The 57,075-nt window shown below is 69.8% G+C and carries 50 protein-coding genes, 1 tRNA gene and 6 pseudogenes (1 of these 57 only partly in view); 36 read left to right on the top strand and 21 right to left on the bottom strand.

Translation table 11 applies throughout. The features are described from left to right. Positions 1–1,534 carry the 5' portion of a serine/threonine-protein kinase gene (locus tag H1D24_RS34855; RefSeq protein ID WP_181661734.1) on the bottom strand. It extends 458 nt beyond the left edge of the window, so the window shows 1,534 of its 1,992 coding nt (coding positions 1–1,534); the start codon lies at positions 1,532–1,534; its stop codon lies beyond the left edge, outside the window. Positions 1,535–1,736: 202 nt separating this feature from the next. Then, the gene (locus H1D24_RS34850; protein WP_181661733.1) at positions 1,737–3,686 is read right to left on the bottom strand and encodes an APC family permease; all 1,950 of its coding nucleotides are present in this window, start codon (positions 3,684–3,686) and stop codon (positions 1,737–1,739) included. Positions 3,687–4,210: 524 nt separating this feature from the next. Here H1D24_RS34850 and H1D24_RS43075 point away from each other — a divergent pair. The 10 genes and pseudogenes from H1D24_RS43075 (at position 4,211) to H1D24_RS34805 (ending at position 14,032) form a co-directional block, all read left to right on the top strand. Further along, positions 4,211–4,333 carry a hypothetical protein gene (locus H1D24_RS43075; RefSeq protein ID WP_258564549.1) on the top strand — a complete coding sequence of 41 codons (123 nt, stop codon included), beginning with the start codon at positions 4,211–4,213 and terminating at the stop codon, positions 4,331–4,333. After that, positions 4,330–4,419, top strand: coding sequence for a K(+)-transporting ATPase subunit F (gene kdpF / locus H1D24_RS34845; protein ID WP_181661732.1), 90 nt, complete (start codon positions 4,330–4,332; stop codon positions 4,417–4,419). Before H1D24_RS43075 ends, kdpF begins: the two co-directional genes overlap by 4 nt. A gap of 8 nt (positions 4,420–4,427) precedes the next feature. After that, positions 4,428–6,107: a potassium-transporting ATPase subunit KdpA gene (gene kdpA / locus H1D24_RS34840; RefSeq protein ID WP_181661731.1), complete on the top strand. Its 1,680-nt coding sequence runs from the start codon at positions 4,428–4,430 to the stop codon at positions 6,105–6,107. Then, a complete protein-coding gene (gene kdpB, locus H1D24_RS34835) occupies positions 6,104–8,239 on the top strand; it encodes a potassium-transporting ATPase subunit KdpB (RefSeq protein ID WP_181661730.1) in 2,136 nt (711 codons plus the stop codon). The genes kdpA and kdpB overlap by 4 nt, the downstream gene beginning before the upstream one ends. A gap of 5 nt (positions 8,240–8,244) precedes the next feature. Further along, a complete protein-coding gene (locus H1D24_RS34830; RefSeq protein ID WP_181661729.1) occupies positions 8,245–8,916 on the top strand; it encodes a potassium-transporting ATPase subunit C in 672 nt (223 codons plus the stop codon). A 123-nt stretch (positions 8,917–9,039) separates the two neighbouring features. Beyond that, positions 9,040–9,177: pseudogene (locus H1D24_RS34825) on the top strand (DNA-binding response regulator); the annotation flags it as partial. A gap of 70 nt (positions 9,178–9,247) precedes the next feature. After that, positions 9,248–11,800 carry a DUF4118 domain-containing protein gene (locus H1D24_RS34820; protein ID WP_181661728.1) on the top strand — a complete coding sequence of 851 codons (2,553 nt, stop codon included), beginning with the start codon at positions 9,248–9,250 and terminating at the stop codon, positions 11,798–11,800. Between the two features lie 109 nt (positions 11,801–11,909). Further along, positions 11,910–12,110, top strand: coding sequence for a hypothetical protein (locus tag H1D24_RS44440; protein WP_309484558.1), 201 nt, complete (start codon positions 11,910–11,912; stop codon positions 12,108–12,110). Next, positions 12,020–13,093, top strand: a complete 1,074-nt coding sequence (locus tag H1D24_RS34810) for an NAD(P)-dependent oxidoreductase (protein WP_309484556.1) — start codon at positions 12,020–12,022, stop codon at positions 13,091–13,093. The genes H1D24_RS44440 and H1D24_RS34810 overlap by 91 nt, the downstream gene beginning before the upstream one ends. A gap of 66 nt (positions 13,094–13,159) precedes the next feature. Further along, positions 13,160–14,032 (top strand): potassium channel family protein, encoded by an 873-nt coding sequence (locus tag H1D24_RS34805; protein WP_181661726.1) that lies wholly within the window; start codon positions 13,160–13,162, stop codon positions 14,030–14,032. A gap of 34 nt (positions 14,033–14,066) precedes the next feature. Here the strand turns inward: H1D24_RS34805 and H1D24_RS34800 are convergent, their stop codons facing one another. Beyond that, the gene (locus tag H1D24_RS34800; protein ID WP_181661725.1) at positions 14,067–14,882 is read right to left on the bottom strand and encodes an SAM-dependent methyltransferase; all 816 of its coding nucleotides are present in this window, start codon (positions 14,880–14,882) and stop codon (positions 14,067–14,069) included. 443 nt (positions 14,883–15,325) lie between these two features. Between H1D24_RS34800 and H1D24_RS34795 the strand changes: the two genes are divergently transcribed. From H1D24_RS34795 to H1D24_RS34755, 9 genes are all read left to right on the top strand, one after another. Continuing rightward, the gene (locus H1D24_RS34795) at positions 15,326–17,401 is read left to right on the top strand and encodes an ATP-binding protein (RefSeq protein WP_181661724.1); all 2,076 of its coding nucleotides are present in this window, start codon (positions 15,326–15,328) and stop codon (positions 17,399–17,401) included. Between the two features lie 137 nt (positions 17,402–17,538). Beyond that, positions 17,539–17,973 carry a roadblock/LC7 domain-containing protein gene (locus H1D24_RS34790; protein WP_181661723.1) on the top strand — a complete coding sequence of 145 codons (435 nt, stop codon included), beginning with the start codon at positions 17,539–17,541 and terminating at the stop codon, positions 17,971–17,973. Between the two features lie 2 nt (positions 17,974–17,975). Next, positions 17,976–18,347, top strand: a complete 372-nt coding sequence (locus H1D24_RS34785; protein WP_181661722.1) for a DUF742 domain-containing protein — start codon at positions 17,976–17,978, stop codon at positions 18,345–18,347. Beyond that, a complete protein-coding gene (locus H1D24_RS34780; protein WP_181661721.1) occupies positions 18,325–18,933 on the top strand; it encodes a GTP-binding protein in 609 nt (202 codons plus the stop codon). Before H1D24_RS34785 ends, H1D24_RS34780 begins: the two co-directional genes overlap by 23 nt. Further along, positions 18,930–19,580: a GAF domain-containing protein gene (locus H1D24_RS34775; protein WP_181661720.1), complete on the top strand. Its 651-nt coding sequence runs from the start codon at positions 18,930–18,932 to the stop codon at positions 19,578–19,580. Before H1D24_RS34780 ends, H1D24_RS34775 begins: the two co-directional genes overlap by 4 nt. A 51-nt stretch (positions 19,581–19,631) precedes the next feature. Continuing rightward, positions 19,632–20,216, top strand: a complete 585-nt coding sequence (locus H1D24_RS34770) for a helix-turn-helix domain-containing protein (protein WP_309484555.1) — start codon at positions 19,632–19,634, stop codon at positions 20,214–20,216. After that, a complete protein-coding gene (locus tag H1D24_RS34765) occupies positions 20,213–20,791 on the top strand; it encodes a GNAT family N-acetyltransferase (RefSeq protein ID WP_181661719.1) in 579 nt (192 codons plus the stop codon). The genes H1D24_RS34770 and H1D24_RS34765 overlap by 4 nt, the downstream gene beginning before the upstream one ends. Positions 20,792–20,861: 70 nt before the next feature. Then, positions 20,862–21,221, top strand: coding sequence for an MmcQ/YjbR family DNA-binding protein (locus H1D24_RS34760; RefSeq protein WP_181661718.1), 360 nt, complete (start codon positions 20,862–20,864; stop codon positions 21,219–21,221). 230 nt (positions 21,222–21,451) lie between these two features. Beyond that, positions 21,452–21,525 (top strand) — tRNA-Pro (locus tag H1D24_RS34755). A 437-nt stretch (positions 21,526–21,962) separates the two neighbouring features. Here H1D24_RS34755 and H1D24_RS34750 read toward each other — a convergent pair. Next, positions 21,963–23,123: a tyrosine-type recombinase/integrase gene (locus H1D24_RS34750; RefSeq protein WP_258564547.1), complete on the bottom strand. Its 1,161-nt coding sequence runs from the start codon at positions 23,121–23,123 to the stop codon at positions 21,963–21,965. Between the two features lie 451 nt (positions 23,124–23,574). After that, positions 23,575–25,032, bottom strand: a complete 1,458-nt coding sequence (locus H1D24_RS34745) for an AAA family ATPase (RefSeq protein WP_181661748.1) — start codon at positions 25,030–25,032, stop codon at positions 23,575–23,577. A gap of 630 nt (positions 25,033–25,662) precedes the next feature. On the opposite strand from H1D24_RS34745, the gene H1D24_RS44230 reads away from it, so the two are divergent. The 3 genes and pseudogenes from H1D24_RS44230 to H1D24_RS43060 all read left to right on the top strand — a co-directional run bounded on the left by H1D24_RS44230 (position 25,663) and on the right by H1D24_RS43060 (position 26,871). After that, entirely contained in the window at positions 25,663–25,899 is a 237-nt protein-coding gene (locus H1D24_RS44230; protein ID WP_374064465.1) for a DUF4982 domain-containing protein, read from the top strand. 205 nt (positions 25,900–26,104) lie between these two features. Beyond that, positions 26,105–26,689, top strand: a pseudogene (locus H1D24_RS43065) (chromate transporter). Beyond that, complete coding sequence (locus tag H1D24_RS43060) at positions 26,686–26,871, top strand: hypothetical protein (RefSeq protein WP_258564546.1); 186 nt, start codon at positions 26,686–26,688, stop codon at positions 26,869–26,871. The pseudogene H1D24_RS43065 and the gene H1D24_RS43060 overlap by 4 nt, the downstream one beginning before the upstream one ends. Positions 26,872–26,886: 15 nt before the next feature. Here the strand turns inward: H1D24_RS43060 and H1D24_RS34735 are convergent, their stop codons facing one another. Then, positions 26,887–28,938 (bottom strand): PQQ-binding-like beta-propeller repeat protein, encoded by a 2,052-nt coding sequence (locus tag H1D24_RS34735; RefSeq protein WP_181661717.1) that lies wholly within the window; start codon positions 28,936–28,938, stop codon positions 26,887–26,889. Between the two features lie 377 nt (positions 28,939–29,315). Here H1D24_RS34735 and H1D24_RS34730 point away from each other — a divergent pair, with 377 nt between their 5' ends. Then, complete coding sequence (locus H1D24_RS34730) at positions 29,316–29,501, top strand: hypothetical protein (protein ID WP_181661716.1); 186 nt, start codon at positions 29,316–29,318, stop codon at positions 29,499–29,501. Positions 29,502–29,644: 143 nt separating this feature from the next. On the opposite strand, the pseudogene H1D24_RS44225 reads toward H1D24_RS34730, so the two are convergent. The 3 genes and pseudogenes from H1D24_RS44225 to H1D24_RS43055 all read right to left on the bottom strand — a co-directional run. Beyond that, a pseudogene (locus tag H1D24_RS44225) lies at positions 29,645–29,875 on the bottom strand (integrase core domain-containing protein); the annotation flags it as partial. A gap of 304 nt (positions 29,876–30,179) precedes the next feature. Then, entirely contained in the window at positions 30,180–30,413 is a 234-nt protein-coding gene (locus H1D24_RS44220) for a hypothetical protein (protein ID WP_374064464.1), read from the bottom strand. A 12-nt stretch (positions 30,414–30,425) separates the two neighbouring features. After that, entirely contained in the window at positions 30,426–30,557 is a 132-nt protein-coding gene (locus tag H1D24_RS43055) for a hypothetical protein (RefSeq protein WP_258564545.1), read from the bottom strand. 327 nt (positions 30,558–30,884) lie between these two features. Between H1D24_RS43055 and H1D24_RS34720 the strand changes: the two genes are divergently transcribed. From H1D24_RS34720 to H1D24_RS34705, 4 genes and pseudogenes are all read left to right on the top strand, one after another. Continuing rightward, positions 30,885–31,319 carry a zinc ribbon domain-containing protein gene (locus H1D24_RS34720; protein WP_181661715.1) on the top strand — a complete coding sequence of 145 codons (435 nt, stop codon included), beginning with the start codon at positions 30,885–30,887 and terminating at the stop codon, positions 31,317–31,319. A gap of 111 nt (positions 31,320–31,430) precedes the next feature. Further along, positions 31,431–32,517 (top strand): annotated as a pseudogene (locus H1D24_RS43050) (CaiB/BaiF CoA transferase family protein); the annotation flags it as partial. A 47-nt stretch (positions 32,518–32,564) separates the two neighbouring features. After that, a pseudogene (locus tag H1D24_RS43045) lies at positions 32,565–33,465 on the top strand (electron transfer flavoprotein subunit alpha/FixB family protein). Positions 33,466–33,534: 69 nt separating this feature from the next. Beyond that, positions 33,535–34,065: an SRPBCC family protein gene (locus tag H1D24_RS34705; protein ID WP_181661714.1), complete on the top strand. Its 531-nt coding sequence runs from the start codon at positions 33,535–33,537 to the stop codon at positions 34,063–34,065. Positions 34,066–34,348: 283 nt separating this feature from the next. Here H1D24_RS34705 and H1D24_RS34700 read toward each other — a convergent pair whose 3' ends face one another. Then, positions 34,349–34,843, bottom strand: a complete 495-nt coding sequence (locus tag H1D24_RS34700; protein WP_181661713.1) for a flavin reductase family protein — start codon at positions 34,841–34,843, stop codon at positions 34,349–34,351. Next, positions 34,840–36,024: an acyl-CoA dehydrogenase family protein gene (locus tag H1D24_RS34695; protein ID WP_181661712.1), complete on the bottom strand. Its 1,185-nt coding sequence runs from the start codon at positions 36,022–36,024 to the stop codon at positions 34,840–34,842. Before H1D24_RS34695 ends, H1D24_RS34700 begins: the two co-directional genes overlap by 4 nt. A 554-nt stretch (positions 36,025–36,578) precedes the next feature. Between H1D24_RS34695 and H1D24_RS34690 the strand changes: the two genes are divergently transcribed. Next, positions 36,579–37,529, top strand: coding sequence for an AraC-like ligand-binding domain-containing protein (locus H1D24_RS34690; RefSeq protein ID WP_181661711.1), 951 nt, complete (start codon positions 36,579–36,581; stop codon positions 37,527–37,529). A gap of 377 nt (positions 37,530–37,906) precedes the next feature. Here H1D24_RS34690 and H1D24_RS34685 read toward each other — a convergent pair whose 3' ends face one another. From H1D24_RS34685 to eno, 6 genes are all read right to left on the bottom strand, one after another. Next, the gene (locus H1D24_RS34685; RefSeq protein ID WP_181661710.1) at positions 37,907–38,773 is read right to left on the bottom strand and encodes a 3-hydroxybutyryl-CoA dehydrogenase; all 867 of its coding nucleotides are present in this window, start codon (positions 38,771–38,773) and stop codon (positions 37,907–37,909) included. A 526-nt stretch (positions 38,774–39,299) separates the two neighbouring features. Beyond that, positions 39,300–40,208: a LysR substrate-binding domain-containing protein gene (locus tag H1D24_RS34680; protein ID WP_181661709.1), complete on the bottom strand. Its 909-nt coding sequence runs from the start codon at positions 40,206–40,208 to the stop codon at positions 39,300–39,302. Between the two features lie 199 nt (positions 40,209–40,407). Next, positions 40,408–41,517, bottom strand: a complete 1,110-nt coding sequence (locus H1D24_RS34675) for an alcohol dehydrogenase catalytic domain-containing protein (protein WP_181661708.1) — start codon at positions 41,515–41,517, stop codon at positions 40,408–40,410. 150 nt (positions 41,518–41,667) lie between these two features. Further along, positions 41,668–42,219 carry a carboxymuconolactone decarboxylase family protein gene (locus H1D24_RS34670; RefSeq protein WP_181661707.1) on the bottom strand — a complete coding sequence of 184 codons (552 nt, stop codon included), beginning with the start codon at positions 42,217–42,219 and terminating at the stop codon, positions 41,668–41,670. 34 nt (positions 42,220–42,253) lie between these two features. Next, on the bottom strand, positions 42,254–43,258 hold the full coding sequence (locus H1D24_RS34665) for a VOC family protein (protein ID WP_181661706.1): 1,005 nt from the start codon (positions 43,256–43,258) through the stop codon (positions 42,254–42,256). Positions 43,259–43,318: 60 nt separating this feature from the next. After that, entirely contained in the window at positions 43,319–44,629 is a 1,311-nt protein-coding gene (gene eno / locus H1D24_RS34660) for a phosphopyruvate hydratase (protein WP_181661705.1), read from the bottom strand. 528 nt (positions 44,630–45,157) lie between these two features. Between eno and H1D24_RS34655 the strand changes: the two genes are divergently transcribed. Beyond that, a complete protein-coding gene (locus H1D24_RS34655; protein ID WP_181661704.1) occupies positions 45,158–45,751 on the top strand; it encodes an NADPH-dependent FMN reductase in 594 nt (197 codons plus the stop codon). An 84-nt stretch (positions 45,752–45,835) separates the two neighbouring features. On the opposite strand, the gene H1D24_RS34650 is transcribed toward H1D24_RS34655, so the two are convergent. Further along, positions 45,836–46,867 (bottom strand): LacI family DNA-binding transcriptional regulator, encoded by a 1,032-nt coding sequence (locus H1D24_RS34650; RefSeq protein WP_181661703.1) that lies wholly within the window; start codon positions 46,865–46,867, stop codon positions 45,836–45,838. Positions 46,868–47,055: 188 nt separating this feature from the next. On the opposite strand from H1D24_RS34650, the gene H1D24_RS34645 reads away from it, so the two are divergent. Continuing rightward, on the top strand, positions 47,056–47,835 hold the full coding sequence (locus H1D24_RS34645) for a fumarylacetoacetate hydrolase family protein (protein ID WP_181661702.1): 780 nt from the start codon (positions 47,056–47,058) through the stop codon (positions 47,833–47,835). A gap of 166 nt (positions 47,836–48,001) precedes the next feature. Here the strand turns inward: H1D24_RS34645 and H1D24_RS34640 are convergent, their stop codons facing one another. Beyond that, positions 48,002–49,270 (bottom strand): MFS transporter, encoded by a 1,269-nt coding sequence (locus H1D24_RS34640; protein ID WP_181661701.1) that lies wholly within the window; start codon positions 49,268–49,270, stop codon positions 48,002–48,004. Between the two features lie 761 nt (positions 49,271–50,031). On the opposite strand from H1D24_RS34640, the gene H1D24_RS34635 reads away from it, so the two are divergent. From H1D24_RS34635 to H1D24_RS41860, 6 genes and pseudogenes are all read left to right on the top strand, one after another. Then, positions 50,032–51,036, top strand: a complete 1,005-nt coding sequence (locus H1D24_RS34635; RefSeq protein ID WP_181661700.1) for a C-terminal binding protein — start codon at positions 50,032–50,034, stop codon at positions 51,034–51,036. Then, positions 51,033–52,091 carry a phosphotransferase family protein gene (locus H1D24_RS34630; protein WP_181661699.1) on the top strand — a complete coding sequence of 353 codons (1,059 nt, stop codon included), beginning with the start codon at positions 51,033–51,035 and terminating at the stop codon, positions 52,089–52,091. Before H1D24_RS34635 ends, H1D24_RS34630 begins: the two co-directional genes overlap by 4 nt. 66 nt (positions 52,092–52,157) lie before the next feature. Next, positions 52,158–52,688, top strand: coding sequence for a cupin domain-containing protein (locus H1D24_RS34625; RefSeq protein WP_181661698.1), 531 nt, complete (start codon positions 52,158–52,160; stop codon positions 52,686–52,688). Positions 52,689–52,753: 65 nt separating this feature from the next. Further along, positions 52,754–53,077, top strand: a pseudogene (locus H1D24_RS41865) (oxidoreductase); the annotation flags it as partial. After that, positions 53,057–54,100, top strand: coding sequence for a family 43 glycosylhydrolase (locus H1D24_RS43040; RefSeq protein ID WP_309484557.1), 1,044 nt, complete (start codon positions 53,057–53,059; stop codon positions 54,098–54,100). The pseudogene H1D24_RS41865 and the gene H1D24_RS43040, both read left to right, overlap by 21 nt. Before the next feature lie 87 nt (positions 54,101–54,187). Then, positions 54,188–54,595, top strand: a complete 408-nt coding sequence (locus H1D24_RS41860) for a beta-xylosidase family glycoside hydrolase (protein ID WP_258564552.1) — start codon at positions 54,188–54,190, stop codon at positions 54,593–54,595. Positions 54,596–54,607: 12 nt separating this feature from the next. Here H1D24_RS41860 and H1D24_RS34615 read toward each other — a convergent pair whose 3' ends face one another. Together H1D24_RS34615 and H1D24_RS34610 are read right to left on the bottom strand one after the other, a co-directional pair. Then, complete coding sequence (locus H1D24_RS34615; protein WP_181661747.1) at positions 54,608–55,477, bottom strand: PaaX family transcriptional regulator; 870 nt, start codon at positions 55,475–55,477, stop codon at positions 54,608–54,610. 74 nt (positions 55,478–55,551) lie between these two features. Beyond that, positions 55,552–56,943, bottom strand: coding sequence for a DUF6351 family protein (locus tag H1D24_RS34610; protein ID WP_309484553.1), 1,392 nt, complete (start codon positions 56,941–56,943; stop codon positions 55,552–55,554). Between the last annotated feature and the right edge of the window lie 132 nt (positions 56,944–57,075).

Here is a 57,075-nt window from a genome sequence, read left to right as displayed (position 1 = left end):
GGGACGTGGCCGGGTCGGCGGAGCCGGGCGGGGACGTTCGGTTCGGGGATGAGGAGGGGGCCGTCGTCTTCTTCGCCTTGGGCTTCTTCGACGGCGATGCGGACGGGTGACCGGATGCCGTCGGGAGCTGCTCCGCCGTGGGGCTCGAGATCTGGCCCGCCTGCGCGTTCGCGTCCTCCGCCTGTTCGGTGGGGCGCAGGACGCCGGACAGGAACAGGGCCCCCGTCACCGTGGCCGCGGTCAGGACGACCGCCCCACCTGTGACCAGCCCCCACCGCTTGGTACGGCCGCGTGGCGCAGGTTCCACGAGGGCCGCACTCGTCGACGCGGAGTGCAGCGCGCCGCCTGCACCCGCACCTGCGGCCGCGGCGGAACCGGCCGCAGCACCGGGACCGGCCGGTGCGGCGGAACGGGCGGCACCAACGGGACCGGCCGCAGCACCGGTACCGGCCGGTGCACCGAATGCGCAGCCGTTTGCGGCCGGGTCAGGGGACGCGGCACCGAAAGCGGCCGGTGCGCCGAACTCGCCGCCTGTCACGCCCTGGCCGAGCGAAGCGCCCCCCTGTCCCAAGGCGCCCTGCCGGGGGATGCGCAGGGCCATCGTGTCCGCCCGAGCCGGCTGCGCCTCGCGCGCCGCATGCTGCGCGAGCTGCCCGGCCACCGACGACGGCAGCCAGCTCTCGACGCGGCGCAGACCGCCCTCCGGGTTGGCGGCGGCACACAGGCGTATGACGTCGGCCGGGGTCAGGCGCCGCGCCGGCTCCTTGTGCAGACAGCCGGCCACCAACTCCGCCAGTACGTCCGGGAGTTGGCTTAGCTGTGGCTCCTCGTGCACGATGCGGTACAGCACTCCGTGCGAGGGTCCGTCCCCGAAGGCGCCCGCGCCGGTCGCGGCGAAGGCGGTGATCTGGCCGAGCGAGAACACGTCGGCCGCGCCGGTGATCTCCCCGCCGAGTGCCTGCTCGGGCGCCATGAAGGCCGGCGTGCCGATCGCGGAACCGCTGTGGGTGAGGGCGGTGGCGTCCACGGCGCGCGCCACCCCGAAGTCGATGACACGGGGACCGTCGGCTGCGAGAAGCACATTCGACGGCTTGAGATCGCGGTGCACGACCCCGGCGCGGTGGATGTCCTGGAGCGCCTCGGCCACCCCCGCTGTCAGGAGGAGCACCGTCTCCGCGGGCAGCGGCCCGTGCTCCTTGACGGCCTCCGCGAGGGAGGGGCCGGGAACGTAGGCGGTGGCGAGCCAGGGCATGGGTCCTTCGGTGTCGCTGTCCAGGACGGGCACGGTGCACACGCCCTGGACGCGGCGGGCGTTGGCGACCTCCTGCCGGAACCGGTCACGGAAGTCGGCGTCGTCGGCGAGTTCGGGGCGAATCACCTTCACGGCGACCGGTCTTCCGCCGGGTGTGTGCGACAGGTAGACGCGCCCCATGCCCCCGGCGCCGAGACGCGCCACAAGACGGTATCCCCCGGCAGTACCCGGGTCGTCGTCCCGCAGCGGCTGGAACTTCTCCGCACCCGTCCCCGTCTGCACGTGCCCAACTCCCGTACTGCTTTGGCCAACTGTCACACAACTGGTTCGGAACACTACCGGTGTTCGAGGGACAGTAGTGACTAACGGCCGCTCTGTGACAAGGGGGACTTTTGGGGGGCGTCCCGGGGTTCTCAGGGATGTCAGCAGAGCCCGGACACCCTGAGCACGGCCTGCGTCGTCTCGTCGTCGGTATGCCGGTCCGTCAGCCGACGTGGACGCGGGGTCGGCGGGAGCGGTCGGGTTCGGCCTCGCGGAGGACCTCGCGGGTGACCGGGGCGACCTCGCCCTGGCCGAAGAGGAAGAAGCGGAGGAAGTTGGCGAAGGGGTTGCCCTCGGTCCATTCGAAGTAGATGTGCGGGGTGCAGCCGGTGGTGTCGCGGACGTGCAGGACCAGAGCGGCGAGGGCGTTGGGGATGGAGGAGCTCTCCAGGGTCAGGACGCGGTAGCGGTCGTGGAGCACCTCGCCGCGTACCGTGAGGCCCGCCTCGAACTCCGACGGGTCGCCGACGGTCACCTCGACGAAGACGAAGTCCTCCTGGGACGGGAGATCGTTGTCATGACGGATCTGCTCGATCTTCTCGCGGTATTCGGCGACGTCGCGGCGGTCGGGCTCATTGGCGATGAACCGGATCTTGCGGTGGGCCATGTCGCGGACGAAGCGCCCGGCCATGTCGTCGAGCGTGACATCGGTGACGCGGAGTTCGAAGGCGCGCGCGAGGCGGGAGAGGAGCGAGACGAGGATGATGGCCGCGATGAAGCAGGCGCCGATCTTCACGCCGTCAGGGCGCTCGATGATGTTCAGGACCGTCGTGTAGAGGAAGACGGCGGAGATGACGGCGAAGGCCATGGTCCAGCCCCGTTGGCCGGCCTTGCGTGCGGCGATGGTGACGGCGATGGCCGCGGAGCTGATCAGGACCAGCACGCCGGTGGCGTAGGCGCCGCCCTGGGCGTTGACGTCCGCGTCGAAGATCCAGGTGACCAGGAAGCCGACCAGGGTGAAGACGATCACCATCGGGCGGACGGCGCGGGCCCAGTGCGGGGCCATGCCGTAGCGGGGGAGGTAGCGCGGCATCAGGTTGAGCAGTCCGGCCATGGCGGAGGCGCCCGCGAACCAGAGGATGGCGATCGTCGACACGTCGTAGACGGTGCCGAAGATGTTGCCCAGGTACTCGTGGGCGAGGTACGCGAGCGCGCGGCCGTTGGCCTCGCCACCCGATTCGAACTCCTTCTCCGGGATGAGCAGCGTGGTGATGAAGCTCGTGCTGATCAGGAACACGCTCATGATCAACGCTGCCGTGGTCAGGAGCTTCTTGGTACCGCGGATACGGCCGGCGGGCTTGTCATCCGTGTCGCCGGGGTCGCCCTTGACGTGTGGCATGACCGCCACGCCGGTCTCGAAGCCGGACAGGCCCAGCGCCAGCTTCGGGAAGACCAGCAGGGCCACGCCGACCATGGCGACAACGTTTCCGTGCTCGGCCGTCAGTGCAGAGGACCAGTCGGTGATCACATGGCCCTCGGTGACCACATGCCAGAGCCCGGTCACCACGACGACGGCGTTCAGCGCGAGATAGACGCCCACCAGCGCGACCGCGACGCCGATCGCCTCCAGGAAGCCCTTGAGGAACACGGCGCCGAGCAACGCGATCAGGATCAGGGTGACCAGCAGCTGCTTGTTGTGCAGAGGGTCGGCCAGATGGGGGTTCTCCACCAGGTGAGTGGAGGCGTCCGCCGCGGAGAGCGTGATGGTGATCAGGAAGTCCGTGGCGGCGAACCCGAGCAGGGTCAGGACGAAGAGCTTGCCCTTCCAGAAGGTCAGCAGCCGCTCCAGCATCGAGATCGACCCCTGCCCGTGCGGGCTCTCCTCGGCCACCCGCCGGTACACCGGCAGCGCGCCCGCCAGCGTGACGATCACCAGCACGATGGTCGCGATGGGGGACAGCAGGCCGGCCGCGAGTGCGGCGATGCCCGGCTGGTAGCCGAGGGTGGAGAAGTAGTCGACGCCGGTCAGGCACATCACCCGCCACCACGGCTGCCCCTTGTGCGCGGGCTCCGGCGCGGCGTGCGGTCCCGGCTGGTGGCCCGCCATGTCGGAGAGGCCCTCCAGCATCCACGTCCGCAATCGGCTCGCAGGCGGGTGTTCGGTGGTGGCCATGGACGTGCTCTCCTGAGGTGCGGCTCAGCGTGGGGTTCCGGCCATCACTCGGACGGCGGCATCAGCGGCACCAGCGTAAGCGGAGAGTGATGCTTGGGCCCGCGGTTGGGTGGCTCGAGGGCGTCAAGCTTGCGTTAAGAACGGGCGGCCGGACGTCAGCGGCGCATCAAGACGCGGAGATACGGGGCAAAGAGGGCGCGGGCTGAGCGGTATGCGGGGCGGGAGCCGGTCGACCAGCGGATCAGGGCGTGAATACACAGCGTCATGCCGTACGCCGTCTTCAGCCGCTGGGCGGGTGAGGTTCGAGGCGGTGAGGTTCGAGGTGCCCGGCTGCGGCCGCCGCCGTGCACGGTCCGCCGCAAGGCGCCGGGCTTCGCGCCTGTCGGCCGTTCCCGCAGCTCGAGCGGGACGGCCCACCGCACGGTGAGCGGGACCGCCGTAAGAGTCGCGTCAAGGGAGTCGGGGCTGCCGTAAGGGAGTCGTCAACGGCGGTCGAATCCGGCCGCAGAGGCGTTTTCCTCGAGTTGTCCGATTCTCTTCCGAACCTCATCCAGGAGCTCGCGATGGCCGACCTGGCCTTCGTCCTCACCATGATCGCGGTGTTCGCGCTCGTGGCTCTCGTCGCCAAAGGGGTGACGAAGCTGTGACCGCCGAGACCATCGTCGGCCTTGTCGTGGCCGTCGCCCTGCTGGGTTATCTCGTCCTCGCCCTCGTTTTCCCGGAGAGGTTCTGACCAGCGTCATGGGTCCCGTACTTGCCGGCGTGCTCCAGCTGCTCGCGCTCATAGCCGCGCTGGCGCTCGTCCACCGCCCCCTGGGCGACTACATGGCCCGCGTCTACTCCTCCGACAAGCACTGGCGCGTCGAGAAGTGGATCTACAAGGGCATCGGCGCCAACCCGGCCACCGAGATGCGCTGGCCCGCCTATCTGCGCGGTGTCCTCGCCTTCTCGGCCGCCGGCGTTCTGTTCCTGTACCTGCTGCAGCGGATCCAGGGCGTCCTGCCCGGCTCGCTGGGCTTCGCATCCATCGACCCGGACCAGGCGTTCAACACCGCCGCGTCCTTCGTGTCGAACACCAACTGGCAGTCCTACTACGGCGAGCAGGCCATGGGCCACGTCGTGCAGACCGCCGGTCTCGCGGTGCAGAACTTCGTCTCCGCCGCTGTCGGCATGGCGGTGGCCGTGGCGCTGGTGCGCGGCTTCGCCCGTTCTCGCACCGGTGACCTCGGCAACTTCTGGTCCGACATGGTACGCGGTGTGACCCGCATCCTGCTGCCGCTCTCCGTCGTCGCAGCGATCGTCCTCGTGGCCTGCGGCGCCATCCAGAACTTCTCCGGGATCCACGAGGTCGGACAATTCTTCAATGGGCACAGCATGGGGGGTGCGCAGGAGTGGAACGGAGGCGCGGTCGCCTCGCAGGAGGCCATCAAGGAGCTGGGCACCAACGGCGGCGGTTACTTCAACGCCAACAGCGCACACCCCTTCGAGAACCCCACCCCGTTCACCAACCTGTTCGAGATCTTCCTGCTCCTGGTCATCCCGTTCACGCTGACCCGCACGTTCGGGGTCATGGTCGGCAGCGTCAAGCAGGGCTACGCGCTCCTCGCCACCATGGCGACCATCTGGGTCGGCTTCGTCGCCCTGATGATGTGGACCGAGTTCGCCCACCGCGGCCCGGCGTTCGAGATCGCGGGTGGCGCCCTGGAGGGCAAGGAGGTCCGCTTCGGGGTCGGCGCGTCGTCGATCTTCGCAGTGTCGACCACCCTGACCTCGACCGGTGCGGTGGATTCCTTCCACTCCTCGTTCACCGGTCTCGGCGGCGGTATCGCGATGCTCGGCATGATGCTGGGCGAGATCGCGCCCGGCGGTGTGGGCTCCGGCCTCTACGGCATCCTGATCATGGCGATCATCGCGGTGTTCATCGCGGGCCTGATGGTGGGCCGTACGCCTGAGTACCTGGGCAAGAAGATCGGCACCCGCGAGATCAAGCTGGCCGCGCTCTACATCCTGATCACCCCGACGCTGGTGCTCGTCTTCACCGCCGCGGCGATGGCGCTGCCGACGCCTGGCAACTCGATGACCAACAGCGGGGCGCACGGATTCTCCGAGATCCTGTACGCCTACACCTCGGGCGCCAACAACAACGGCTCCGCCTTCGCCGGTCTGAACGCCGACACCCAGTGGTTCAACACCACGATCGGGCTCGCGATGCTGCTCGGCCGGTTCCTGCCGATGGTGTTCGTCCTGGCGCTCGCGGGCTCGCTCGCCGAGCAGAAGCCGGTGCCGGTCACCGCGGGCACCCTGCGCACCGAAAAGCCGCTGTTCACCGGCCTGTTGGTGGGCGCGATCCTGATCATCACCGGTCTGACGTACTTCCCGGCCCTCGCGCTGGGCCCGCTCGCCGAGGGGCTGGCGGCATGACCACCCGTATACAGAAGCAAGAGGACTCGATGTCCACCGCCACCACTCCGACCCGGGCGCCGTACAGCGACGTACCGACCGCCCACAAGACCCCCGAGGGCCGCGTCGGCGCCGGGCTCTTCGACCCCAGGCAGCTGGTCAGGTCGCTGCCGGACGCCTTCCGCAAGCTCGACCCGCGGGTGATGGTCAAGTCGCCCGTGATGTTTGTGGTGCTGGTCGGGTCCGTCCTGACGACGGTGTTCTCCTTCACGGACCCGGGCGACTGGTTCGGCTGGGCGATCAGCGCCTGGCTCTGGCTGACCGTCATCTTCGCCAACCTGGCGGAGGCCGTCGCCGAGGGGCGCGGCAAGGCGCAGGCCGACACGCTGCGCAAGGCCAAGACCGACACCGTGGCCCGGCGGCTCGTGGGCGACCGTGAGGAGCGGGTGCCCGGCACCGAGCTGCGCATCGGCGACCTGGTCGTGTGCGAGGCGGGTGACATCATCCCCGGCGACGGTGACGTGGTCGAGGGTGTAGCGAGCGTCGACGAGTCGGCCATCACCGGCGAGTCGGCCCCGGTCATCCGGGAGTCGGGCGGTGACCGGTCGGCCGTCACCGGCGGTACGAAGGTGCTGTCCGACCGCATCGTCATCAAGATCACGACGAAGCCCGGTGAGACCTTCATCGACCGGATGATCAACCTGGTCGAGGGTGCCGCGCGGCAGAAGACGCCCAACGAGATCGCGCTGAACATCCTCCTGGCATCGCTCACCATCGTCTTCCTGCTGGCCGTCGCCACGCTGCCGCCGTTCGCGGACTACGCCGGCACGCACCTGACCATGGTCGTGCTGGTGGCCCTGCTGGTCTGCCTGATCCCCACCACGATCGGCGCGCTGCTGTCGGCGATCGGCATCGCGGGCATGGACCGGCTGGTGCAGCGCAACGTGCTCGCCATGTCCGGCCGTGCGGTCGAGGCGGCCGGCGACGTGTCGACGCTGCTGCTCGACAAGACCGGGACCATCACGTTCGGCAACCGGCAGGCCGCCGAGTTCGTGCCGGTGCAGGGCGTGACGGAAGCCGAGGTCGCGGACGCCGCCCAGCTGTCCTCGCTGGCCGATGAGACGCCCGAGGGCCGCTCCATCGTCGTACTGGCGAAGGAGAAGTACGGGTTGCGCGAGCGCCACCAGGGCGAGTTGGCGAACGCCGAGTGGATCGGCTTCACCGCCCAGACCCGTATGTCGGGTGTGGACGTCGACGGCAAGAAGATCCGCAAGGGTGCGGCCGGTTCCGTCCTCGCCTGGGTGCAGGAGCGCGGCGGCGAGGTCGCCGACGACGCGGACGGGATCGCGAACCGTATCTCCGAAGCGGGCGGCACCCCGCTGCTCGTGGCGATCGAGGACACCGGAGGCGCCCGCGTCCTCGGCGTCATCCACCTCAAGGACGTCGTCAAGGACGGCATGCGCGAGCGGTTCGACGAGCTGCGCCGCATGGGCATCAAGACTGTCATGATCACGGGTGACAACCCGCTGACCGCCAAGGCGATCGCCGAGGAGGCGGGCGTCGACGACTTCCTCGCCGAGGCCACGCCTGAGGACAAGATGGCGCTCATCAAGCGCGAGCAGGCGGGCGGCAAGCTCGTCGCGATGACCGGCGACGGTACGAACGACGCGCCCGCGCTGGCCCAGGCCGATGTCGGCGTGGCGATGAACACCGGAACGTCGGCCGCCAAGGAGGCCGGCAACATGGTCGACCTCGACTCCAACCCGACCAAGCTCATCGAGATCGTCGAGATCGGCAAACAACTCCTCATCACTCGGGGCGCGTTGACGACGTTCTCCATCGCCAACGACGTCGCGAAGTACTTCGCGATCATCCCGGCGCTGTTCGCGGCGGTCTACCCGGGCCTGGACAAGCTGAACATCATGCAGCTGTCCTCGCCGGACTCCGCCATCCTGTCCGCGGTCATCTTCAACGCGCTGATCATCATCGCCCTCGTACCGCTCGCCCTGCGCGGCGTGCAGTACCGGCCGGTGAGCGCCGACAGGATGCTCCGGCGCAACCTCGGGATCTACGGCCTGGGCGGGCTCATCGCCCCCTTCATCGGCATCAAGATCATCGACGTACTCATCTCTCTGATTCCCGGAGTCGGCTGATCGCCATGAACAATTCGGTCATCAACACCGCCCGGCTTTTCGCGGCGGGCCTGCGGGCTCTCCTCGTACTGACCGTGGTGACGGGCATCCTCTATCCGCTGGTCGTCACCGGCGTGGCCCAGGGGCTGTTCGACAGCAAGGCGAACGGCTCGGACATCAAGGACCACACCGGCCAGGTCGTCGGCTCCTCGCTCATCGGCCAGGCGTACAACCTTCCGCTGAAGGAGGGTCAGGAGACCCCGGAGCCCGACCTGAAGTGGTTCCAGGGCCGCCCGCAGAACGGCCTCGGCACCAACAGCGTCAACACCCAGTACAAGCTCATCCTCTCCGGCGCCACCAACCGCTCCGGCGACAACGAAGAGCTCATCCAGTGGATCAAGGACGCCAAGGCCGCCGTCGTCAAGGACAACTCCACCGCGGACTACAAGGTGAAGCCCTCGGACGTGCCCGCCGACGCGGTCACCTCCTCAGGCTCCGGCCTGGACCCGGACATCTCCCCGCAGTACGCCGACCTTCAGGTGCACCGGATCGCGGAGAAGAACGGTCTGTCCGTCGAGCAGGTACAGAAGCTCGTCGACGAGCACACCGAGGGCCGCACCCTCGGCTTCATCGGCGAGCCCCGCGTGAACGTCCTCGAACTCAACATCGCGCTCAAGGAACTCCTGGCGGAGAGCTGATGGGTTTACGCATGCTGTGCGGAAGCCGGCGGCCCGGGACACACTCCGGTCCGCCGGTTCCCGGTGCCACGAAGCCCCTGCGGAGTGCTCCGCCCCCGCGCACGACACGAAAGGCGCACACCGATGACCCGGGTGCTGGTCGTGGAGGACGATCTCCAGCTCGTACGCGCGCTCGTCATCGACAAGCAGGCCCGCCACCACGGCGTCGACGCGGCGCCGGACGGGGCAACGGCCGTGCGACTGGCGGCCACGCGCCAGCCGCACCGCTTCGAGAACTGACCCGCACTCCGCTCCTCATGACCCGATCGCACACGACCACAGGGACGAGACGATGGCACGCGGCAAGCTCCGGATCTACCTCGGTGCGGCACCGGGCGTAGGCAAGACGTACGCGATGCTGTCCGAGGCACACCGCCGCGTCGAGCGGGGCACCGACTGCGTCGTCGCCTTCGTGGAGCACCACGCCCGACCGCGTACCGAGGTGATGCTGCACGGCCTGGAGCAGATCCCGCGCAAGGAACTCGCATACCGGGAAACGACGTTCACGGAGATGGACGTCGACGCCGTACTGGCCAGACGCCCGCAGGTGGCCCTGGTGGACGAGCTCGCGCACACCAACATCCCCGGTTCGCGCAACGACAAGCGCTGGCAGGACGTCGAGGAGCTGCTCGAGGCCGGGATCGACGTCATCTCGACGGTGAACATCCAGCACCTGGAGTCCCTCGGCGACGTCGTCGAGTCGATAACCGGCGTACGGCAGAAGGAGACCCTCCCCGACGAGGTGGTGCGGCGGGCCGACCAGGTCGAGCTGGTCGACATGTCGCCCGAGGCACTGCGCCGCCGCATGGCGCACGGCAACATCTACAAGCCGGACAAGGTCGACGCGGCCCTGTCGAACTACTTCCGGCCCGGCAATCTGACGGCGCTTCGGGAACTGGCGCTGCTGTGGGTGGCCGACCGGGTCGACGAGTACCTGACCGAGTACCGCAGCGAGCACCACGTCTCGGCGATCTGGGGCTCCCGCGAGCGCATCGTGGTCGGCCTCACAGGTGGTCCCGAGGGCCGTACGCTGATCCGCCGCGCGGCGCGACTGGCGGAGAAGGGCGCCGGAGGTGAGGTGCTCGCCGTGTACATCGCCCGCAGCGACGGTCTCAGCTCGGCCTCGCCCAAGGAACTCGCCGTCCAGCGCACCCTCGTGGAGGACCTCGGCGGCACCTTCCACCACGTGGTCGGCGACGACATCCCCGCCGCGCTCCTGGACTTCGCACGCGGGGTCAACGCCACCCAGATCGTGCTCGGTGTGTCACGTCGCAAGAGTTGGCAGTACGTCTTCGGACCCGGCGTCGGCGCCACCGTGGCCCGGGAATCGGGACCGGACCTGGACGTCCACCTGATCACCCACGACGAGGCGGGCAAGGGACGCGGGCTGCCCGTCGCGCGAGGCGCGCGTCTGGGCCGGGCCCGGATGATCTGGGGCTGGCTGGTGGGCCTCGGTGGACCGGCGCTGCTCACCCTGCTGCTCAGCACGGCCGCACTCGACGTCGGCCTGGCCAACGACGTGCTGCTGTTCCTGACCGTGACGGTGGCAGCGGCCCTGCTGGGCGGTCTGCTGCCCGCACTGGCCTCGGCGGCGGTGGGGTCGCTGCTGCTGAACTGGTTCTTCACGCCGCCCGTCCACACCTGGACGATCGCCGATCCGAAGAACATCGTCGCGATCGCCGTCTTCTTCGGCGTCGCGGTGTCGGTGGCGTCGGTGGTGGACCTCGCAGCCCGGCGCACCCATCAGGCGGCCCGGCTGCGGGCCGAGTCGGAGATCCTCTCCTTCCTCGCGGGCAGCGTGCTGCGCGGAGAGACCAGCCTGGACGCACTGCTCGAACGCGTCCGCGAGACCTTCGCCATGGAATCCGCAGCGCTGCTGGAGCGGGAGAACGACACGGCTCCCTGGACCTGCGCGGGCAACGTCGGCCGGGGCCCCGTGGTGGAGCGCCCCGAGGACGCGGACGTGGACGTGCCCGTCGGCGACCACATGGCGCTCGCCCTCTCCGGCCGGGTGCTGCCCGCCGAGGACCGGCGTGTGCTTGCCGCCTTCGCCGCCCAGGCCGCCGTCGTCCTGGACCGGCAGCGCCTGCAGTCCGAGGCCGACCAGGCAAAGGAACTGGCAGAGGGCAACCGCATCCGCACCGCGCTGCTCGCCGCCGTCAGCCACGACCTGCGCACACCCCTCGCCGGAATCAAGGCATCCGTCTCCTCGCTCCGCTCCGACGACGTCGAGTGGTCCGAGGAGGACCGTGCGGAACTCCTCGAAGCGATCGAGGAGGGCGCCGACCGCCTCGATCACCTGGTGGGGAACCTCCTCGACATGTCCCGCCTGCAGACCGGCACGGTCGCGCCGCTCATCCGCGAGGTGGACCTCGACGAGGTGGTCCCCATGGCACTCGTCGGCATCCCCGACCACGACTCGGTCGTCGTCCTGGACGTTCCCGAAACCCTGCCGATGGTCGCCGTCGACAAGGGCCTGCTGGAACGCGCCGTCGCCAACGTCGTGGAGAACGCCGTCAAGTACAGCCGTGTCGGTGAGCCGGTGGCGGTGTCGGCCAGCGCGCTCGCCGAGCGAGTGGAGGTGCGCGTCGTCGACCGTGGCCCTGGCGTCCCCGACGAGGCCAAGGACCGTATCTTCGAGCCCTTCCAGCGCTACGGCGACGCCCCGCGCGGCGCGGGAGTCGGCCTCGGACTGGCGGTCGCCCGCGGCTTCGCCGAGGCCATGGGCGGCACCCTCACCGCCGAGGACACGCCCGGCGGCGGCCTCACCATGGTCCTCACGCTCCCGGCGGCCCGGAGCCATGCGTCCGTCCCTGCCGAACTTCCCGCGACGGCCAGGTCGTAGAGGCACTCTTCCCGCTCGTCAGCGGACTGGCAGGACATCGAGAGCTGTGAGTGCCAGGTGCAGCTCGGCGCGCTGTTCGCCGGATTCGTCGCAGTCGAGCAGGCGCTCGATGGTACGCAGGCGTTGGCAGATGGTCTCCCGCGTCAGACCGCCCGCCGCTGGACGCGCGCGCGTCGTCGAGTTCCAGGCGCCTGCCGAGGGCGTCCCGGGCCGTCTGTCGTGGACGGCCAAGCAGGACGGCAGGCCGGAGGGGCATCTGGACGTGCTGCACGCGTGGCTGGACGGCCTCGTCCGCGCCGCCTCCCAGTAAGCGCGCCCTGGGTGCGCCCATGGCCTCGGGTTGCGCCCGGTGTCGTACCGTCCAGGTGGGAGAACGCGAACACACAGCACGGAGTTGACGTCATGACCGACACGCTCACCGTTGGTGTCCTGGGTACGGGGATCATGGGGGCCGGGATGGCCCGGAACCTCGCCCGCGCCGGGCACACCGTCCGCGCCTGGAACCGCACCCGCGACAAGGCCGAACCGCTGGCCGCCGACGACGTGCACATCGCCGACACCCCCGCCGAAGCGGTGCAGGGCGCCGATGTCGTCCTGACCATGCTGTACGACGGCCACGCCGCCCTCGACGTCATGCGCCAGGCCGCGCCGGCCCTGGGCCCCGGGACCGCCTGGGTGCAGTCGACCACCGCGGGCATCGAGTCGACCGGCGAACTGGCCGCCTTCGCCCGCGAGCACGACCTGCTCTTCTACGACGCGCCCGTGCTCGGCACCCGCCAGCCCGCCGAGTCCGGACAGCTGCTCATCCTGGCGGCCGGTCCAAGCGAGGGCAGGGACGTGGTGACGCCGGTGTTCGACGCCGTCGGAGCCCGCACCGTGTGGACCGGTGAGGACGGCGCGGCGGGCAGCGCGACGCGCCTGAAGCTGGTGGCCAACAGCTGGGTCATCGCGGCCACCAACGCCGCCGGCGAAGTCCTCGCCCTCGCCAAGGCCCTCGGCGTGGACCCGCAGAACTTCTTCGACGCCATCGCCGGCGGCCCGCTCGACATGGGCTACCTGCGCGCCAAGACGGCGTTGGTCTTGAACGACCAGCTGTCTCCTGCCCAGTTCGCTGTGGCCACCGCCGCCAAGGACACCCGCCTGATCGTCGAAGCCGGTCGGCAGAACGGTGTACGCCTGGACGTCGCCGCCGCGAGCGCCGAACGCCTGGAGCGCGCCGCAGCGCAGGGCCACGGCGACGAGGACATGGCCGCCGCCTACTTCGCCAGCTTCGAAGCAACGCCCTCGTCCTGAGGGCAGCCCCGGCGACCCGGTGGATCACCAGGCCGGACTCATGCGGCGCGCCCCAGGAGGATGCACATGAAATGGCTGATCACGCTCGTCGGCGCAGCCGTCGTGGCGACCATTCTCAGGGACGTGTTCCACACCCTGTGGCACCCCACCCGCCACGGAGGCCTCAGCCGGATCATCATGACGGGACTGTGGCGGCTGTCCTCGCGGCTCAGCCCCCGACGGCGGGCGGCGGGTCTCGCGGGGCCACTCGGCATGGTGACCGTGGTGGCCACGTGGGCGCTCTGCGTGGCCGTGGGATGGGCACTGATCTACTGGCCCCACATGCCGGGCGCCTTCTCCTTCTCCGCCGCGCTCGAACCGGGCGAACACTCCGGCCCGGTGGACGCACTGTACGTTTCGCTGGTCACCCTCGCCACGCTCGGTCTCGGCGACATCGCACCGATCGCCGGCTGGCTGCGGATCGTCGCCCCCATGGAAGCCCTCGTCGGCTTCGCCCTGATGACGGCCACCGTCTCCTGGGTCCTGGGGATCTACCCGGCCCTAGCGCGGAGGCGGACCCTGGCGCTGCGCATCGCGCATCTCCGCCATACCGGCTCCGCGGCGCAGCACCTGGACTCCGCCGCCGGCGCGGTGGCCCTGGACGGTCTGGCCGACGACGTCGCACGTATCTGCGTGGACCTCTCTCAGTACGCCGAGTCCTACTACTTCCATGACGGCCACGGCGACATGTCACTGGCTCGCCAGGCCGGCTACGCCGCCGAGCTGGCCGCCCTCGGCAACAGAGCCCAACGCCCGGATGTCAGGGCGTCCGCAGCCGTACTCACAGCCGCTCTCGAGGATCTCGCCGGCATCCTCGACCGATGGTTCCTGCACACCGAGGGCACCATGCGGCAGACCTTCCAGGCATACGCTCGCGACCACGGCGGTGACGTGGCATGACGTCCGGGCCGGCTCCTCCGGCATGCGAACGACCTCAGGGCTTGCGCCCGAGACCACCGTGCTGGCCGATCGGCACCGGTTCGCCGGACGATTTCTCCGGCCGCCACAGCGGCACCGGGACAACGCCGGGCTCCACGAGTTCCAAGCCGTCGAAGTACGCCGCGATCTGTGCCACCGGCCGCAGGAAGTAAGGGACCGCGCCCGTCTCGTTGTAGCTGTCCTGGGCCTGCTCGTAGTCCGGGTCGATGCCCCGGGAACCGTCGTTGACGGACAGATGGCTGCCGGGCGGCAGGCCGTCCATCAGCCGGCGGACGATGGAGCATGCCTGATCGTGGTCCGCGACGTGTCCCAGGATTCCGCTGAGTATCAGGGCCGTGGGACGCGCGAGGTCCAGCGTCTCGGCGGCGGCCGCCAGGATACGGTCCGGCTCGTAGAGGCTGGCGTCCACATAGGCGGTCGCCCCTTGCGGGGTGGAGCCGAGCAGGGCGTGGGCGTGCGCGAGAACCAGCGGGTCGTTGTCGACGTAGACGATCCTCGCGTCCGGTGCGATCCCCTGGGCGACCTCGTGGGTGTTGTCCACGGTCGGCAGGCCGGACCCCACATCCACGAACTGCCGGACACCCGCCTCGGCGACCAGGTAGCGGATGCTGCGGCGCAGGAAGGCGCGGCTGCTCCGGGCGATGGTCACGATGCCGGGGAAGACGGCGCTGTACGCGTCGCCGGCCTCCTCGTCCACGGGGTGGTTGTCCTTGCCGCCCAGCCAGTAGTTCCAGATGCGGGCCGAGTGCGGCACCGAGGTGTCGATCTCCTGGTTCGCCGCCGGTCCGGGAGTGATCGCATGGTCCGTCATGGGCACTGTTTCCTCAGCCGAAGCGTGTACGTCACGCACAACCTAAGGCCCAATGTCCGGGACACGTACGTCAGTTCCCGCTTTCAGCGCTGGTTCGTGGCGCCAGTATGCGAACAGACATCCAAGCGGATTTTCGTACTAGCGCGCGAAGGTTCATACCAGAGCGGGACGTTGCTCGTGCGAGTTTGTCAACTGCCTGCCGCACATGATGAGTTGGCGACTACCGTCAGTGTTCGTCGCGCGACGCAGGGCGCCACCCCGCATCACGCACGGCACTGTGATGCCGCATGCCTGAGTCGCGCCGCACGCCGGAGCCCACAGGCGCACCCCGACCCACGCCGGACCACTCCGACGTACCCAGAAGCACCCCGAAGCACTCCGAAGCATCATCACGCACCCCCGAAGCACACCGACGCACCCGAAGCATTCGTACTAGGACGCTGATGTCTCACCTTCGTGCACCGGCCGCACGTGCAGACCGCCGTGAAGGCGGCCGGCACGGCAAACCGGGCGGCCGTGCCGTGCCGCAACTGCCCGAGGCACCCATACGGCCGCAGTTGCTGCGCATCGCGGTACTGCCCCCCGTCGCGGTCGCCCTGAGCGCGTGCGCCGCCGTGCTGTTCACCGTCCGCTCGACGGGTGTCGCGCCGAGCCCCACGCTGTGGGCCGTGCTCTCCGGAGCCGTCGGGGTCACCCTGGCGGGCATCGTGATCGCCGCCGTCGCGGCCGATCGTGCCGCGAGGTCCGTACGCGACCGCGTCGGTGCCCTGCGCCGCACAGCCGCCCGGAACCAGTCCGACCTGCGTGACGTCGTGGAGGCGCTGCGCAGGGGAGACGGGCCGCCGCCGACCGGTCGTACGCCTGCCCAAACAGCCCCGAACGGCGACGACTTGGCCCTGCTCGCGGACGAACTCTCCCGCACCCACGACGTGGCCGTGGCCGCCGTGGTCAAGGCCTCTCAGCTCTCGAGCCAGGCCGGAAGCGCGCAGAAGGTCGAGGTCTTCGTCAATCTCGCGCGACGGCTCCAGTCGCTCGTCCACCGCGAGATCACGATCCTCGACGACCTGGAGCACGAGGTCGAGGACCCCGAACTGCTCAAGGGCCTCTTCCACGTCGATCATCTGGCCACCCGCACCCGCCGGCACGCGGAGAACCTCGCCGTGCTCGGCGGCGCGGTCTCCCGCCGCCAGTGGACCAACCCGGTCTCCATGACGGAAGTCCTGCGCTCGGCCATCGCGGAGGTTGAGCAGTACTCGCGCGTCAAACTTGTGCCGCCCATCGACGGCACCCTGCGCGGGCACGCCGTCGCCGACGTCATCCATCTGCTGGCGGAACTCGTCGAGAACGCCACCGCGTTCTCCGCACCCGGGACGCAGGTGCTGTTGCGCGCGGGTACGGTGACCTCCGGGCTGGCCGTCGAGGTCGAGGACCGCGGCCTCGGCATGCCCGTCACCGAGCAGAACAAGATGAACGCCCTCCTCGCCGACCCGGACCAGGTCAATGTCGCGAGCCTCCTCCAGGACGGGCGGATCGGCCTGTACGTGGTATCCCAACTGGCCCGCAGGCACGGCATCGCGGTGCGGCTGGGGACCAATATCTACGGCGGCGTGCAGGCCGTCATCGTCGTACCGCAGGACCTGCTCGGCGGGGAGCCGGACCAGCCCCCGGCGCGTGCCCTCCAGGCACCGGCTGCGCCCAGCTCGCCGCAGCCGACGGGCACCCGTGGCACCGGCGGTGACGCGGCGGATGTGCAGGGGCAACGGGTCGCCGTCGCCGACGCCCCGCTGCCCGCGCACGGCGCGCGCATCGCCGTCCCACGGCAACGGCAGGGGCAACAGCAACCGACACAGCCGCAACAACCGACACGGCCCCAGCAACTCACACAGCCCCAGCGCACCGAGTCGCAACCCCAGCACGGCGAGTCGCAACCTCAGCACAGCGAGTCGCAGCCCCAGCCCCGGAACTGGTCGCAGTCGGACCGCGCCGCCCCGCCGCCGACGCCGTCGCCCGACGGGACAGTCGCGCCGTCCACGGCCTCCGCCGGCGGAACAGTGGCTCGCCCCGCCCACGCACCGGCCGATGCGACAACCGCTCAATCGGCCGCGACAACTGCCCACCCCGCGAAGGGCAGTAGCGTCGCGCCTCTGCCCGTCCGCGGAGCACGGAAGAACCGCCCCAGCATCGCCGAATCCGTGCCAGGCATCCGGCCCGAGGACCGGCAGGCGGCGACGGAGCACGCCGCCACCCTGCTCACGCCTCGCTCGGAAGCGGTGCGTGGCACTGTGGAGCGGCCCCGACTCCCCAGGCGCCGCGCCCAGCAGCACATAGTGCCTCAGCTCCGGGAAGGGCCGGTCCCGCGCCGCGAGGAGCAACCCGTCGGCCATGACCCGGCGCTCATGGCCGCGTTCCGGCGCGGCATCGGCCTGGCCGAGGCGCAGTACGCGCGCGACCAGGCGAACGACCGGGCAACCGACCACCACCTCGGCGCCCAGCCCGACGGGAGCGAACCGGCCGGCTGATGCGCTCCACCCCCACACGCCCGCACTCCCCACATGTCCGCATCCCACACATGTCCCGCAACCCCCCACCACGTGCCCCGCACCCCGCAACCCCGCTCCCGCAGAACCTCGTACTACTCCAAGGAGTCGATCCCCCCATGGCGAGCGATGTGCCGACCGGCCATGTATCCGATCTCGACTGGCTGATGAGCGGCCTCGTACAGCGTGTGCCGCACACCAGAAGCGCCGTGCTGCTCTCCTCCGACGGACTCGTCAAGTCCGTCCACGGCCTCGACCCGGACAGCGCGGACCACATGGCCGCGCTCGCGTCGGGCCTGTACTCGCTGGGGCGCAGCGCCGGTGTCCGATTCGGGGACGGCGGGGAGGTGCGCCAGGTCGTCGTGGAACTCGACTCCACCCTGCTGTTCGTCACCACCGCCGGCTCCGGCACCTGCCTGGCCGTACTCGCCGGGCGCGAGGCGGATGCGGCCGTGCTCGGATACGAGATGGCGATGCTGGTCAAGAGCGTGCGCCCGTATCTGGTCACAGCGCCACGGCAGCCCGCCGCCCAACCTTCGGCGATGAGGCCTTGAGGGTGGCGGCGCCCCAGGACGGGCCGTGGTTGGACGGGGCGGCCGGACGGCTCGTCCGCCCCTACACGGTCAGCGACGGCCGGACCCGTCCGTCCGCGGCCCTGGACCTGCTGTCGCAGTTCATGACCACCGGAACCAAGCCCCTCGGCTATCTCGGACCCGAGCACCGACAGGTCCTCGACCTGTGCAAGGGCCCGCTCTCGGTCGCGGAGATAGCCGCCCACCTGAAGCTGCCCGCAGCCGTCACGAAGGTCCTGCTCTCCGACCTCGTCGACTGCGGGGCGCTCACCACCAAGCCACCCGACTTCTACCACAACCCCACTGACCGGTCCCTTCTGGAGGCAGTGCTCGATGGACTACGACGACAGCTCTGACGCATTCCCGACCGCGCTGAAGATCCTCGTCGCGGGCGGGTTCGGGGTCGGCAAGACGACCTTCGTGGGCGCGGTCAGCGAGATCGCGCCGCTCAGTACGGAGGAGCTGCTCACCACGGTCAGCGCGGCGACCGACAATCTGGAAGGCATCGAGAACAAGGTCGAGACGACCGTCGCGATGGACTTCGGGCGGATCACCCTCGACCGGCAGCACGTGCTCTATCTGTTCGGTACGCCCGGGCAGGAGCGGTTCTGGTTCATGTGGGACGAGCTCTCCACAGGTGCCCTCGGGGCGGTGGTCCTCGCCGACACCCGGCGGCTGCAGGACTGCTTCGCGGCAGTCGACTTCTTCGAGGAGCGCGGCCTGGGGTTCATTCTCGCGATCAACGATTTCGACGGCGCGCACCGCTACGACCCCGAGGAAGTACGGGCTGCGATAGACCTCGATCCGCGCGTGCCCGTGGTGCGGTGCGACGCGCGGATCTCCAGTTCGGCCATCCAGACCCTGCTGACCCTCGTCAAGCATCTGCTGGCCCACGCCCCGTCCCACGCGCCTAGCCACGGAGCCCACGGAGCCCACACATGAGGTACCACCCGCCCGCCTCCGCGGCCCCACTCCTGCTGACGCCCGTCGACAGCGAGGCACCCGCACGGATGCAGCGGCTGCGCGTGCTCGGTCTGGGGGAGCGGCCCGAACCCACGCTCGACGCCTTCGCGGACCGGCTCGCCGAGGTGACCGGGGCGCCGTACGCGATGGTCAACTTCATCGACGAGAACCGCCAGTTCTTCGCAGGCCTGCATGTCCCGGGCGGCAGGCACACCGGTATCGGGCGCGGTGTGGCGGAACCCGCGGCGGTCACACATGGGCATGGGGCACATGCGGTGCACCGCGGGGTACAGGGCTTCCATGGGGTAGAGCGATCCCATGGTGTGAACCGCTATATGGCCAGGGACCATGGGTACTGCCCCCATGTGGTCGTCCGACGAAAGGCGCTGGTCCTGGAGGACGTCTGCGACTTTCCGCGGTTCGCCGGGAACCCGGTCGTCGACGAGATCGGGATCCGCTCGTACATGGGCGCCCCGCTCATCGACCGCACGGGCATCGCGCTCGGCACGGTATGTGTGGTGGACACCGAGCCGCGGCCCTGGGGGAGGGCCGGACTCGAGACGATCAAGTCGATGGCGGCGGAGCTGACCGAACGGATCCAGGCGCGGGAGGACGGCGGTATCTGAGCACTCTGTTTCAGATAGGGGCTGTTTCAGATATGGGATAGCATCCCGAATGTGAAACACGATGTGAGTGTGCTCGCCGCTGACCCGGTTGACGTCCGGCTCGCGGCGCGCCTGGCGGAGCTGCGCGCCGAACGAGGCTGGTCGCTGGGGGAGCTGGCGGAACGCACCGGAATCAGCCGCTCGACGCTGTCCCGTGCGGAGCGCGCGGAGATCAGCCCCACGGCCTCCCTCCTCAACCGGATCTGCGCCGTCTACCAGCGCACCATGTCGCAACTGCTCAGCGAGGTGGAGGCGGAACCGGCGCAGGTGGTGCGCGCGACCGACCAGGCGGAGTGGACGGACAGCGCCTCCGGCTTCGTACGCCGCTCGGTGTCGCCGCCACTTGCGGGCCTGCGCGGCGAGATCGTCGAGGGCCGGCTCGAGGCGGGCGCGGACATCGCCTACGACCGGCCTTCCGTGCCGGGCCTGGAGCAGCACATCTGGGTCCTGGGCGGAACACTGCACCTCACGACAAAGGGCGACGAACACGTCCTGAACAGCGGTGACTGTCTGCGCTTCCGGGTCTGGGGGCCGGTCCGTTTCCACTGCCCCGGGCCGAACCCGGTGCGGTACGCCCTGGTGGTGGTGGCCCCATGACCCGGATACAGCGACTGTCGTCCGCGGAACTGCTCGCCGCCGCGGACGCTCTGGGTGATCTTCTCAGCGACGTGGTGGACGGCGGGTCCTCGCTCGGATTTCTGGCGCCCTTCGACCCGGGCGCGGCTGCCGCATGGTGGCGGAGCCTCGCGCCCGCGGTGGCGCACGACCGCCTCGCCGTATGGACCGCTCGGGATGGGGACCGCGTGATCGGAACGGTCAGCGTCGCCTTCGCGGACAAGCCGAACGGCCGCCACCGCGCCGAGATCAACAAGCTGATGGTGCACCGCACGGCGCGCGGCCAAGGGCTCGGCCGCACCCTGCTGACCACCGCGGAAAGCGCCGCGGCCGCCAAGGGCGTGACCCTGCTGATCCTCGACACCCAGACGGCCAGTCCCGCCGAGTCCCTGTACCGCGCGGCCGGGTGGACAGCGGCCGGCGTGATCCCGGATTTCGCGACGGACCCGGCCGGGACGCTGCATCCGACGACGCTGTTCTACAAGCGAGTGAACGACATCGATCCTGTGAAGCCGGTGGACGAAGCAAGCCGCGTGGCGGTGCAAACCAGCACCTGACGGGCTCCGGCGGGGATCGGCCGGTGGATTGACCGGGGGATTGTCGGTGGCGTTGGCTACGGTTCGTGTCATGCCAGACGCAGACGACGTACGCCGCATCGCCCTCTCGCTGCCGGATACGACGGAGAAGATCGCCTGGGCCATGCCCACCTTCCGGGTCGCCGGAAAGATGTTCGCCACGCTGCCCGAGGACGAGACATCCATCGCCGTCCGCTGCCCCAAGGAAGAGCGCGACGAGCTGGTCCTCGCCGAGCCGGAGAAGTTCTGGATCGCCGACCACGAGGCGGGCTTCGCATGGGTCCGGGTGCGGCTCGGCGCGCTGGAGGACGACGGCGAGCTGCACGACATCCTCGCCGACTCATGGCGCCAGGCCGCGCCGGGCCGCCTGCACGAGGCGTATCCGGAGCTGGGGCTGCCGGCCATCGACTGACACGCTAGGGCCGGCCCGTCGACGTCTTCCGCTGATCCCGCGCATCGGCGCGCGGCTGATCTCGCCCATGGGCGCGCGACGGGCCCGTATCGCAGGTGGCGCGGTGGTCCGGGGCCCGGCGGCTGCCCCGGCATGTCATCGGGACGAAAAGCCGTGAGCGACCACGGGCCGGAGTGCGGTATTGTTTCCGTGCGCGTTCGGCCAGGGGAAACCCCAGGTCATACGAGCACCGGGACGTGGCGCAGCTTGGTAGCGCACTTGACTGGGGGTCAAGGGGTCGCAGGTTCAAATCCTGTCGTCCCGACAGGAATGTCGGTGAAAACCGCAGTTCAACGGCCGGTTCGAGGTATCTCGAACCGGCTGTTATCTGTTTGACCGGCTGGGAGAGGCCTGAGGCCTCGGGCGCTCCCGGAATCGAAAATGTGCTGTGGGCGGCGGGGGTAGGTCGTGCGTCTGTCCACGTTGTCGCGGTGCCGGGGTGGTGGTGGCTGTTCGATGGACAACATGTCTCGCGGGTAAGGGGTCGTGAGTGTCTGATCGTGCGTGTACGGCCGCTCAGGTACGTCTACGGCCGGTCGTCCGTGAGAGTGCCGCATGCACGCGGGCCAGGAGTGCCTGCTATGCCGGAGTTCCGGGGGCGTGTTCCCGTGGCGGGCAGGGTGTTGGGCTCCCACTCGCTCCCAGTCGTTCGATTTTCTTGCTCGATTTCTCGGATGGTGTGGGGGGAGGGCGAGGGGGCCTCTACCAGCGTTGTGGTCTGCCCGGGACGGGGTGGCAGTCGCCGCTGAGGTAGTCGGTGATGGTCTGTCCGGCGGTGGTGAGGTGGCGGATGCTGGGGTGGAGGTAGCGCTGGGTGGTGGTGATGCTGCGGTGTCCGGCGATGTGCTGGAGGACGTGGAGGGGGATGCCGGCGTCGGCCATCCAGGTCAGCGCGGTGTGGCGGAGGTCGTGGCGGCGCAGGTGTTCGTGGCCGAGGTGGCGGGTGACGTCGTCCCAGTGGGTGGCGCGGCGCAGGCCCGCGGTGGTGATGCGGCCCCCGGAGGGGCCGGTGAAGAGGCGGGCGTCGGGCGTGCCGTGTACGGCGGCGATGCGGGCCGTGACGAGGGGGCGGAGGGGCTCGATGATGGGGACGGGTCGGGCGCGTTTGCCTTTGGTGGCCTTGTCGGCGAGTCCGCCGGGGGCGGGGGTGGTCTGGCGGCGGGCGTTCCAGATCCAGTGGTGGCGGTCGATGTCGCGGACGCGGATGCCGGAGACTTCGCCGATGCGGGCGCCGGTGCAGGCGGCGAAGATCACGGCCTGGCCCCAGCTGGGATAGTGGTGGTGGGCGGCAGCGGTGAGTGCGTCGGCGAGTCGGCGGAGCGTGGTGAAGTCGGGCAGTGCCAGGCCTCGTGGCTCGGTCAGTGCGTCCTCGGTGTCGAGGTAGAGGCGCTGCCAGCCCTTCAGCGCCTGCGGGGGCTGGGTGAGCCAGCCGTCGCGTGCGGCCTGGCGGGTGATACGGGCCAGGACGGCCAGGGTGTTCTTGATCGCGGACTCGCGGTGTCCGCCGGCAGCCCAGTGGTGGACGGCGCGGTCGATCGTTCCGGGGGTGAGGCGGTCGATGGGGATGGTGCCGAGGGTGGGCAGGAGTCGTTGTCGCCAGGCGGCGAGGTAGGCGCCGTGGGTGGTGGGTTCCAGGCCGGCGAGGGCGAGGTCCATGACGCGGGCTCCGTAGCCGGCGAGGGAGGGCGCGTCGGGAAGGTGGGGCACCGGGCGGTCGGCGAGCGAGGTCAGGGCGGTCAGCAGGGCGGCGGCGAGATCCGGGAGGCAGTGGGCGGACTGCTGCCCGGGAGCGATCGGCAGGGGAGGGGCGGGCACGGGCGTCGTCGGTGCGGGGCCGGATGACGGCGGCGAGGGTGATGTCATGTCTGCACCGTGGGCGCCGACCGGCTCGTGGGACAGTTTGATCTCGGCCGGTCCCTCAACGCGTGCTGTTTTGGGTGGCGTTGGTCACCGACGGGCGGCGCGTCACGCCGCCGCATGGACGATCGTGCTGCAGCGGCGTCATGGTCGGCAGGCCGACTCTGATGGCAGTCGATCCCCGCGTGCGGCCTGGTGGGCCTGAAGTGTGGTGGCCGGACCGCCGGAACGTGGCGGTCCGGACGCGACGGCGGCGCGGGCTTATCCCTGGTACGGGTCGGTGATTGTGCAGGGGCTGCGGGCGGCTGCGACGAGGGGGGCCGTGAATGATGCGCACCCGTGGTGCCGACACCACCGCGGTAGTGGAGTCCGTGCTCGCCGAAGACTGCCTCGGCACGACAGAGGTCATGATCAGTGGCGGGCCGAGGGGCGCTGAGGTGCCCGGGGATACGGCGGGTCAGGCGCCCTTGTAGAGGCGTTCGAGGTCGACGAGTTGGATGTTCGGGTCGTGGGCGGCGCGGGTGTGCAGGTCGTCGGTGAAGCCGGCGCCGCTGAAGCAGAGCAGGCGGGTGGCGGGGGCGTTGACGGTGCCGCGGGCGCGGATCAGGTCGCGGATGTGCTCGAGGCGCTGGACGTGGCCGAAGCCCATGGTCTCGTTCCACTTGGCCTCGCCGATGGCGAGGAGTGTCTCGCGGCCGTCCTCGTCGCGTCCGAAGGCGGCGAGGTCGACTTCGTGGCTGGCGCGGGCCGCGGTGTCGGCGACAGTGCCTGACTCGACGCGGGTGCGCTGTCCGCCGAGGGTGTCGGGGGAGGCGTACCAGCGGGTCCAGGTGCGGCACAGCTGCTCGAAGTGGGGGCCGATGACCTTGCTGCGGAAGGTGGGATGCGAGCGCTGCCAGACGGATTCGGCCTGGCCGGGGCGCTCGAGGTCGCTCCACTCGGGGCGCATCAGGGCGTAGTAGAAGGTCAGGATCGGCTCGTTGATGCGGTAAGCGGAGCGTTTGCCGTGGAAGGCATCGGGTTCGCGGCTGATCATGCCGGTGTCCTCGAGGACGGTTAGGGCGTGTCCGAGGTCGGTGGACTTGCGCTCCAGGAAGCTCGCGATGCCGCCGCGGGTGTGGTTTCCCTGGGCGATGGCGGCGAGGACGCCGTGGTAGAGCGCGGTGTCGCGCAAGTCGGGTTCCTCGGCGAGGAGGAAGCGGGCTTCGCGGAAGAGCGGGCGGCCGGGGTTGAGGATGTTGCGCAGGATCCACGGGCCGAAATCGTCCAGGTCAGCGGGGACGTCGCCGAGGGTGAACTCGCGGCCGTAGGCCGGGGTGCCGCCGACGACGGAGTTGACCAGCATGGCCAGGCGCGGGTCGGTGATGCCCCAGAAGTCGGCGGCGAGGCGGAAGTCGAGGGTGGGCACGATCAGTTCGAGGCTGGCGCGGCCGCGCAGCGGTGCGGTGCCGGAGAGCAGGTTGCCCATGAAGGACAGCGCCGAGCCGCACAGCAGGAGACGTACGGGGCCGCCCTCGCGGCGGCCCTGCGGGCCCAGTGCGCGCTGTAGTAGGGAGGGGAGTTCGGGGGAGGCCTTGGCGAGGAAGGGGAATTCGTCGATGACGACGGTGAGGGGGCCGGTGCGCGCGGTGGCGAGGTGCATTGTGGCCTCGACGGCCTCGTCCCAGTGCGTGAACCGGTACGGGACGGTTCGGCCCTCGAAACGGGCCATCGCGACGCCGTACTGGCGCAGCGACTCCGCCTCGGTGGCCTCGCTGGCGGCGAAGAAGAAGCCGTCCGTGGCCCGCGCGATCCCATCGAGCAGGAAGGTCTTGCCCTGCCTGCGCCGCCCGGAGACCACACCGAGGGTCGCCTCGGGGCCCGGGTAGGTGACGAAGCGCACCAGCTCGGACCACTCGAAGTCACGGTCGAACATGCCGTCCGGCTTGTGGGTTTTCGGCTGGCTCACGGGACACCTCCGGGATGGCATGGCAATAATGAGCGTGTTAATTATAGACGCACCTATCATTTAGCGCCGTGGGTTGTCTGCCACGCCTGGACCTCCGGGGCTGTTTCCGGAGACCTCGCAACCGTCCGCCGAGGGCCGGGCGTGCCGTGGCCCCGCACGTCCTGCTGCAACTGCGAACGTCATGTGAGTGCGCCCATGCACTCCGCACGCTGCCTGGAGTAGGAGGTCAGGTCCCCGCGAGCCAGCTTCAGCCTGGAGTACGAGCCGGAGAGCCGGCGCTCCGCCGACACCCCCCTCGGCACGGTGCCCAGGCATGGACCCGCACCGTGGACACCTACCTCGCAGCGACGGCCCCTGACCGTCGAGCAGAGGCCGAGACCGTCGGCATCCACCTGTGGACCGCCCTGCATGGCCAACTGGTTCTGTGGCACACCCTTCCCGGCCGCTACACCGACAGCGAAGCCATTCTGATCGAGCTGGAACAGTCCTTGCTGCACCGGCTGCTGCCTGCACCGGACCCCCAGCGATCAGCCCCCGAGGCTCGACGCCGCACACGGCCTGGGAGGCTCGTGAGAACGTCGCACCCCGACCTTCTACATCACCAGCCGCCGCTGGACCCAGCGAACCGATGCCACCACCGAGCTGAAGGTCTACTCCAACGCGGACGAGGTCACCGCGACCCTCAACGGCACGTCCCTGGGGACTCTGAGCAGCAGCGACCGCATTTTCAGGCGGGCCAACGTCACACTGAAGCGGGGGCAGAACACCGTGGCGGTGACCGCGACCATCGACGGCTCCACGTACACCGATAGCGTCGATTGGACACTCGCCTGAGGACCTCATCCCTCGGTAGCGCCTGTTCCTCGAGCGAGACAGGCGCTACAGGGGAGGCATCTTGGTTCGTCCGGCTGTGTCCGAAGTCGCACGGCGGCGCATGCACTTCGTGCGCCGGCCTCAGATCAGACACCTGGAGGTCCACCGACGAGACCGCCTCGGAGGAACCCTGCACGAGTACCAACATGCCGCCTGAGCAGGCCGGATGGTTAATCGGCACCCGCAGATCTTGCAGCGCAGCGCCGCGTTCTCGTGCCGCAACGCCAAGACCTCTGCATCCTTGGTCACGCGGCTGCGCAGTACGGCAGCGGGCACCGTGATCAGATTCGGACCAGCGCGGTCACGATCGGCAGTGGCATCGAAGGATCATCCCAGGCGCCGTGGAGGCCGCTGCTCCGCGCGGAGAAGCTGCAGGCCAGACCCAGAATCGTATGTCAGAGCGGGACAGGGGGCTCTGGCGTGGGTGGCGTTCAAGGTGGGGGCGCTGGCGTACGGCGGCGGCTTTGTGATCATCCCGCTGATGCAGGCCGACGCGGTCGACAACTACCACTGGATGACCGACGGGCAGTTCCTCAACGCCGTGGCGCTGGGCCAGATCACGCCCGGGCCGGTGGTGCAGACGGTCGCCGTGGTCGGTTAAGCGGCGGCCGGAGTCGGGGGCGGACTGCTGGCTGCCTTCGCCGCCTTCGCCCCCTCGGTCGCGCTGGTGATCGCCGGAGCACCGCGGTTCGACCAGATCCGGTCCAATCCGCGCGTGCAAGCGTTCCTCAACGGCGCCGGTCCACGGTGATCGGTGCGATCGCCGGTTCCGCGATCCCGCTGGCGTTGGCCATGCGGCACGAGTGGCAGTACGGAGTGCTGGCCCTCGCCGCCCTCTGGCTGCTTGCCGCGCGCCGAGGCGTCGTCAGGGCCCTGCTCGGAGCTGGTGTCCTGGGCGCGGTGGCGGGCCTGGTGGGCTGGCCCTTGACGTGACCACCGCGGTCGGTTCTAGCCGGTGACGGCCGTGACGTGTGTGAGCTCGTCCGTAGTGCACAGCACGAGGGCCGTACCGGAGACCTTGTCGGCGAGCAGTTCTCGCTCCCCGGCGCAGGGCTGCTGGGCGACATCGGTGGAGCCGATAACTCGTACGGGTTCCTTGCCCCGCGCGTCGTCGGGGTCGTTGTAGGGGTCGGCCAGGGTGACGAGGGTTCCGGAGTGTGTGAGGGTCAGTATCGGCTCGTAGAGCTCCCTGCGCCCGGTCTCCCGCTGTCTGCGCCGGTCCTCGAAGAGCACGTCGTTGTTGTCCGCCAGGCCGACGACCGGGTCGCCGCGCTTGGGGACCACGGTCCACCACGGCTCGAAATCGTCGCCGCTGAGCATCTTCACGGTGTCCCCCCATACCTCCAGCAGATGGTGGACCCCCTCGCTGCTGATGAACGTAGCGTCGGGCGCCGAATCTGCCACTGGCGACCTCACCCACTTCCCGTCCAGCGCGATCGCCTCGTCCGAGAGGTGGATCCGTGCCCGGTACGCCTTACCGGCGCACTCCCACTCCGTCTCCACCAAGGTGGTGACCGAGGCCGACACCAGGCGCAAGGGGCCGCTCCGGCAGCCCCGAGGAGGATCGGGAACGGGCGTTTCTGCCCGGGAAAGTAGCGGTTGCAGGGGCGGAAGCCGGTATTCCGGGCGTCGGTTCGCTTGCAGGTCTTCCGGGGCCTCGGGCTCGGGAAGGATGGCGACGGCGGAGTGGTCCGCACAGTCGTCCATGAGCAGCTGCCCGGATTCGGGCTCGTTGCGGTAATAGCCGATGAGATGGGTGCAGGTTCCGTACCTGCGGGCGGCCCAGGCCACAGGCTCGGCATCGCTGCGCCGTACGGCCACGATCCCGTCCTCCTGGGCCGTCAGATGCGCGTAATCCGCCTCGGCCAGGCCGACGAGCCGCGGCAGCGGATGCTCCTGAGGGACCGGTGTGATGAAGTGCCATGCCCCCTCACGGGCCCGTGGGAGCACCGAACCGCCCCGCACCTGCCCCGTGTAGGCGTCGACGGCCAGCAGGGCGGTGCCGATCAACACCAGCACGGAGCACCCTTCGCCGACCGCCACCTGGCTCAGCGCCGCGGTGTCCTGACGGCGCACGGCGAGGGACCACCGTCGGCTGCCGTCCCGCGTGTCGTACCCCGCAACTACGGAATGCTGCTCCGACTCCTCCAGCGCGACGAGCGTGCCGCGCGCCCGATCGCCGCGGCCGCACATGCTGAGGGCCACCGGCCCCTTGAAGCCGTGCCGCCACGCCACGCGGTCCGGCCGCTGCGACAAGTGGTCGAACCGCTCCTTCCCGTCCCATTCGAAGGAGCCGTCGTCGAGACTGCCCTCCGGCACCGGCGCGGAGTCGGCGAGCTGCCCCCACCAGGGCCCGAACGCATCCATCCGCACACGCTGGAGCCCGCTCGCTCCCGCGGCGGTGCCCGCCCCCAGCAACCCGCCCACGAGCACTCCGGCCAGCCCGGCCGCCATCATCCGGCGGGCGTGCCGCCGCATCGAGTCCCCGGTCACATACGGACGTACGTGCTCCTCGGGAGCCGGTTCCGGACGTCGGCGGCGGACCAGCACCACCCCGCACAGCATCACCACCACGGCAGCGGCAAGGGCACAGGCGAGCGGAGCGGCCGGCGGCTCGGCCGCGTACAGCCTGTGCCACTCCTCAGACGGAACGTCCTCGAACCAGGGCCGGGCACGGATCTGATCGTCCGTCCGCCCGTCCAGGACGACCTTCTCGCGCGGCCAGGCCAGAAAGCTCACGACGCCCGCCACCACGGCAGCGCCGCCGGTCGCCCCGGCCCACGCCGTGTACCTCCGTTCCCCTAACCCCGCCACCAACAGCACCACCGCGCCCACCAGCGGACCCCACACCCACCACGGCGCGCGCCCGAAGCCCTCGTCCAACCACGGGGTCCACGGGGCGGCGACAGCGACGGCGGCAAGCGCTACGGTGGCCGCGAGGACGAACGGCCCCCAACCTTGGCCTTGTTGTGACTGCTCCGCCCGTATCTTCTCGACCATACGGTTTCCCCCTTGGAGCAGGTTAGCCGGGAACGCCCCATTCCGGGACGGGGTGGATGAAAGCGCTTGTCCACGAGAACTTCGGCCCGCCCAACGTCCTCGAACTCAGGGAGGTCGAGAAGCCGGTCCGGAGGCGAGGAGATTCTGGCCGGGTTCCACGCCTCCGCGGTGACCGCGGAGGACAGCGCCGCCCGCTGCGGCAAGCCGCTCTCCGCGCGCGCCACCCGCGCCAGACCGCTGCGGCGAGTAACAGCCGCCCGGTCCAGGTAGAGGCGACGTTCCAGTCCGCCCCCGCGCGGCGCACCCCCGGGCCGCGCGCGACGGCTCGCGAGGGGGCGAGGCGGCGGTCAATGTGATGGTCGCCGACCGTGGCGGGCTTGGTCGAGCAAGGCATCCAGGCATGCGTTCAGCTGCTCCAGGTCGCCGGCCGGCGTCGGGAAGCTCAGCCGAACATCGTGATCCCAGCCGGGCGACTCAAGCCGCAGGACAATGCCGAGCCGGTCGAGCCTGTGGGGCTCGAATATTCATCGCTGCACGTCACGCCGCATATCGGTACTCGTTGATGACACCGCCGAGGACTCGGGTGCGACGGATGCGGCGGGGGTCGAGAATGTGGACCGGGGCTGGCTGCGCTGGGGCGTCGTAGTTGGTTCCGGGCCCGGTGCGGACGATGCTGGTTGTAGTGCCGCTGGTACTCGGTCAGAGCCCGGTGGGCATGGGCCTCGTTCAGGATCAGGACATTGTCGAGGACCTCTCGGCGGAGGGTCCCGATGACCCTTTCACAGCGGGCATTCGCCCTCGGTGCTCGTGGTGGCGTCTTCAGGATTTCGATGTCCTCGGCCTGGAAGACGGCGTCGAAGCTCTCGGTGTATTTGGAGTCGCGGTCTCGGATGAGAAACCGCAGCGACTCGAGGCGGATGCCGCGGTCGCAGGCCACGTTCCTGGCTTGCTGGGCGGCCCAGGCGGCGGTGGGATGGGCGGTGACGCCGGCAATGTGGAGGCGGCGGGTACCGTGTTCGAGGAACACCAGCGCGTACAGGCGCTCGAGCCCAATGGTGTCGTTATGCAGGAAGTCGGCTGCGATGATGCTCTCGGCCTGGGAGGTGAGGAACTCGCGCCAGGTCGGCCCGTGGCGGCGTGGGGGCCGGGTCGATGCCCGCGGCGTGGAGAATCTCCCAGACTGTGGAGGCGGCGATTGGGTAGCCGAGCCGGGCGAGTTCGCCCTGGATCCTGCGGTGCCCCTAGCGGCTGTTCTCCCTGGCCAGGCGCATTACCAGCTTCTTCACCACGGCTCGGGTCGGCGGCCGACCCGGGGTGGTGCGCCGCCTGCTGTAGTCCCATTTTTTGGCGACGAGCTTGCGGTGCCAGGCCAGGAGCGTCCCCGGCGTGATGGGGAAGACCTGTGCCCACCGCCGCCGGGGTATGAGTGAGGACAGCGCTGCCAGCCACAGCCGGTCCGCAGGCTGGTAGCGCACGGGGCTGTGGAGTTAGCGGCGCAGCACGGCGTTCTCGTGCCGCAGCACCAGCAGCTCCGCGTCCTTCGAAGTCTCTCGGCGCAGCAGCACCGTTGGGACCGAGAGCAGTCGACGGGTCACGTTGTAGAGGAGCGACGCGATCATCTCGGGATGATCCCAGAACGACGGGCTGGAGCCGGAAGCTCTCGACCAGCAACGATGAATAAACGAGCCCAACACGATGTGGCGGCGGATGTCGTCGAACCGGCGCACGCCGTGGGCGGCGTCGCGCAGGACCGCAACTCCGACGACGCCGAACGTGAGAGTAGCGCAGGGAAACCACCTCTGACCTCAGCGAATGGAACGCATTCCGCGCACAAAGATGCGTCAGCTCGTCGTTGACCGGCGATCCGCGGCAGCGCCAGGGTGGTGAAGCCATATCGGATTCCGATCGCCCGTTTCCGGTCGCCGAACTGAGTGCAGGAGGCCGTGATGCTCCAGACAGACAGCTGTGAACACACCGAGTTCCGGGAAGACCACGACGCGGCTACCGCCGCCACGACCGCACCCGCCGATCCGACCGCACCGGCGGTCTGCGGCGAACTGCTCTTCCAGCGCTGCCTCTGGTGCGGCACTCCGGCCTATCGCCGTTCGTTCTGCCGTGCTTGCGGGTCCACGGCCTTCAAACGGGAGCGCAGCACGGGCGCCGGGGTCCTCGTTCGCCGCAACGGCCATGCCCCGCACCACACCTGGCTCGTCGCGATGGACGAGGGATTCACCCTGGTCTGCGAGGTCGCCACGACGGGGCCGGTCGTGGTCGCGGTCGGAGCGAGGGTGCGTGTCGTGCGGGCCGTCGCTCCCCTCGCTCAGGGACTTCCCGTCGTCGAACTCACCTACCGAGCAACGTCTTTGGAGCGCTGGTGGTGACGGGAAACGGCTCCGGCGAAGGCACGTTCGCGTAGGCGGAACGATCAGAGAGGAGGGTGCGTGGGCACCCAGTACAACGCGCCGGGCGGATGGGCCGGCGCAGTCGACGGAGTGGGGCGGGGCGCGCTGGACGGTCTGCGTATCGCCGACTTCTCCCGGGTTCTCGCGGGGCCTATGCCACCATGCTCCTCGCCGACCTCGGCGCCGACGTGGTGAAGGTGGAGCGGCCGGGGATCGGGGACGACACCCGGGCCTGGCACCCTCCGGCGGACCACGACGGAACTTCGACCTATTTCCTGAGCGTCAACCGGAACAAGAGGTCCGTCGTCCTGGATCTGACGACCACGCGGGGCTCGAACAGGCCCGTGCCCTGATCGCCGAGTCCGACGTCCTGGTGGAGAACTTCCGCCCCGGCACGATGGAGCGGCTGGGGCTCGGCCATCAGGAGCTCCGTGCCCGGCACCCGGGGCTGATCTACTGCTCGATCAGCGGTTTCGGTAGCGGCGCGGGCGCCGCGATCCCCGGATACGACCTGCTCGTGCAGGCCGTCGGCGGCCTGATGAGCGTGACCGGGGACGTGCACGGGGAGCCGGTGAAGGCAGGCGTGGCCCTGGTCGATGTGATCACCGGACTGCACGCTTCGCTCGGCATCCTGGCGGCCCTCCGGCACCGGGACGCCACCGGCGAGGGGCAGCTCGTGGAGGTGAACCTGCTCGGCTCGCTGCTGTCGGCCATGGTCGACCAGGCGTCGGCATGCGCCGTCGCCGGTGTCGTGCCGGGGCGCATGGGCAACGCGCACCCGAGCATCGCCCCGTACGAGACCCTCCTGACCGCCGATCGTCCGCTCGCCCTCGCGGTCGGCAACGACCGGCAGTTCGCGGCGCTCACCGAGGTCCTCGGGGATCCCGGCCTCGCTCTCGACGACCGCTTCCGCACCAATTCCGACCGGGTCGCCCACCGCGCCGAACTGCGGGACATCCTGACCAAGCGGCTCAGCGCCGCAGGCGCCGACCACTGGTCGACCGTCCTGCTGGCCGCCGGGGTGCCCGCGGGACCGGTCAACACCCTCGACGAGGCCTTCGCCTTCGCCCAGAACCTCGGCCTTCCCGGCATCGTCGACATCCCCGCCGCAGCGGCCGGCGGAGAAGGCGGCAGGCCCTCCCGCCAGGTCGCGCACCCCATCGCGCTGAGTTCGTCCTCGTCGACCACGACGGGGATAGTGTCCACAAGTCCACGTACGAACTCCTGGCTGCCGCACGGCGGCTTGGGTGACCCGGCCGCCGTCGTCGTGGGAACCCCCGGCACCGCAGCACGCCTCAAGGAGTCCCTCGCCTGCCACGGCGCCACAAGCGTCTACGCGGCGGAATCCGCCGAGGCGGGCGAGTTTCTCGTCACGCCCGCCGTCGACGCCCTGGAACTCGCGGTTCGGGAAGCCTCTCCCGCCGCCGTTCTGGTCTCCGCGACGACGGACGGCAGGGAGGTGGCCGGGCGTCTCGCCGCGCGACTGGACGCGGGGCCGCTGATCGACGCGGTCGACCTGGAGGCCTCCGGTGTGGCCACGCAGATCGTCTTCGGCGGGTCGTACACCGTGCGCTCCGAGGTCACCCACAGCACGCCCGTGCTCACTCTGCGGCCGGGCGCCTTCGAGCCGGAGGAAAACCCTGTGGAGGCCGTGGAGCGGGAGCTCGCGCTGCCGTCGATCGACCCTGCGGCATCCGCCCGCATCACCGCCCGGCGCGCCGCGCTCGCGGGCGACCGTCCCGCCCTCACCGAGGCGACCGTCGTCGTCTCCGGCGGGCGCGGTGTCGGAGGAGCGGACGGCTTCAAGGTGGTGGAGGAACTGGCCGACGCCCTGGGAGGTGCGGTGGGCGCCTCGCGTGCCGCGGTCGACGCCGGCTATTACCCGCACCAGTACCAGGTCGGGCAGACCGGTAAATCCGTCTCCCCGCAGCTGTACATCGCCCTGGGCATCTCCGGTGCCATCCAGCACGTCGCCGGGATGCAGACCTCCAAGACGATCGTGGCGGTCAACAAGGACCCGGAGGCGCCCATCTTCGGCCTCGCCGACTACGGCGTCGTGGGCGACCTGTTCGCGGTGGCTCCCCAGCTCACGCAGGAAGTGGCCGCCCGCCGCGGACTCAGCTGACGTGGTTGCAGCCTGAGAGGTTCTTTGAGGTCCGGACCGTCCGGTCCGGACCAAGAGGAGAGGAACACCGTGCGGTTTTCCGAGGGACCGAGGGTCTGCTGTGACGTCTATGTCGAGGCGGCCCCCTCGCGGGTGTGGGACCTGGTGACGGACATCGGTGTGCCAGCCTGCCTAAGCGGTGAATTGCAGCATACGGAGTGGCTCGACGGCGCGGAGGGGCCCGCGGTGGGGGCGCGTTTCGCGGGGTACAACCGCCATCGGATGGTCGGCGAGTGGCAGACCGTCTCGTACGTCGTCCAGCTGGAGGAACAGCGGGTATTCGGCTGGGCGGTAGTCGATCCGGACGGCCGATACGGTGACCCGGCCCCGGACCTCGCGAAGCCCCTGGCCACCTGGCGCTTCGAGATCGAGCCGGAGGGGACCGGCAGCAGGCTGAGGCAGTTCGCCCGGATAGGGCCGGGCCGCTCCGGGATCAACCTGGCAATCGACCGTACGCCGGAGCGGGAGGAGCAGATCGTGGCCTTCCGGCTCACCGAGCTGCGCGCGAACATGGAAGCCACCTTGCGCGGCATCAAGGCGCTTGCCGAAGAAGCCGACTAGCCGGGTCACCCGGCGCCGATCACGACCGGCGCCGGGCCGCGACGCCTGACGCAGGCGGAGGCAACCGGACGAAGCTCTCGCAGTGGTTACCCGCAGCGGCGCCCGCCCCACAGCGCGCCGGGCGCCGCTCCCTCCCGAGAGACCGTGGACTCGGCGGCCAGGACGAAGCGGTCGCGGCGGCTCTCGAGGATTCGCGCAGGATGCCGGCGAGGGAGCTCCTCGACCCCCGTTCCATGCACGTCGGGGACCGGGAGCTCCCGTGGCGGCTATCGGCTCAATCGGCTCAGACGACGGCCAGGCGCCGGAACTTACTGTTGTGGAAGACCAGTGGTTCCCGGTCCGGTTCGACCTTCAGGCCCTGGATCTCCAGCAGGACGATCGTGTGGTCGCCCCCGGGAAGCTCGGCGTGCACCGAGCAGTCCAGCCAGAGGCTGGCACCGTGGATGTACACGCTGCCGTTCTCGGCGGCTTCCCAGTCGACGCTCGCGAACCGGTCCCCCTCCTTGCTGGCCAGCGTCCTGCAGACCGTGTCCTGTCCCTCGGTGAGCACGCTCACGCCCAGGCGGTCCCGCTCGCGCAGCCTGGGCCACGTCGCCGAGCTGTCCTGCATGCAGACCGAGACCAGGGCGGGTGACAGCGAGACCGGGGTGAAGGTGCTCGCGACCATGCCCACCGGAGAGCCGGAATCAAGTGCGCACAGGGCTGTCACCCCGGACGGGAAGCAGCCGAAAGCCCGGCGCAGTTCGAGGGGATCCGTCGTCGTGTCCAGCGGGCTCATCGGGCATCCCCCTGCCCCGACAGGACCGCGCCCAGCTTCCGCAGCGAGCCGTTGTTGCCGGCCACGTGCTGGGAGACGCAGCGGACGTCGCGCCAGCGACGCTGCATCGGGTTGGAGCTGTAGAGCCCCGCGCTGCCCGACAGCGTCATGACCTCGTTGAGGATCCGGATGCCCTCGTGGTGGATGTGCTGGTGGCCGCCGGTGTAGCTGAACCACTCGAGCGAGGTGGGCTCCTCACCCGCGAGCGCCCGGTCCATGACGACGCGGCCGGTCTGCTCCAACAGGGCGTTCAGTGCCGCCGTGCGCAGGTGCAGCTCGGCGAACTTCTCCTGGAACACCGGGTCCTCACCGATGACCACCCTGGGATTGAACGCCGGCCGCTTGGCGGCGGCCAGTTCGGCGAGATCGTCCAGCGCGCCCTCCAGGCAGCCGAGGATGACGGCGTCGTGCGAGGCACCGGTGGCGGTGTACGGCAGGCCGTAGAAAGGAGCGGGGATGTTGTTGTCACCCACCAGCGGGCCCGTGAAGCGCTCGGGCACGAAGACGTCGTCCATCGTGAAGTCGGTGCTCTGCGTGGCACGCAGGCCCACGGCCTCCCAGGTGTCGAGGAACGTGACCTGCTCAGGACGGATCAGCGCGACGCGCATGTCCGGGCGCCCGTCCGGCAGCGGGGGCGCACCCTCGACCACGAATCCCGCGAGCATCCAGTCCGGGGTGAACGAGCCACTGGCCAGCGGCCAGCGGCCACTGAGCCGGTAGCCGCCTTCCACCGGCGTCGCCTTCCCCTTCGGGGCGATCGCCCCACGGAGCATCAGGTCGGCGCCGTCGCCGAAGACCTCTTTCTCAAGCGTCTCCTGGGGCAGCGACCGCACGAAGAACCACGCCATCGAGGCCGCCTGAACGGTCCAGCCGGTCGAACCGTCGGCTCGTGAGATCTCCTGGACCACCCGAGCGGCGTCCACCAGGTCGAGCTGCTCGCCGCCCCAGGCCTTGGGCAGGGCCATCCGGAACACACCGGCCTCGCGCAGGGCGGTGATGATCTCCGCGGGGACTGCCCGGGCGGCCTCGGCCTCGGCAGAGCGCGCCGCGATCTCGGGCAGGTGTGCCCGGACGCGGCCGAGCACGCTGCTGCTGTCGTTCCCCTGGTCCTGGGACGAGGTGGGCTCAAGCAATGTCGTCATGGTTGGTCTCCACATCGGACGAGCAGGTTGTTCTGCTCGTCATTCAGGTCTTGAATCGCGTTGTGTGTTCGGGCGCTGGCCCCCAAGCGACCCTTGTCCCCTGAGTCGGCGGCCTGTTCGGCCGTCGTATCGGCATGGCTGGTCAAGACGTCGGGTCAGGGACCGCGCATTCAGCGGGGCAATGGGCGTCCCCGGTGGCCGTCCGCCCAGCGGCCGTTGCGGGGTGGGGTGTGGTCGTGCTCGTCCTGCACGGACCTCGCCGATGCCTCCTGCTCACTGCCCCGAATGATTGGGCCGAGGCAGCATGTTCCGCTTGTGTTTGGGAGCCCAGGTATTTGGCTGGTTGAGAACTGCTCCCGGGTGGCAGCGATGGCCTACCGTCACGCTCTCGGCGGCGACATCCTGGCATCCGTACTGATCACGGCGGCACGACGGCCGTGTGATCTCCGACAAGGGTGGTTCCGGATCGCTCGCGGGGACTTAAACTCCACGCAAAGGAGGAGGGCTGGCCGAGCCGGTCTCCTCGGGGGCAGAATCCGCCAGAGGAGAGCCGCATGCCCCACATAACGACGCCGAACGACGGCACCACCACCCGAAGACTGGAAAGCTGGCGGGAAGCCGTCAGCCAGAACCTCGTGCCCCTGGAGGTCCTGCCGCGCGAATGTGCCGACTTCCGCGCCTCACTGCAGTCCGCGCAGATCGGCCCGGTACAGATGTCGGCCATCACGGCCGAACCGCACACCGTCGCGCGCACGCGGCGGCACATCGGATCCGACGCGCCCGACTTCTTCCAGGTCACATTGCAGCTCACCGGGAACGGTGTACTCACCCAGAGGGACCGCCAAGCCCGGTTGGGGCCGGGGGAGTTGGTGATCTACGACACTCGCCATCCCTTCACCTACGACCTCGATCAGACCCACAGCGGCCTCGTGGTGATGTTCCCGCGTCCCATGCTGCAGTTGACGGAACGTGATCTGGCGCGGGTGACGGCGACTCCGGTGTCGTGCCACGACGGGCTCGGCCTGGTGGTGCGCCCCTTCCTGTACGAGCTGGCGCGGCAGGTGGAACACCTGGAGTCCCGCGGTACGTCCCGGCTCGCCGACAACGTGGTCGGCCTGATCGGCACCATGCTCGCGGAGCACGTCGGCGCGGACCGGGCAGCCGGGGACGACGGCCCGGGCCTGCTCACCCAGCGCATCCTCGTCTACATGGAGCAGCGACTCGCCGACCCCGGGCTGAGCCCCGAGGGGATCGCGGCCGCCCACCGCATCTCCCGCCGCTATCTGTACAAGTTGCTGGCCGAAGAGGGATACACCGTCTCGGGCTGGATCCGGGAGCACCGTCTCGCCCGGTGCCGGCGTGATCTCGCCGATCCGTCCATGGACCACCTTCCGGTCGGCGTCATCGGCGGGTGCTGGGGTTTCGCCGACCCGGCCCACTTCAGCCACGCCTTCAAGGCGGCTTACGGCATGAGCCCCCGGGAGGCGCGCGCCGCCCGTCGATGACGTTCTGGTGGTGTTCCGCAGCGACGAGGTGAGCCTGCGCGAGGCCCATGTCGGCGGCGCCGGTCTTCCACGGCGCTGACCCGCGCCTGGCCGATCTGTGCGGCACCGGCCTGAGACGGCCGACTTGATGCAAGCGCGTCTGGGCGCACCCCGAGTCGCTCACCGGCCGGCCAGCTGCGGGACATGCGGCGGCCGACGCAGCGTCCTGAGACCCGGACGGCAATGCTTCGTCCTGCTCGCCCTGACGACGGCTGCCCTCCGCACCTGGATGCTGCTGCCGCCGTTCCTGGCCCCGGGGTGCCGGCGACGGCGATTGCGGTGACGACGGTGGACGTACGGCGCCCGGGAGCGCGAGACACCGCTGTGGCCGCGGGCCCTCAGGCCGCCTGGTAGTTGAAGAACCCCTGTCCCGACTTCCGGCCCAGCAGTCCCGACTCGACCATGCGGCGCAGCAGCGGGGGAGGGGCGTACAGCGGTTCCCGGTACTCCTCGTACAGCGCCTCGCCTATCGCCACCACCGTGTCCAGGCCGATGAGGTCGGCGAGGCGCAGCGGACCCATCGGGTGGGCGCAGCCCGCCGTCATGCCTGTGTCGATGTCCTCCGCCGTTGCCATGCCGGTGCCGACCATCCGTACCGCGGCCAACAGGAACGGCACCAGAAGGGAGTTGACCACGAAGCCGGCGCGGTCCTGCGCCAGGATCGTCTTCTTGCCCAGGATCTCGCCCGCGAAGGCACGTACCCGTAGTTCCGTGGCCTTCGACGTGTGCAGCGAGGGGATGACCTCGACCAGTGGCATGACGGGGACGGGGTTGAAGAAGTGCAGGCCGACCACCGACTCCGGACGCCGGGTCGCGGCGGCGAGCCGGGCGATGGGGATCGAGGACGTGTTGCTGGCCAGGACGGCGGCCGGGTCGGTGACCACCTCGTCCAGCTGCCGGAACAGCGCCGTCTTCGCCTGTTCGTCCTCGACCGCCGCCTCGATGACGAGGTCCGCACCGGACAGGCGGGAGAGATCGGCGGTGACCGAGACCCCGGCCAGGGCATGTGCGCGGTCTTCCGGGGTGATGGTGCCGCGTTGCTCCGCCTTGAGCAGGGAGTCCGCCACGCCCGCCAGCCCGGCACGGGCCCTGTCCTCGGTCACGTCGCACAACGTGACATGCACCCCGGCACGGGCGCAGACCTCGGTTATGCCCCGGCCCATCTGCCCGGCGCCGATGACGCCCACGTGCTTGATCGATGTCATGAGTTACTCCGCCTGTCCCTCCGTCCGACGGCGTCGACCGACGCCGCCACGGTCTGTGGTTCCGTGTTGAGCGTAGGCCGGGCGTACCCCCTCTGACCTGCTCCGATGGTGCGTCTTCCGCGCACAAACATGCGTCGGTTCGTCGTTGACCGGCCGTACCGCGCAGAGCCACGCTGATCACGACCAGGGCGGGCCGGACGGCCGGAGAGGCGAGCACGAGGAGGCGGTCGCGGGCGTCGGGGACGGCATCCCGCGGACGGACGTGACGGCGCTGCCGGGGAGTCGGCGGAGGCACCCTGAACAGACTTCGGACCAGGACGAGGGCGGCATCCTCCACCGCCTGCGTTGGTTCCGCGGCACCACCGAGGACGGCATGGCCTTCGCACGCTTCCTCGAGATGCACGCCCCTGGTGGTCGACCACGCGCCGGTGCGGCGGCGGTCACGGAGATCTCGGTCCAGCCGTCTGCGGTACGACCTGTGACCGGGGGTCAGGCCTTCGCCGGACGCCCGCCGGGGACCGCGGCTTCAGCCGACGGCGACCGTGGCGGCGGCCGCCTCCCGCAGACGGCGGATCACGCCGCGAACCGCGGGCGAGGCCTCACCCCTGCGGTAGGCGCCGACCAGCCGGGTGGTCAGCGGTACGTCCGCCAGCGGACGGTAGGCCACTCCCGCGATCTGCACGCGGCGCAGTGACTCGGGGACCAGAGCCACTGCGAGACCACCGCCCACCAGCGTCAAGGCCGCGATGAAATCCCGCACCGGGGGAGCACACCGCGGGCTGAACCTCCCCTGCTCCGCCACCTCGAGGATTTGGTCGCGGCAGCCGTACTCCTCGTCGAAGTGCGGGGCCACGAACAACTCGTCGCGCAGCTCGGCCGCCGGTACCGCCTCGTACGCGGCCAGTGGCGCGCCGGCCGGCAGCGCCAGGACGACCTCTTCGGTGAGCAGGCAGGTCGCCGTGACTTCGGGCGGGTACTCCGGCCTCCAGCGCAGGAAGCCGACGTCGATGTCCCCGCAGGCCAGCGCTTCCAGTTGGGCCGGTGTCTCCATCTCGCACACCTGCACCGTCAGCTCGGTACCAGGGGCCGCGCAGCGGGTGAGGACGTCGGTCAGCACTCCGGAGAACGCGGCCGAGGCGACGTACGCGATCTGGGCGTGCCCCAGCTCCCCGCGGCCGGCCCGCCGGCCCACGGCCTCGGCACGGGCGGCCTGGGCGAGGGTCAGCCGCGCCTCCTCGAGAAACAGCCGCCCGGCGCTGGTCAGCGCCGGGCGGGTGCGTCGTCCGCGGTCGATCAGCCGCACGCCCAGGTGCGACTCCAGCGCCCTGACCTGGGCGCTGAGCGCCGACGGAGCAAGATGCAGACGGTCCGCCGCCCTCGCGAAGTGCAGTTCCTCCGCGACGGTGACGAACGATTCCAGCCAGCGCAGTTCCACCGGCTCCTCCGTCCTGCTGGGCCTGTGCTGACGATAGCACCGGCCGTGTGCACGGCCGGTGGGGAAGAACACCCCGCGGCGGCGTCAGGGCAGAACAGGATCGCCGCGGGGTGAGTACGGGGGCTCGGGGGCACTGCCGCCGGCCAAGAAGCGTCCGGACGAGCAGGGACGCCCGGATCCGCGCCTCGGGACCGGCGGTTCAGGGAATCACTACGTAGTTGCTGAATCCGCCGTCGCGGTCCGCGGCGCGTCCCGATATCGCTTCGTTGACGTTCGCGAGGGGGAAGGGCTTGGTGATCAGGTAAGACAGGTCCAGGGCTCCGGTGGCCACCATGTCGGCGACTTCCTGACCCTGCGCGGTGGTGAACCAGTTGGAGCCGATCAGCTGGACCTGCTCGTCCATGAGCCACTTCACGTCCACGGGCAGCCGGTCGGCCACGCCGCCGACGTTGACCACCTTGCCGCCCCTGCGGACGCCCTGCATGGAATCGAGCATCGTCTCCACCGGGGCCTTGGCACCCAGGGCGCTGATGACGAAGTCCGCCCCCTCGCCTCCGGTGCGGGACTTCGCCCACTCGCCGGAGGAGCCCTCGCCCAGCCGCATGACCTCGATCCGGTCCGGGGCCAGTTCCTTGACGCGCTTGAGGAGTTCCTCGTTGCGGCCGGTTCCGAGGACCTTGGAGACACCCGAGGCCAGCGCGAGGAGGGTGGAGGCGACGCCGAGGGTACCGGTGATCCCGTCGATCAGCGCGACCTGGCCGGGGCCGGCCGTGGCGTGCTTGAGGGCCCCGTAAGAGGTGCCGATGTAGCCGAGCTTGCCGGCCTGCTCGAACGTCATGTTGTCGGGGATGTTGACGATCGAGTACTGCGGCGCCGTCATGTACTCGCAGAAGCCGCCATAGGGGTAGAGGTCGAAGATCCGCTGGCCGTCTCGCGAGGTGCTGAAGTAGCCGTTCAGGGTGAAGTATCGGCACCGGCTGAGCTCGCCGCCGCGGCACACCTGGCAGCTGCCGCAGGACCGCAGAGGGCTCACATAGACCCGGTCGCCGGGCTTGGTGTTGAGCACCGCCTCGCCGACCGCCTCGACCACGCCCGCCGGGTCCAGGCCGAAGATCGCGGGGAGCTTGGGCAGCGGCTGGTGCGGGTACCAGGTGGGCCAGTTGTTGATCACGTTGGCCATGTTCGGCACGATTCCGCACGCCTTGACCCGCACCAGCACGTCGGTCGGCCGCGGGGTGGGCACGTCGATCGTGTCCACCGACATCGGCTCACCCAGAGCGTGCAGTCGTGCAGCGAGCATCTTCGCCATTGAAATACTCCTTGAAACCGCTCCGTCCCTACGATCGGGGGCGGAGACATTCTTGTCGGCGACCGAGGCGGCGGACCGGCGGCTCGGTAATCACGTCCCATGTACTGACGGGCCTTACGGCTGTATTGACGGGCCGTACGGCGCCGGGAACTACGAATTCGCGAAAGGATCCGGGCAGTTGTCCTCGAGGTCGATGTCCAGCAGACCCATGATGCGGACGCCGGAGTTGTACCAGGCGATGGACAGGGACAGTTCGACCATCTGCTTGTCCGTCAGGTGGCCGGCGGCGGCACGCCACGTCTCCTCGGAGACGTCCACCTGGAGCGTGGACTCCCGGGCGAGGCGCATGACCGCCTTCTCCGTCTCGTCGAACAGGTCGGACGACTCGAAGTCGGCCACCGCCGCGAGCTGTTCCTCGGTGAGTCCGGCCTTGAGGCCGTGCGACTGGTGGTGCGCGACCTCGTACGCGGACCGGGTCGCGTAACCCACGGTCAGAATGGCCAGTTCACGCAAGCGGGGGCTGAGGTCGGCGGCCCGCAGCGAGTTGGCGTAGGTCAGGAAGGCGTCCAGCTGGGCCGGCGCGTTGGTGAGGGCGAGGAAGATGTTCGCCGTCGGTACCTTGCGTTCGGCTTCCAGCCGGTCGTACAGGGGTTTCTGCGACTCGTCCGCGTCCTCGCGGCGTAGGTAGGGGACTCGTGCCATGGCGTCTCCTCGGGGGACGTGATCGTGCCAAAGGTCAGTGGGCGGACTGCTCGAGCAGGAACCGCTCGAGCGTCATCGGGTTCGGCTTCTCGGCCGGCGAGATCGGGGAGACGCCGGTGAACGGCGAGGCCTCGACGTACCACTTCTCCAGGGCCGGGAGGCCCCAGCGTGCGTTGGTGCTCAGCGATGCCGCGTCCCATCGGACGGGCTCGATCTCGGTGTCGATCGTCTGGTAGTGGCTGTTGAAGACCTCCACCCGGTGGCCGTCGGGGTCGCGGAGGTAGGCGAAGAGCATCCCGCCCGGACCGTGCCGTCCCGGGCCCCGCTCCACGCCGTCGCCGTAGCCGAGGATGCCCGCCCAGTCGCAGGCGGTGAAGATGTCGCGGCTCTCGGAGACGGTGTAGGCGAAGTGGTGCAGGGCAGGACCTGTGTTCTCCACGATCGCCAGGTCCAGACAGGTGCCCTTGCGGTACATGAACGCACCCAGCAACTTGTCGCCGTGCTCCAGGTACTCCGAGTTGCGGAAGCCGAGCTCACTGTAGAACGCGCACAGCTCGTAGGTGTCGGGCGCGAAAGTCTGGAAGTGGTCCAGCCGCTGCGCGTGGGCACCCTTGTAGTGCTCGAAGTCGATGTGCAGCCTCGGCCGTGTCTCCATGTGCGCGCAGAGTTCCAGCGGCGTACCGATGGGGTCGCTGACATGCAGGGTGCGGCCCTGGTACGGCATGTCGACCCATTCCGCGGGCAGCCCGCGGTCGCGGAACCAGCCGTAGGCGATGTCGAGGTCCTCGTCGAAGAAGACCCGGAAACCGATCCTCTTGGCGGCACCGGCGCCCTCTTCGTCCAGCTCCAGCACGAGGCTGTGGTGGCAGGCCTCGGCGAGACCGCGGAGGTAGCAGGTGCGCTCGTCTTCGTCGCTGACGACGAGGCCCAGGGCGTTCACGTAGAAGTTCCGGCTCTCGGCCAGGTCGGCCACGGTGAGGCGCACATGGCTGGTTCGGGTGATGTTGAAACTCGGGCGCAGATTGACGGGTGGCAGCATGCTGGTCTCCGTGCTCCGATCGGCTCTGGATTTCGATGACTTTAATTCTTCGAAGCTGTTTTACGGCTTGGTCGGGGAGGACCCGGATCCGGCGAATGTGAAGGCGGACCATCCGCTGAATACGGCGGATTCACCGAGGGACTCCTCGATACGCAGAACCTCGTTCCACTTGGCCATGCGCTCGGAGCGGGTGAACGAGCCCACCTTCAGCTGGCCCGCGTCCCAACCGACACTCAGGTGCGCGATGGTGACGTCCTCTGTTTCCCCGGACCGGGCCGAGACGATCGTGCCGAAACCGGCATCCTTTCCGGCGCGCAGGGCCTGGAAGGACTCCGTGACCGTACCGGCCTGGTTCGGCTTGACGAGCACGGCGTTCGCCGCCCCGCTGGTGGCCGCCGCCTCCACCCGCTTGGCGTTCGTGACCAGGTAGTCGTCGCCGATCACCTGGCAGCGGTCGCCGTAGAGCCGCGTGAACTCCACCATTCCCTCGTGGTCGTCCTCACCCACCGGGTCCTCGACGGAGAGAATCGGGTACTGCTCGATCCAGCTGCCCAGCATGTCGATCAGCGCCCCGGTGTCCAGCGTGCGGTCGTCCAGGGCCAGCGTGTACTTCCCGGCCCTGCCGAACTGCGAGGCCGCGATGTCCAGTGAGATGCCGACCTGGGCCGAGGGTGTGAAGCCCGCGTCCTCGATGGCCCGGGTCAGCGTCTCCAGGGCCTCCTCGTTGGAGTCGAACGCGGGCCAGAAGCCGCCCTCGTCGGCCACGCCCTGGGCCTTCCCCGCCTTGCGCATCAGGCTGCCGGCGGCCCGGTAGATCTCCGCTGTCCAGTCCAGGGCCTCGGAGAAGCTCGGTGCCGCGGGGCAGACCACCATGAAGTCCTGGACGTCGACGCGACGGTCCGCGTGGGCGCCGCCGCCGAAGATCTGGATCTCCGGCAAGGGGATGCGGACCGGCCGTCCGCCCGCCAGGTGCTGCCACAGCGGTACGCCCGCCGACGCTGCGGCGGCGTGCAGGATCGCCATGGACGTGGCCACGATCGCGTTACCGCCGAGACGGCTGCGGTCGGGGGTTCCGTCGAGGTCCACCAGAAGCCGGTCGACGGCTTCCTGGTCGGTCGCGTCGCGGTCCAGGAGGGCAGGTGCGATCTCGTGGTTCACCGAGCCCACCGCGCGGTGGACGTCGAGTCCGCCGAAGCGGCTGCCGCCGTCGCGCAGGTCGAGCGCTTCGCCCTGGCCCATCGAGGCGCCGGCCGGTGCGATGGCACGCCCGACCGCGCCATCCGCGAGGTGGGCCTCGACCTCGACGGTCGGCCGGCCGCGTGAGTCCCACACCCTGCGGCCGTAGAGCTTGGCGATCCGCGCGTCTGTCATTGCGGTGCAACCTTTCGGAGTTCGGACGATCGGGGTGATGAGCGGGGGTCCGTGCCTGCCGTTGCGGGGCGGACCTCCTCGCTGCCAGGGGCGTAGAGAGTCCTCGCGGAGTACGGGCGCGGGCGGACCTCCCGGTGCGGCACCCAGATCGGTGTGCCGGCGGCGCTGGGCGCGAGCGAAGCGTCGTACGGCTCTCTTCGTCGCCATAGCGGGGCCGGCGAGGCAATCGGAGTACGAAGGGCGATGACGAGGGTTGCTCGCCTGCCGCGGCTCTTGGAATGCTAACGATAGCGCAATCGTGCGAAGCGCGAGCGGTTCTGTCAAGAGGCGGCGGGGACTCTGATCCTGTGAGCTTGTCATTCGTTCCGGCTCCCTCGGTTCGCCCGAGCTTTCATGCTATCGTTCGCACAATTCAGTGCCCCCCGGCAAGGACTCCGGCGGACCCGCGCTCTTCCTGGACGGACGGACAGCACAGGCGGGCGCGGGTCCGCCGGGCCGGATCCCGGCAGAAAGGAAAGCGAGCCCGCTATGGCACCCGAGCCCTCTGTGGCGCCGATGACCCTCACCACTGTTGTGGCCAGCACTCGTCCCGGACGTGTGGGCAGGTCCGTCGCGGACTGGTTCACTGCCCGGGCCGCGGAGTACGACCAGTTCCAGTCGCACACCGTCGACCTGCGCGAACTCGCTCTTCCGTTCTTCGACGAGCCGCATCCGCCGGCCCTGCAGCAGTACACGAAGAGCCACACCCGCGAATGGAGCCGGATCGTCGACGCGTCGGACGCGTTCGTCTTCGTCACCCCGGAGTACAACGGCAGCTTCCCGGCCCCCCTGAAGAACGCTTGGGACTACCTCGTCGTGGAGTGGCAGCACAAGCCGGCCGCGTTTGTCAGCTACGGAGGCGTCTCGGCGGGCACCCGGGCGGTGCAGATGGCCAAGCAGGTCGTGGCGAACCTCAGGATGCTGCCGATCGGTCCGACCGTGAGCATCCCGTTCGTCAATGAACGCATCGAGGACGGCGCTTTCCGGTCCGGCAAGATACACGAGGCTGCTGCCGAGCAGGTGCTCGACGAACTCGCGCGCACCGCCCGGGTCATGCGTCGGCTGCGCAGCGGAACGTACTGACGCGGCGCCGAAAACACGAAGGCGCCCGGGGCACTGCGCTCCGGGCGCCTTCCGTGTCTGCGGGTGAGGCCAGGCCGCCCATGGTCAGTCGGACCTGGACGGCGCCCGGCCGCCAGGTGGCGCCGTGCTGCCGCGCAGGATCAGCGATCCGGGAGAGACCGAGGTGTACGGGCCGTCGTTGCTCGGCTTGGTCTTGAGGCGGCGCATCAGCCACAGTGCGCAGCCGGTGGCCATCTCCTGGATCGGCAGGCCGATCGTGGTGAGTCCGGGGCCCCACCAGGAGAACCCCGGCTCGTCCCCGAACCCGACCACGGACAGTTCTCCGGGCACCTTCACGCCCTGCTCGGACAACTCCTCCAGGACACCGAGGGTGAGCTGGATCGATCCCAGTACGAGCGCGGTGGGCGCGTCCCGCCCCTGCAGCAGCCGGCGTACCGCGTCGCGGCCGTGCTCGACCGACGACGGCGGCCCCAGCTCCGTGTACCCGGCATCGTCCGGCAGGCCGCCTTCGCGCAGGGCGCTGCGGAAGCCGCGCAGACGCTCCGCGCCGGTGGGCAGCTCCTCGGGGCCGCCCAGATAAGCGATGCGCGTGTGGCCCAGGGTCACCAGGTGGGCCGTGGCCTGGCGCAGGGCCTCGTGGTCGTCCACGCCGAACCACTGGGAACCGAGTGACGGGTGCCGGCGCAGCAGCTGCAGGTGCGGCACCGTGCGCAGGAGCTTGACGGAGTCGGCGTGCGGGCGCGCGGTAGGCACGATGATGACGCCCGCCACGCGGTTCGCGGACAACTCCCGAAGATGGCGCAGCTCCACCATCCGGTCGTCGTCGGTCTCCGAGAGCATGAGCTGGAAGCCCTCGGCCTCCATGTTCTTGGACAGCTCGTGCGCGATGGTCGAGTAGAAGCTGTTGCGGATGTCCGGGATCACCAGCGCGACCACGTTGCTGGACGCTCCGCGCATCATCCGCGCCGCGCGGTTGCCGACGTACCCCATCTCGGAAGCGGCCTGGCGGACCCGGAACTTGGTCTCCTCGCTGATGCGGGGATCGTCGGCGAGTGCCCGGCCGACCGTGGAGACGGAGACCCCCAGGCGTTCGGCGATGTCCCTGGTCGTGATCACGTAAGGGGCCCCCTCGAGTGACTGGTCCCGTGCCGTTACTTTCCGTTTGCCAACGATAGCGCTCTCGTCGCGCTCTGTGGTCGGATGTATTGGGGCGTCGGGTTTGATCATTACTCCGTGCTAACGTTAGCACCAACTGCTGGATAGGCCGTGCAGCCGCCCGCGGCTGCCTAGTTGCGGAGGTTTCCGTGCGGATCGTCAGGTATGCCGTCGGCAGCGTGCGTCAATACGGAGAACTCGAAGCCGGTGACGCCAGAATCGCCAGATTCGAGGGCGATCCCTTCACTGGGCTGACCCCTACGGGCCACGTCGACGAAGTCGGCGATGTGGTCATTCTCCCGCCGCTCGAGCGGCCCCGGATCTTCGGGTTCGCCTACAACTACGCCTCGCACATCGACGAGACCGACCGCGAGGTTCCGGAAGTTCCTGTGTGCTTCGTGAAGCCGAGCACTGCGGTGATAGGGCCTGATGATGCCATCGTCTATCCCGCGGATGGTGAACTGATCCATTTCGAGGGCGAGTTGGTCGTCGTCATCGGAAAGGAAGCCCGCCATGTGAAGCCATCGGAGGCCCACGAGTACATCCTCGGCTATACGTGCGGCAATGACGTCAGCGACCGCATCATCCAGCGCAAGGAAAGCCAATTCGGCACGCTTCTGATCGGGAAGGGGCAGGACACTTTCGCTCCCCTCGGACCGGTCATCGCGACCGACCTCGACCCCTCGGGACTGTCGCTGACGACCCGTGTGAACGGCACCGTCATGCAGTCGGCGAGCACGGCCGACCTGCTGCTCGCCGTTCCCGACATCGTCGCCTACCTCAGCCGCTACCTGACGCTGCTGCCCGGAGACGCGATCATGACCGGTACGCCTTCCGGCGTAGGGCCGATCCGCCCCGGAGACGAGATCGAGGTGGAGATCGAGGGCCTCGGCGTCCTGCGCAACCCGGTCGTGGCCGAGAGCCTCTGACTCCGGATGCGTTCAGGCTGACCGTTCGCGGGGCCTGTCGACCGCTCGGCGGTGGGCAGGCTCTGTGGCGTGGGGCGGTATGTTCCGTGTTCTGCCGGTGGTATGTCACCGTGGTGCACCGGGCCTACGCCCGGTGCACCACGGTGACAATTGTCCGGCCGGCTTGCTAGCGAACCGCGTTGTTGAACTGCGAGGGGCGGACGAAGGCCAAGGCCGCGACGCCCACCAGCGGCAGGAGGGTGACCTGCAGGAGCCCGGCCTGGTCCCAGCCCAAGGAGTCCACCAGGGTCGCGAAGAGAAGGCCCGAGAACGCCGCCGGTCCGTAGTAGCTGGTGACGAAGAGACCGGAGGCGCGTCCGATCTGCGACGGACGGACGGCCCGCTGCATCGCGCTGTTGGTGTTGGGGTAGATGAAGCCCAGGCCGAAGGCACCCATGAGGAAGGCGAACACGCACTGCACGCCGACTCCGGCCTGTGTCTCGTAGATGCACACGCTGATGGCGGAGACGGCCAGCAGGCTCAGGATCAGCAGGTTGCGCTGGTTCACGCGGTCGCCGAGCCAGCCGCCGAAAACGGCCAGCATGCCGCCGAAACCGAGGAAGCTCATGGCCAGTGCGGCCTGCCCAGCGGTGTAGTGCAGCGAGGTGATGAGGTACGTCGGGTAGAGGCCGAGGAACCCGTAGATGGCCACACCGCTGACGACGGAGTGGACGGCCAGCGCGATGGTGTTGCGGTTGTAGGCGGAGGCCGGCATGTACTCGTAGGTCTTGGTCGAGACGACCTTCTCGACGGAGTGCTCGGTCAGACCGGTTTTCACGAGGAACAGGGAGGCGGCGGCGATCAGCAGCCCGGCCGCGCCGAACAGATAGAACGGCGAGTGCCAGGTGCCGTGCATGCTCATGAGCTGGACGCCGATCAGCGGGGCGATGAACACGCCGACGGAGTAGCCCAGGCCGATGACGCCGAAGGCGAGGCCCCGCCGGTGGACGAAGAAGGCCCCCATCGCCGCGAAGATGGCGGCGGACTGCATGCCCTCACCGAAGCCGGAGACGACCCGGTACAGGGTCATGTCGGCGAAACCGGTCGCCAGCGGCGTGGCCATCGTGCCCAGGGAGTAGATCACGATGCTCGCCAGCAGCACGGTCTTGCGGCGGAAGCGGTCGAGGAGGTAGCCCGCGGGCAGGCCGGCCAGGGCCATGCCGAGGGTGAAGTTCGTCGCCAGCAGCCCGCCCTGTTCCAGCGAGAACCCGTACTCCTCACGGATGTTGGGCAGCAGTGGGGGGAAGACCTGGCGGTCCATCGCGTTGACCATGTAGGAGAGGACGATCAGCAGGAAGCCCATCCCGATCATGGGGCGGGAAATGGAGGGCCGGCTGCTTTCCTGTGTTTCGCCGGCGGGCACCGCACTGGTGTCGACTTGCGCTGCGTGAGTCATAGCGGCTCCTGAAGAGGAATGGGCCACGGCGGGCCGCGGCGGGTCCATCGCCGTACGGGGCCGTACGGGCGATGACGAGAAGCGGTGAGCTGAACACGGACGCGAGTCGGCGGCGGCGACGCTGCCGCCGACTCGCGGAATGGGGGCGGTGGGCTCTCGCGCGGGCGGGCGCCGCATGCGGAATTCAGCCGTATATCGCCCGTCTGGGACGTCCGTGGCTATGGCGTCTTCGACAGCCGGACCTCGTGTAGACACTTATCGGCCACACGGTCGGCGTTGGCAGAAACCCTGAAGGGAAGTCCCCGGCGCGTCAAGATGTGAACAGCGGATTTCTTCGGCCGTCCTCGTTTTCCCTGTGGTGACCGGGGTTTTTCCTGTGGTGATCGGGTTCCTCGTCCCGGCCGGGCCCTGCCGCAGGGGGTTCCGGCGATCGGGCGTACGCCGCACTCTTGACGCATTGAAGACCTCCGGTGCTATCGTTAGCATCACGTGGCTGTGACAAAGTGATTCAACGTGCCCCGGCATCTCGTGACCTGTTCCAGGGACGTACTGCGGCGCCTCCTCGACCACAAGTCGGCGAGCGCCGGCCACCCGATCCGAGCCCCGCGACCCTCTCCAACCACCCATGGCGGCCGACGGCCCCATCGGACATGCCTACGGCCGCCCTGCAGGGTGGTGATCAAACCTGCTGACCGCATGCGGCCGGGCGTGACGCCCGGCCGTCCGCTGCGAGACGCACGATTCTGCGAGGACGACCTGCCATGAAACCTTCGAGCCGCCCGGCCACCGTGCTGCTCACCGACTACGCCTGGCCCGACGACTCGGTCGAGCGATCGGTCATCGAGGAGGCGGGTCACACCCTCGTGACCGGACCCGCGGAGCCCGCCTCCGCCGAGGCCATCGAGGAGTTGGTCGCCGAGCACCGGCCCGCCGGGATCCTCACCTGCTGGGCGCCCGTCTCCGCCACCGCGATCGGCGCCGCGCCGGATCTGCGGATCGTGGCCAGGCTCGGCGTCGGCCTCGACAACATCGCCGTGGACGCCGCCACCGAGCAGGGCGTCTGGGTCACCAACGTGCCGGACTACTGTGTCGAGGAGGTCTCGGACCACGCCGTGGGCATGGTGCTGGCCTGGACGCGAGGCCTTGCCGTGTTCGACCGGGAGGTCCGTGCTGGTCGCTGGGACCCTGCCAGCGCCCGGCTGCGCCGGCTGTCGACGCTGACCTGCGGCGTCGTCGGCTTCGGGCGGATCGGACGCGCCACCGTGCGCAAGCTCGGTGCGTTCGGCTGCCGGATCCTGGCCCACGATCCCTTCCCGCCGAAGGAGGCCCCTGGGGTGGAGATGGTGGGCCTGGATGAACTGCTGCGCCGCAGCGACGTGGTGATCCTCCACGTGCCGCTCACGCCCGGCACTCACCACATCATCGGCGCCGAGCAGCTGGGGCTGATGAAGCCGGGCGGCCTGCTGGTCAACGTCAGCAGGGGCGGCCTGGTGGACACCGACGCGGTCGTCAAGGCGCTGGACAACGGGCAGCTGGCCGCAGCCGCCTTCGACGTACTGGAGAACGAACCGCACGTCCCCGCCGCGCTGTTGGACCAGCCGGGCGCGCTGCTCACCCCGCACGTCGCCTTCTCCTCCGACGCCTCGGTCACGGAACTGCGCCGCCGCGCCGCCGAGGAGGTCGTACGGATCCTGGCCGGCGAGGCGCCGGCCCACGCCTGCAACAGCCCCCGCGGTCTGGCCGCCGGGTCGGGTGACCGGCGATGAGCCCGACCTCCGCGCAGGTGAGCCCGGACCCCGTGCCCGACACCGCCCTGGCCGACTTCCTGATCGGCCACAAGCTCGCAGGACCCGGCGAAGCCGGGCGCTGGACGCCGCTGGCCGGTGGTGTCTCCTCCGACCTGTGGCGGGTGGACCTGCCGGGCCGCTCCCTGTGCGTCAAGAGGGCTCTGGCGAAGCTGCGGGTCGCCGCCGACTGGCAGGCACCCGTGTCTCGCAACGCCTACGAATGGGCGTGGATGCGGTTCGCGTCCCGGCACCGGCCGGACAGCGTGCCGGAGCTGTTGGCCCACGACGCCGACGCCGGCCTGTTCGCGATGGCGTACCTGCCCCCCGAGCGGTACCCCATATGGAAGGCACAGCTGCTGCGCGGCGAGGTGCGGGTGGCGACCGCGGCCGCCGTCGGAGAGCTGCTCGGCACCCTGCACGCGGCGAGCGCGGGCGACGCCGCCCTCGCCGCGGAGTTCGCCACCGACGACAACTTCCACGCGCTGCGCATCGAGCCGTACCTGCTGGCCACCGCGGCGGCGCACCCCGGTCTGGGCGATGTCCTCCAGGGCATCGCCGAGCGCACGGCCACCACACACCTGGCTCTGGTACACGGCGACGTCAGTCCCAAGAACATCCTCGTCGGCCCGTCGGGGCCCGTGCTGCTGGACGCCGAGTGCGCCTGGTACGGAGACCCGGCTTTCGACCTGGCCTTCTGCGTCAACCATCTGCTCCTCAAGAGCCTGGTGGTGCCCGGTCGCCGCACCGAACTCCTGCGGTCGGCCCGGGTGCTGGCCGAGGAGTACTTCCGCTGCGCCAACTGGGAGCCGCGGGCGGCCCTTGAGGCGCGGGCCGCGTCACTGCTGCCGGCGCTGCTGCTCGCCCGTGTGGACGGCAAGTCCCCGGTGGAGTACCTCACGGACGACCGGCACCGATTGTGCGTACGCACGGTGGCATCGGCCCTGCTGCGAGCGCCCGCCCCCACGGTGGCGAACGTGCTGGACGCCTGGGGAACCGCCCTTGAAGCCCCCACCGAGTCCCGCCTGCCCGACTGACAGTGACCGACTCGACGGATCCGACGGACCTGGCGGATCCGCACGGATTCGACGGAGGAGAGACCTATGCGCAGAATCGTCACCGGCCATGACGAGAACGGCAAGTCGGTCGTCGTCAGCGACGGCCCCATCCCGCGGAGCCGGGAGTTCACCAGCCTGCCGGGCTGGGTGTCCCGCCTGCCGTGGGCCACCGATCCCGGCGAACCGGTCAGCCGCACCGGGGAGGACCCCACGCCGAAGGTCACCAGCCTGCTCCCGGCGCCCGGCGGCACGCGGTTCATCGTGCTGACCTTTCCGCCCGACACCGAGATGGCCGACCCGGCGTTCGACCCCGTCGCCTTCGACCGGGAGCAGCGGGCCGATTCGCCCGGCATCGCGGAACTCATGGAGCCCGACGGCATGCACACCACGCCGACCGTGGACTACGGCATCGTGCTGCAGGGCGAGATCGTCCTCGAACTCGACGACGGCCACTGCACCCGGCTGTCGGCAGGGGACATCGTGATCCAGAACGGCACCCGCCACGCCTGGCGCAACCGCAGCGACCAACCGGTCACGATGGCCTTCGTCCTCGTCGGCGCCGAGCGCGACGGCTGACGCAGCTCGCAGGGAAGCCGGTATTGCGACGACCGGTTGAGTTGGGCGTGCGGGCGGGCGCGGCCGCACGTGTGTCCTTGTGGGCGACGGGCACCACCCCCAACACACTCTGGCTGCGCCTGGCCGGGCACGGTGACTGGCTGAACGGGGCCGGGCACGTGAAGGTCGACCGGATGCTGCAGGTCGAGGGGCGGCTGGACTTGTTCGCGGTGGGCGACGTGAACGACGTCAGCGAGCTCAAGATCACCGCTGCCGCGCTCGCCCAGGCGGACCTCGCCGCCCACAACATCCGCGCCTACCTGCACAGTTCCGGCAGGCACCGCAAACAGCCCCGCTTCTACAGGCCGATCCACCGCACCCCGCTCATCGTGCCGTTCGGCCCGGCCGACGTGTTCGAGTGGTGTGCGGGTGTGCGCCTGCACCACTCCACGGACCTGGTGCACTGGCGGCCCCTGGGCGGCGCCCTCGACAACACGCGGCTGCTGGACCTCACCGGGTGTCCGGACTCCGGCGGCGTGTGGGCGCCGAACCTCAGCTATGCCGACGGTCTGTTCCACCTCGTCTACAGCAATGTGTCCACGTACGAGGGAGGCTTCACCGACAGCCCCAACTACCTGGTCACCGCTTCCTCGATCCAAGGTCCGTGGTCCGAGCCGGAGTTGCTGCACGCGCGGGGCTTCGACGCCTCCCTGTTCCACGACGGTGCCGACAGCTGGCTGCTGAACATGGTCCACGACTGGCGCCCGGGGCATGGCGGTTCGGCGGGCCTGGAGGCGCGGCGCTACGACCGGGCCACGCGCCGCCTGACCGGTGAGCCGGTCCCCGTCGTGCTGCCGCCGCAGGCCGGCTGGATCGAGGGCCCCAACCTCTACCGCCGCGGCGAGTGGTACTACCTGCTCACCGCGGACGGCGGCACAGGCTACGAACACCAGGTCACCGTCGCCCGCTCACGCACCCTCACCGGCCTCTACGAGCGCGATCCGCAGGGCCCGCTGATCACCGCCTGCGACCACTCCGACCTGCCGCTGCAGAAGGCCGGGCACGGCAGTCTGGTGGAGGTCGGGGACGGCGAGTGGTACCTGGCCTACCTCGTCGCCCGGCCCCACGGACGACAAGGCCCGTGCGTGCTGGGCCGGGAAATCGCGCTGGCGCCCGTCGCCTGGACCGCCGACGGCTGGCCGCGCACCCCGACCGGACTGCCGGCCCCCGCCCCGGACACCACCTCGGAGACCGAGGACACGCCCTCCTGGACCGGTCCTGCGGACGGTGACGACGTCGACGGATGCGACCAGCCGGCCCTGGGCCCCAGTGGTCGACGCTGCGCCGGCCCGCGGTACCCGACTGGCTCTCCCTCTCCGAACGGCCGTCCCACCTCAGGCTTCGGGGCGGCCGGTCGCCGCAGAGCCTGGTAGGGGCCCAGCCTGGTGGCCCGCCGGGTGACGGCGGCGCGCTGCTCGTTCGAGGCGACGATGGAGTACCGGCCGCGCACGTACTAGCACCTGGCCGGGATCACGGCCTACTACAACACCCGCAACTGGTACTACCTGTACGTCACCGCGGACGACCACGGACAGGCGGTCCTGCGTGCCGCGAGCTGCGACCAGGGCGTGCTGAGCGTCGACGAAGCCGGTCAGGAGCCTCTCGGCGCCATCACCCGGCTGCGGCTCGGCCTGGACATCGACGGGGCCGACCTGCGGTTCCGCTACGACCTGGGTCGCGGCTGGCGGCCCTTCGGCCCGCCCCTCGACGCTACCGTGCTGTCCGACGAACACGCCGAACACATCGAGGACGGCCGGATCCGCTCCCTCGGCTTCACCGGAGCGTTCGTCGGCCAGTGGGCCTGGGACCTGACCGGCGGCAGTCACCACGCGGACTTCGACGAAGCGAAGTACCACACTCTCCCGTGAGACGTCGCGCAGTCACGATGTGCCGTCGTCCGGCTCCTCGGGAACGGTGTCCAGCAATTCCCCCGCCACCCGCCGGGCCGGCTCCTCCGTTTCCGCGGCGATCCGCCGGAAGGTCTCCTGGGCTGCGCGCGCGGGCCACTCCGCGGGAAGGTGGCGGGCGGGCAGCCGGGGGTCGGTACGGATGATGCCGAGCCACTCGGTGACCAGCAGCAGCCGGGTGGCGATCGGATCCGCGGCGTGGCCCTCGCCGGCCTCCAGCGCGGTCCACCGCTTGTCGAAAGCGGCATAGCGGGCGGCGATGGCCTCCAGGTCCCAGCTCTCCAGGACCATGCGGTCGACGTCGGTCGTCGCCTCGTCCGCGGACGCGTGGAAGACCTTGATCCTTTCGGCCAGTTCGAGTTCGGCGATGACACCGGAGACGTCGACCCGGCCGGGCGCGATCCACAGGCCGCTGAACAGCGCCCCGAATCCGTACCAGATCAGTCTGGAGCGCAGATCGTGCCGTTGTCGCTGCCAGGAGTCGGGCAGCGAGAAGCCGAGCAGGGTCCAGGTGCCGTCCCAGTCCTCGTTGACCGCGCCGTCCTGCCAGATCCTTCTGCCGCCGTCGCGGAGGATCCGTATCGCCTGTGGTGTGAGCCCGAAGTACATCCTGCGGCCCTGCCGCTGCCGGCGCAGCAGTCCCCGGCCCACCATGCGGGTCAGGGTGGAGCGCACGGCCTGTTCGCCGACGCCGACGCGGCCGAGTACGTCGATCATGCTGCCCGAGTACACACAGCGGCAGCCCTCTTCGAGGATGTGGTTGCCGAAGAAGGCCAGGACGAGCGACTGGGGGCGGGGCTGCGCGACACCCGTCGGTCCGCTGGGGATTTCTGTGTCTTCCACGTATTCCACGCCGGACAGCGTACGGTCCGGGCCATGGTGGCGGTGGTCGTGCCCCGTGGCCCGGACCTGCGCGGTCACGGCCGGTCGGCCGGGTGGGCCAGGTCGTAGGGACGGGGGTAGGGGGCGGGTGTGTAGCGGATGTACCGTGGCTGGCCTGCCGGGTCGGCGGCCCGGGCACGGGTGTTCAGGGCCAGAGGCCCGGTGTCTCCCCAGCGGCCGCTGGTGATCCGGTCCTCCAGGGCGTGCAGGGCGGCGAGCTGTTCGCCCGCGCTGAAGGTGCAGTGCCCTGGGGTGTCGACGTACGCCTGGCGGAGCAGCGGCGCGGAACCCGCGGCGGTGGCGGCCCTGTGGTAGGCACTCTCGACCTGAACCGGGACGAGGGCGTCACCGGTGGTGTGGATGGACAGTTCGGGCTTCCTCAGCTTGCCGGTGAAGGCGCTGGTACGGCTCATCCAGTCGACGGCGGCCGGGTCGGCGGCGATGCGGGGCGCGCGGTTCAGCGCCGCGAGATCGTTCCGCAGTGACAGACCGGCCTTCTTGTAGAGGGCGGTGACCTCCTTGTACGTCGTCGAGCGGCGCAGCATCGCGGAGTAGTCGACGCCGGTGTTCCAGGACATGCTGCCGCCCGCGCGGCTCTCGGCCTCCTGCCGCCAGACGAAGGCGGGCAGCTGCACCAGTCCGCTGAGCGCCCGGTACTGGTTGGCCTGCTGGGTGTCCCAGTCGGTGGGTCCGGGGCGTGGCTGGGAGGCGTCGTTCCACACCGGGATGTTGTGCAGCGCGGCCGCGAGGGCGATCCGGGCGCGGCCGTGGTCCGACTGCTGGGCCGTGGAGACGACGTTCGTCATGGCGTCGGCGGCCGTGGCCGCGGCGGTGCGGTCGGGGAAGCCGGTGAGGGCGATGCCGGAGTCCGGGGCGAGGAGCGTCCTGAGGGCGAAGACCGGATCGAGGGTGTTGTTCCAGTTGGCGACGCCGCCGTGGACGAGTCCGCACATGGGCAGTGAGCCGTCGATCCGTCCGGGGTGGCGTTCGGCGATGGCGGTGGTGACCAGACCGCCGTAGGAGCTCCCCCAGGCGATGGTGCGCCGTGCCTTTCCGAAGCGGGAGGTGAACACGTCGAGCGTGGCGAGCTGGTCGGGTACGGCGTCGGTGACGGCCCAGCCGGTCGTGGCGTAGGACGAGCCGATCAGCGCGTACCCCTCGTTCAGGAGCAGTTCCTTGGCGGCGGTGCCGGGGGCGTTCTGGGCGGGGTTGGGGCTCCCGGCCGGGGTGTAGCCGTGGCTGAACAGCAGCACGGTGCCGTTCCAGTCGGCCGGTACGTCGATGAGATAGGCGGCGCCGGAGGGCAGTCGGCCCTCGATGTGGGTGTCGGTGCCGGCCGCCGCCCCGACCGGGGTGGCCGGGGCGGCGAGCAGCGCCAGTGCCAGTGCCGTGAGGACGACCGTACGGACGCGGGTGCGGGTGGTCACGAGAGGACGTCCTCCTTGGCGGGCGTGTGGCTGTGGCTGTCGGCCGGCCCGCCGAGCGAGTCGCCGTGCGTCTCGCGCAGGAACAGCAGGGTCAGCGCGGTCACGGCGGCGCCGCCGCAGAGGAGCAGCGCA

Origin of the sequence: Streptomyces himalayensis subsp. himalayensis (assembly GCF_013778455.1) — a bacterium.
In the GTDB taxonomy this organism is placed as follows: domain Bacteria; phylum Actinomycetota; class Actinomycetes; order Streptomycetales; family Streptomycetaceae; genus Streptomyces; species Streptomyces himalayensis.
Note: the sequence above shows the minus strand (reverse complement) of the source record. Positions and strands in the feature narration are given on the sequence as shown.

Bases quoted from the DNA above. Each gene is read 5' to 3' on its own strand.
- H1D24_RS34700 (WP_181661713.1), bottom strand. From the start codon at position 34,843: ATGAGCCCGCTGGACACGACGACGGATCCCCTCGAACTGCGCCGGGCT.
- H1D24_RS34790 (WP_181661723.1), top strand. From the start codon at position 17,539: ATGGCGAGCGATGTGCCGACCGGCCATGTATCCGATCTCGACTGGCTG.
- H1D24_RS34760 (WP_181661718.1), top strand. From the start codon at position 20,862: ATGCCAGACGCAGACGACGTACGCCGCATCGCCCTCTCGCTGCCGGAT.
- H1D24_RS34625 (WP_181661698.1), top strand. From the start codon at position 52,158: ATGCGCAGAATCGTCACCGGCCATGACGAGAACGGCAAGTCGGTCGTC.
- H1D24_RS34765 (WP_181661719.1), top strand. From the start codon at position 20,213: ATGACCCGGATACAGCGACTGTCGTCCGCGGAACTGCTCGCCGCCGCG.
- H1D24_RS34830 (WP_181661729.1), top strand. From the start codon at position 8,245: ATGAACAATTCGGTCATCAACACCGCCCGGCTTTTCGCGGCGGGCCTG.
- kdpA (WP_181661731.1), top strand. From the start codon at position 4,428: ATGGGTCCCGTACTTGCCGGCGTGCTCCAGCTGCTCGCGCTCATAGCC.
- H1D24_RS34750 (WP_258564547.1), bottom strand. From the start codon at position 23,123: ATGACATCACCCTCGCCGCCGTCATCCGGCCCCGCACCGACGACGCCC.
- H1D24_RS34665 (WP_181661706.1), bottom strand. From the start codon at position 43,258: ATGCTGCCACCCGTCAATCTGCGCCCGAGTTTCAACATCACCCGAACC.
- H1D24_RS34850 (WP_181661733.1), bottom strand. From the start codon at position 3,686: ATGGCCACCACCGAACACCCGCCTGCGAGCCGATTGCGGACGTGGATG.
- H1D24_RS34640 (WP_181661701.1), bottom strand. From the start codon at position 49,270: ATGACTCACGCAGCGCAAGTCGACACCAGTGCGGTGCCCGCCGGCGAA.
- kdpB (WP_181661730.1), top strand. From the start codon at position 6,104: ATGACCACCCGTATACAGAAGCAAGAGGACTCGATGTCCACCGCCACC.
- H1D24_RS34655 (WP_181661704.1), top strand. From the start codon at position 45,158: ATGGCACCCGAGCCCTCTGTGGCGCCGATGACCCTCACCACTGTTGTG.
- H1D24_RS43055 (WP_258564545.1), bottom strand. From the start codon at position 30,557: ATGATCGCGTCGCTCCTCTACAACGTGACCCGTCGACTGCTCTCGGTC.
- H1D24_RS34675 (WP_181661708.1), bottom strand. From the start codon at position 41,517: ATGGCGAAGATGCTCGCTGCACGACTGCACGCTCTGGGTGAGCCGATG.
- H1D24_RS34805 (WP_181661726.1), top strand. From the start codon at position 13,160: ATGAAATGGCTGATCACGCTCGTCGGCGCAGCCGTCGTGGCGACCATT.
- H1D24_RS34670 (WP_181661707.1), bottom strand. From the start codon at position 42,219: ATGGCACGAGTCCCCTACCTACGCCGCGAGGACGCGGACGAGTCGCAG.
- H1D24_RS34800 (WP_181661725.1), bottom strand. From the start codon at position 14,882: ATGACGGACCATGCGATCACTCCCGGACCGGCGGCGAACCAGGAGATC.
- H1D24_RS34820 (WP_181661728.1), top strand. From the start codon at position 9,248: ATGGCACGCGGCAAGCTCCGGATCTACCTCGGTGCGGCACCGGGCGTA.
- H1D24_RS34745 (WP_181661748.1), bottom strand. From the start codon at position 25,032: ATGTTCGACCGTGACTTCGAGTGGTCCGAGCTGGTGCGCTTCGTCACC.
- H1D24_RS34775 (WP_181661720.1), top strand. From the start codon at position 18,930: ATGAGGTACCACCCGCCCGCCTCCGCGGCCCCACTCCTGCTGACGCCC.
- H1D24_RS34690 (WP_181661711.1), top strand. From the start codon at position 36,579: ATGCCCCACATAACGACGCCGAACGACGGCACCACCACCCGAAGACTG.
- H1D24_RS34635 (WP_181661700.1), top strand. From the start codon at position 50,032: ATGAAACCTTCGAGCCGCCCGGCCACCGTGCTGCTCACCGACTACGCC.
- H1D24_RS34685 (WP_181661710.1), bottom strand. From the start codon at position 38,773: ATGACATCGATCAAGCACGTGGGCGTCATCGGCGCCGGGCAGATGGGC.
- H1D24_RS34720 (WP_181661715.1), top strand. From the start codon at position 30,885: ATGCTCCAGACAGACAGCTGTGAACACACCGAGTTCCGGGAAGACCAC.
- H1D24_RS34795 (WP_181661724.1), top strand. From the start codon at position 15,326: ATGTCTCACCTTCGTGCACCGGCCGCACGTGCAGACCGCCGTGAAGGC.
- eno (WP_181661705.1), bottom strand. From the start codon at position 44,629: ATGACAGACGCGCGGATCGCCAAGCTCTACGGCCGCAGGGTGTGGGAC.
- H1D24_RS34780 (WP_181661721.1), top strand. From the start codon at position 18,325: ATGGACTACGACGACAGCTCTGACGCATTCCCGACCGCGCTGAAGATC.
- H1D24_RS34695 (WP_181661712.1), bottom strand. From the start codon at position 36,024: ATGACGACATTGCTTGAGCCCACCTCGTCCCAGGACCAGGGGAACGAC.
- H1D24_RS34630 (WP_181661699.1), top strand. From the start codon at position 51,033: ATGAGCCCGACCTCCGCGCAGGTGAGCCCGGACCCCGTGCCCGACACC.
- H1D24_RS44440 (WP_309484558.1), top strand. From the start codon at position 11,910: ATGGTACGCAGGCGTTGGCAGATGGTCTCCCGCGTCAGACCGCCCGCC.
- H1D24_RS34735 (WP_181661717.1), bottom strand. From the start codon at position 28,938: ATGGTCGAGAAGATACGGGCGGAGCAGTCACAACAAGGCCAAGGTTGG.